This is a genomic window from Pseudomonas extremorientalis (assembly GCF_001870465.1).
GTDB lineage: Bacteria > Pseudomonadota > Gammaproteobacteria > Pseudomonadales > Pseudomonadaceae > Aquipseudomonas > Aquipseudomonas extremorientalis.
This window is the reverse complement of record NZ_MDGK01000011.1, coordinates 56,857-114,235: the sequence shown is the minus strand read 5'-3', so window position 1 is coordinate 114,235 and position 57,379 is coordinate 56,857. Positions and strand designations below refer to the sequence as shown.

Here is a 57,379-nt window from a genome sequence, read left to right as displayed (position 1 = left end):
TCATTAGTTGACCGCTTCGTTCGCCGGGGCTGGGGAAACTATTGCGCGTAATTTGGTTCAAGGAAGATCAGACACCATGGCAAAGTCCCATGCCGCCGCGCCGTTATTCAAGGCGCTGGGTGAGTACAAGAGTATTTTGATCAGCATTGGCTGTTTCACGGCGTTGATCAACCTGCTGATGCTGGTGCCGTCGATTTATATGCTGCAAGTGTATGACCGCGTGCTGTCCTCCCAGAATGAAACCACCCTGGTGATGCTGACGCTGATGGTGGTGGGCTTCTTTGCGTTTATTGGCCTGCTGGAGGTGATCCGCAGTTTTATCGTGATCCGCATCGGCAGCCAACTGGAGCGGCGTTTCAACTTGCGCGTGTACAAGGCTGCATTCGAACGCAACCTGCAACGCGGCCAGGGGCACGCCGGGCAGTCCCTGGGCGATTTGACCCATATTCGCCAATTCATCACGGGGCCGGCGCTGTTCGCGTTTTTTGATGCGCCGTGGTTTCCCATCTACCTGTTTGTGATTTTCCTGTTCAACGTGTGGCTTGGCGTGTTGGCCACGGCCGGCGCCGTGCTGCTGATCGGCCTGGCGTGCCTGAATGAATACCTGACCAAAAAGCCCTTGGGCGAGGCCAGTGGTTACTCCCAGCAATCCACGCAACTGGCCACCAGCCACCTGCACAATGCCGAGACCATCCAGGCCATGGGCATGCTCGGCGCACTGCGCAGCCGTTGGTTCGCGTTGCATTCGCAGTTTCTTGGCTTGCAGAACAAGGCCAGTGATACCGGCTCGGTGATCACCTCCCTGAGCAAATCCCTGCGCCTGTGCCTGCAATCGCTGGTGCTCGGCCTGGGGGCGTTGCTGGTGATCAAGGGCGATATGACCGCCGGGATGATGATCGCCGGCTCCATCCTGATGGGCCGGGTGCTCAGCCCCATCGACCAGTTGATCGCGGTGTGGAAGCAATGGAGTTCGGCCAAGCTGGCCTATCAGCGCCTGGATGACTTGCTGCGCGAGTTCCCCCCGGAGGTCGAGCAGATGAAGCTGCCGGCGCCCAAGGGCCAGGTCAGCTTCGAACAGGTCAGCGCCGGCCCGCCCGGGCGGCGTATGGCGACCTTGCACCAGGTCAGCTTCAATCTGGGCGCCGGCGAAGTGCTCGGTGTGCTCGGGGCGTCGGGCTCCGGCAAATCCACCCTGGCCCGTGTGCTGGTGGGCGTATGGCCGACACTGGCTGGCACCGTGCGCCTGGATGGCGCCGACATCCATCGCTGGGACCGCGACGACCTGGGCCCGCACATCGGCTACCTGCCCCAGGACATCGAGTTGTTCAGCGGCAGCATCGCCGACAACATCGCACGCTTTCGCGAGGCCGACCCCGAGCAGGTGGTGCGTGCCGCACAGCAGGCCGGTGTACATGAACTGATCCTGCGTTTGCCCCAGGGCTACGACACCGTGCTGGGCGACAACGGCGGCGGCCTGTCCGGCGGCCAGAAGCAACGGGTGGCCCTGGCCCGCGCCCTGTACGGCGGGCCGCGCCTGATCGTGCTGGATGAGCCCAACTCCAACCTCGACACCGTGGGCGAAGCCGCCCTGGCCAGCGCCATCGTGCAGATGAAAGCCCAGGGCAGCAGCGTGGTGCTGGTGACCCATCGTTCGTCGGCGCTGGCCCAGGCCGACAAGTTGCTGGTGCTCAGCGACGGTCATTTGCAAGCGTTCGGGCCGAGCCAGGAGGTGCTTCGCGCATTGTCCGGCCAGCAGGAAACGCCCAGGGAGAAAACGGGCGTGAGTTTCAGTCGTCAGTACCAGGCCGCAAGGAATCCAGGCGCATGAGCAGCATCACAGTTGAACCACGCTTCAAAGAGCACGACGCCAGGTTTTTTACGCGCATGGGATGGTTGCTGACCGTGGTCGGCGCCGGCGGGTTTTTCCTGTGGGCCAGCCTGGCACCACTGGACCAGGGCATCCCGGTACAGGGCACGGTGGTGGTGTCGGGCAAGCGCAAGGCCGTGCAAACCCTCAGCCCGGGCGTCGTCAGCCGGATCCTGGTGAAGGAGGGCGAGCTTGTAAAACAAGGCCAACCGCTGTTCCGCCTTGACCAGACCCAGCACCAGGCCGACGTGCAATCCCTGCAAGCCCAGTACCGCATGGCCTGGGCCAGCGTGGCGCGCTGGCAGAGCGAGCGCGACAACCTCGCCAGCATCCGCTTTCCCGTCGAACTCAGTGCCGATCCCGACCCCGCCCTGGCGTTGGTGCTGGAAGGCCAGCGCCAGTTGTTCAGCAGTCGCCGCGAAGCTTTTGCCCGCGAGCAGGCCGGCATCCGCGCCAATATCGAGGGCGCCACCGCACAGCTGGGCGGTATGCGCCGTGCGCGCACTGACCTGACCGCCCAGGCCCAGTCCCTGCGCGATCAACTGAGCAACCTGCAACCCCTGGCCGACAACGGCTACATCCCGCGCAACCGCTTGATGGAGTACCAGCGGCAGTTGTCCCAGGTGCAACAGGACCTGGCGCAAAACACCGGCGAAAGTGGCCGTGTGGAGCAGGGCATTCTCGAGTCGCGCCTCAAGCTGCAACAACACAGTGAGGAATATCAAAAAGAGGTACGCAGCCAGTTGGCCGATGCGCAACTGCGCAGCCTGACCCTGGAGCAGCAACTCACCTCGGCCGGGTTCGACCTGCAGCACAGCGAAATCAACGCCCCGGCGGATGGCATTGCGGTCAATCTCAGCGTGCACACCGAGGGCGCCGTGGTCCGCGCCGGCGAAACCCTGCTGGAAATCGTGCCCCAGGGCACGCGCCTGGAAGTGGAAGGGCACCTGCCGGTACACCTGGTGGACAAGGTCGGCACGCACCTGCCGGTGGACATCCTCTTCACCGCCTTCAACCAGAGCCGCACGCCCCGGGTGCCGGGGGAGGTCAGCCTGATTTCCGCGGACCAGATGCTCGATGAAAAGACCGGTGCGCCTTACTACGTGCTGCGCACCACGGTCAGCGAAGCGGCCTTGGAAAAACTCCATGGGCTGGTGATCAAGCCGGGCATGCCCGCCGAGATGTTCGTGCGCACCGGCGAGCGCTCGTTGCTCAATTACCTGTTCAAGCCGCTGCTCGACCGTGCCGGCTCGGCGCTGACCGAGGAATGAGCATGAAACCCGTGTTTATTGCCTTGCTGTTGACCTGCGCCAGTGCCCAGGCGGCCATGGGCCCGTTCGATGTGTACGAGCAGGCCCTGCGTAACGATCCGGTGTTTCTCGGTGCGATCAAGGAGCGCGACGCCGGCCTGGAAAACCGCACCATCGGCCGCGCCGGGCTACTGCCCAGGCTGTCGTACAACTACAACAAGGGCCGTAACAACTCCCAGGCCACCTTGCCAGACGGGCGCGGTGGCAATTATCACGACGACCGTAACTACAACAGCTACGGCTCCACCTTCAGCCTGCAACAGCCGCTGTTCGACTACGAGGCCTACGCCAACTACCGCAAGGGCGTGGCCCAGGCGCTGTTTGCCGATGAAAGCTTTCGTGACAAGAGCCAGGCGTTGCTGGTGCGGGTGCTGACCTACTACACCCAGGCCTTGTTCGCCCAGGACCAGATCGACATCGCCCGCGCCAAGAAGAAGGCCTTCGAGCAACAGTTCCAGCAGAACCGGCACTTGTTCCAACAGGGCGAGGGCACTCGCACGGACATTCTGGAAGCCGAATCGCGCTACGAGCTGGCCACCGCCGAAGAGATCCAGGCGCTGGATGAACAGGACGCGTCCTTGCGCGAGCTGGGCGCCTTGATCGGCGTACAGAGCGTCGACATCCACGACCTGGCGCCACTGAACCAGGGTTTTGCCGCGTTCACCCTGACCCCGGCCAACTACGACACCTGGCATGAGCTGGCGATCAGCAACAACCCCACGCTGGCCTCCCAGCGCCAGGCCCTGGAAGTGGCGCGTTATGAAGTGGAGCGCAACCGTGCCGGGCATCTGCCCAAGGTCACGGCGTATGCCAGTTCGCGCCAGCAGGAATCCGACAGCGGTAACACTTACAACCAGCGCTACGACACCAACACCATTGGCGTCGAAGTCAGCCTGCCGCTGTATGCCGGTGGTGGCGTCTCGGCCTCCACCCGCCAGGCCAGCCGCGCCATGGAGCAGGCCGAGTACGAGCTTGAGGGCAAGACCCGGGAAACCCTGATCGAACTGCGCCGGCAGTTCAGCGCCTGCCTGTCGGGGGTGAGCAAATTGCGCGCGTATCAGAAAGCCCTGGTATCAGCCGAAGCGCTGGTGGTGTCGACCAGGCAAAGCATCCTCGGCGGCGAGCGGGTCAACCTCGACGCCTTGAACGCCGAGCAGCAGCTCTACAGCACCCGGCGCGACCTGGCCCAGGCGCGGTATGACTACCTGATGGCCTGGACCAAGTTGCACTACTACGCGGGCAACCTGCGCGATACCGATCTGGCCAAAGTGGATGAAGCGTTCGGCCCGATGAAATAAGCCGCCATAACAACAATAAGGAGGGTTTCAATGCTCTGCGACTCACACCGTTTCAAACCGCTTGCCGCCGGTTCCTTGCTGCTGGTGTCCGTTGCGGCGCAGGCTGCCTATACCGAGGCCGGTCAACCGGGGAACGCCGCCAGTTGGCGTTCCGCCGAATTCCAGAGCGACTGGGGGCTGGGCCGCATGAAGGCGGATGAAGCTTACGCCGCTGGTATCACGGGTAACGGGGTGAAGATCGGTGCGCTGGACTCAGGTTTCGATCCCGACCACCCGGAAGCCGCCAAGGATCGCTATCACGCCGTCACCGCCAATGGCAGTTACGTCGATGGCCGCCCCTTCAGCACCAGCGGCGCGCTCAACCCCAACAATGACTCCCACGGCACCCATGTCACCGGCACCATGGGCGCAGCCCGTGATGGCGTCGGCATGCACGGCGTGGCCTATAACGCGCACATCTTCGTGGGCAATACCAACGCCAACGACAGCTTTCTGTTTGGTCCGACCCCAGACCCCAAGTACTTCAAGGCGGTGTACAGCGCCCTGGTGGATTCCGGCGTGCGCGCCATCAACAACAGTTGGGGCAGCCAACCCAAGGATGTCAGCTACCAGACCCTGGGTGATCTGCACGCCGCCTACGCCCAGCATTACAACCAGGGCACCTGGCTGGATGCGGCGGCGGACGTGGCCAAGGCCGGTGTCATCAACGTGTTCAGTGCCGGCAACAGTGGTTACGCGAATGCCAGCGTGCGCTCGGCGTTGCCGTATTTCCAGCCGGAACTGGAGGGGCACTGGCTGGCGGTATCGGGGCTGGATAAAGCCAATAGCCAGAAATACAACAAATGCGGCATCGCCCAGTACTGGTGCATTTCTACGCCGGGCGCGCTGATCAACAGTACCGTTCCCGGCGGTGGCTACGGCGTGAAGTCCGGCACCTCAATGTCGGCACCGCATGCCACGGGTGCGTTGGCATTGGTGATGGAACGTTATCCCTACATGACCAACGAACAGGCGTTGCAGGTGCTGCTGACCACCGCCACGCAGCTCGATGGTTCGATTACCCAGGCGCCCAACACCACGGTGGGTTGGGGCGTACCGGACCTGGGCCGGGCCATGCACGGTCCGGGGCAGTTACTCGGGCCGATGAACGTCAGCCTCGCGGCCGGGCAGGGCGATGTCTGGAGCAATGGCATTTCCGACCAGGCCCTGCTCCAGCGCCAGGCGCAAGACGCCGCCGAGCACAGCGCCTGGCAGCAGACCCTGATCGACAAGGGCTGGCAAAACGGTGTGGGCGCCGCTGCCAGCCAGCAGGACCAGACCGATTACGCGGTCGGCACAGCACGCGACCAGGCGGCCGCGACACGGATTTATGAAGGCAGCCTGATCAAGTCCGGTGCAGGCACGCTGGTACTCGACGGCGACAGCACCTATCGCGGTGCGACCACCGTCAACGGCGGGCTGCTGGCGGTCAACGGTTCACTGACGTCTGCGGTGACCGTCAATGACCGCGGCACATTGGGCGGTTCCGGACGGATCGGCGCGCTGTCGGTCAACACGGGGGGACGAGTGGCGCCGGGCAATTCGGTGGGCACCTTGCAGGTGGCGGGTGACGTGAACCTGGGCGCGGGTTCCACCTATGCGGTGGAGCTCACGCCCACCAGTAGCGACCGTATCGTCGCCGGGGGCAAGGCGATCCTGGGCGGCGGCAACGTGAGCCTGGCGTTGGAAAACAGCCCGACCCTGCTCAGCGGCGCACAGGCGCAAAGCCTGATCGGCCGCCAGTACAGCATCCTTCAGGCGGCGGGTGGCATCCAGGGCCGATTTGGCCAGGTGTTGCCCGGCTACCTGTTCCTCGGTGGCACCCTGGGTTACGCCGCCAATGGCGTGCAATTGGACGTGGTCCGCAGCGCCGCCACGTTTGCCAGCGTCGCGGCGACCCGCAACCAACGCAATGTGGCGATCGCCGCCGAGCAACTGGGCGCGGGCAACCCGGTGTATGAAAGCATCCTGCAGTCCGATTCCGTCGAGGTGGCGCAACAAGGCTTGCAGCAACTGTCCGGTGAAATCTACCCGGCCATCGGCGCCATGCTGATCAACGACAGCCTGCAAGTGCGCGACGCCGTGGGCGAGCGCTTGCGCCACGTGCCGGTCACTGCTGAAAGCAACCTGTGGCTCAAGGCACTCGGTGCCTGGGGCAAGCGCGACAGCCGCAGCGAAACGGCGGGTTCCACCACGTCCCTCGGTGGCCTGCTGGGCGGGGTCGATGGTGCGCTGGACGAGCAGACGCGCGTGGGCCTGGTCGCCGGTTACAGCGACAGCTCATTGAATATGGGCAGCGGCACGCATGCCTCGGCGTCCATCGACAGCTATCACCTCGGCGCGTATGTCGGGCGCGAGCTGGGTGATTGGCGCATCAGTGCCGGTGGCGCCTACAGCTGGCATCGTGGTGACGTGACGCGCGACCTGCACTACGGCGCGGTCAGCGGCAAGCAGAAAGCCAAACTGGAGGCGCGCACGGCGCAACTGTTCTCCGAAGCCGCCTACCGGATCAACCTGCAACCCTTGGCGCTGGAGCCGTTCGCCAACCTGGCCTATGTGCACCTGGACAGTGACGGCTTCCACGAAAAAGGCGACGCCGCCGCGCTTGAGCGTGGCAGTGATCGCCGGGACGCCGTGCTCGGCACCCTTGGCGTGCGTGCGTTGAAAACCATTGCCCTGAACGATCACCAGCCACTGCAGCTTTCCGCTTCGCTGGGCTGGCAACACAGCCTCACCGCCGTCGAATCCGCAGAGCACCTGGCGTTTGTCGCCGGTGGACCGTCATTCGCCGTGGGCAGTTCACCCTTGCTGCGGGACGCCGCGCTGGTCGGCGTGCAGGCCAGCCTGGCGTTGAGCCCCGCCATGCGGGTCAACCTTGATTACAACGGCCAATTGGGTGGACGGGAGAAAACCCAGGGGGTGGGGCTGAGCCTCAACTGGCAGTTCTGAAGCGACTTACACACGTTCAATAAGAAAACTAAGGAAGGTCAGCGTGAACAAAAGCAAGTCAGGGTTAACAACCGCCATCCACACCGCCTTGGGCTACCCGCTCAACGCGACCCGCAGCGCGCCATACGGTGCCTTGCTGTGCTGCCTGGCAAGCCTGGGAACCGCCCAGGCCGCACCCTATGTGGAAACCGGCAAGCTGGGTGACGCCGCCAGCTGGCGCAGCACTGAATTCAAGGCCGACTGGGGCCTGGGCGCCGTGCATGCCGACGCCGCGTATGCCGCGGGCTATACCGGCAAGGGGGTCAAGCTGGGGATCTTCGACCAGCCGGTGTACGCCCAGCATCCGGAGTTCGCCAGCCCCGGCAAAGTCGTGACGATTGTCACTGAGGGCATACGCCAGTACACCGACCCGTATATCCCGGTGAAGGCCGGCGATGCGTTTCGTTATGACGGCACGCCGTCGCTGGGCTCCAACGGCAAGCTGGGCAACCACGGCACCCATGTCGGCGGTATCGCCGCGGGCAATCGCGATGGCGGGCCGATGCATGGCGTGGCGTTCGATGCGCAAATCATCAGCGCCGAGAACGGCGACCCAGGCCCGGAAGACGGCATCATCCTTGGCAACGATGGCGCGGTGTACAAGGCCGGCTGGGACGCATTGGTCGCCAGTGGCGCACGGATCATCAACAACAGTTGGGGCATCGGCATCGGTGACCAGTACGCCAAGGGTGGGCGCGACCCGGCGTTCCCGAATTTCACGGTCAATGAAGCGCAGGCGCAGTTCAATAACATCCGGCCGATCCTCGGTACGATCGCCGGGGGCGCCTACCAGGGCGCCATCGACGCGGCCCGCAGCGGCGTACTGACGATCTTCGCCGCCGGCAACGACTACAACCGCAACAACCCGGATGCGATTTCCGGGCTGGCGTACTTTGTGCCCGAGATTGCGCCCAACTGGCTGTCCGTCGCGGCCTTGCAGCAGAACCCGGACACGGCGAGCGCCGACCCATATGTGATCAGTACGTTCTCCTCGCGTTGCGGCTACGCGGCGAGCTTCTGCGTGTCGGCCCCCGGTACCAGGATCTACAGTTCCGTCATCAATGGCACCAACCTGGACAACCTCACCACCGACTATGCCAACTTCAACGGCACCTCCATGGCCGCGCCCCACGTGGCCGGCAGCGCGGCCGTGCTGATGCAGCGTTTTGCGTACATGAGCGGCGACCAGATCTCGACACTGCTCAAGACCACCGCCACCGACCTCGGCGCACCGGGCATCGACTCGCTGTATGGCTGGGGCATGATCAACCTGGGCAAAGCCATCAATGGCCCAGGCATGTTTGTCACGGCCGAGGACATCCCGGCCGAGTTCCGCATCGACGGCGCCTATGGCAGCGGCCAGTTTGTCGCGGATCTGCCGGGCGTGGGCGCGGTGGTCGATGCCGGCAAACCGACACAGCGGCTGTGCAACGATGTGCATTGCGGGCTGGATGTGTGGAGCAATGACATCGCCGGACACGGCGGCTTGACCAAACAAGGTATCGGCACCTTGGTGCTCACCGGCTCCAGCACCTACAGCGGCCCGACGCTGGTCAACCAGGGCCTGCTGGCCATCAACGGCTCAGTCATTTCGAACGTCACCGTCAGCCAGAGTGGGGTGGTTGGGGGGAGCGGGCGCATCGGTTCGCTGTTGGCGAAAAACGGCGGCACCGTTGCGCCGGGCAATTCCATCGGCACGCTGAACGTGGCCGGGGACGTCACCTTTGAGCCCGGGTCGACCTATGCCGTGGAGCTGTCGCCCACCAACAGCGATCGCATTGTGGCGGGAGGCACTGCCACCTTGAACGGCGGCACGGTGACCCTCGCGCTGGAAAACAGCCCGACACTGCTCAGCGGTGCCCAGGCGCAAAGCCTGATCGGGCGCCAGTACAACATCCTGCAAGCCGCCGGCGGCATTACCGGCAGTTTTGGCGCGGTGCTGCCCAACTACCTGTTCCTTGGCGGCAACCTGAATTACGCGGCCAACGGCGTGCAACTGGACGTGGCGCGTAACGCCAACAGTTTTGCCAGCGTGGGCGCCACGGACAACCAGCGCGCCGTGGCCAGCGCCGCTGAGCAACTGGGCGCGGGCAACGCCGTGTATGAAAGCCTGCTGTCGGCGCCGAACGCGGCATCGGCGCAAGGGGCTTTCCAGCAGCTGTCTGGAGAAATCTACCCGGCATTGGAAACGGCCTTGGTCAACGACAGCCGCTACGTGCGTGAAGCCGTGGGCGAGCGCCTGCGCAATGGCGAGATGGGCGCACCCAGCGAGACGCTCGACAGCCGTGGCAACGTGTGGGTGAAGGCCCTGGGCGCCTGGGGCAAGACCGACAGTCGCAGCGATACGGCCGGCTATACCACGTCCGTCGGCGGCATGCTCGCCGGGGTGGACGGTGCGCTCGACGAGGCCACGCGCATCGGTCTGGTCGCCGGTTACAGCGACACGTCACTCAACATGGGCAGCGGTACCCATTCCCGTGCTTCGGTCGACAGCTATCACTTCGGTGCGTACACCGGGCATGAGATCGGCGCCTGGCGCCTGAGCGGCGGCGCCACCTACAGCTGGCACCGCGCAGACGTGAAACGTGACCTGCAATACGGCGATGTTTCAGGCAAGCAGAAAGCCAAGGTTGATGCACGCAGCACCCAAGTGTTCGGCGAAGCGGCCTACCGGGTGACCCTGCAACCGCTGGCCCTGGAACCGTTCGCCAACCTGGCCTACGTGCACCTGGACAGCGATGGCGTGACCGAAAAAGGCGACGCTGCTGCACTCAAAAGTCGCGACGACAGCCGCGACCTGGTGCTAAGCACCCTGGGTATGCGTGCCTTGAAAACCTTCACCGTGAATGACCACCAGCAACTGGAGGTGTCCGGCACCCTGGGCTGGCAGCACAACCTCAGCAGCAATGACTCTGAACAGCACCTGGCGTTTGCCTCGGGCGGCCCGTCGTTTGCGGTGGAAAGTGCGCCGATGGTGCGTGATGCGGCGCTGGTCGGGGCGCGGGTGAGCCTGGCGTTAAGCAAGCAGGCGCGAGTGAACTTTGACTACAACGGCCTGCTGGCCAGCAAGGAAAAAGTCCATGGCGTCGGCTTGAGCCTGGACTGGGCGTTCTGAGGGTTCAGCGACCTTTGCGGGTGCCGGCACACCGGCACCCGCAGGTTTGGCTTTCTCGACAACTCCAACAAAAGAGAGGCACACCCCATGGGGATCTTTGACTATAAAAACCTCGGTGCCGAGGGCTCCAAGGCGTTGTTCGCCGATGCAATGGCGATCACGTTGTACACCTATCACAACCTGGATAACGGCTTTGCCGTGGGGTACCAGCACAATGGCCTAGGGCTTGGCCTGCCCGCCACGCTGGTCGGCGCATTGCTCGGCAGCACCGATTCCCAGGGCGTGATTCCCGGCATCCCGTGGAACCCGGATTCGGAAAAAGCCGCCCTGGACGCGGTGCACAAGGCCGGATGGACGCCGATCAGCGCCAGTGCCCTGGGCTACGGCGGCAAGGTCGATGCGCGAGGTACATTCTTCGGCGAAAAGGCCGGCTACACCACGGCCCAGGTCGAGGTGCTGGGCAAGTACGATGATGCCGGCAAGCTGCTGGAAATCGGCATTGGCTTTCGCGGCACCTCCGGACCACGAGAAACCCTGATCAGCGATTCTATCGGCGATCTGGTCAGCGACTTGCTCGCGGCCCTGGGGCCCAAGGACTATGCGAAGAACTACGCCGGCGAAGCCTTCGGTGGTTTGCTCAAAAATGTCGCCGACTACGCCAGCGCCCATGGCCTGAGCGGCAAGGATGTGGTGGTCAGTGGGCATAGCCTGGGTGGGTTGGCGGTCAACAGCATGGCCGACCTGAGCAACAGTAAATGGTCCGGCTTCTACAAGGACGCCAACTACGTGGCCTATGCCTCGCCGACCCAGAGTGCCGGCGACAAGGTGCTCAATATCGGCTACGAAAACGACCCAGTGTTCCGGGCCCTGGATGGCTCGTCCTTCAACCTGTCGTCCCTGGGCGTGCACGACACACCCCATGCGTCGACTACCGACAACATCGTCAGCTTCAACGACCACTATGCGTCGACGCTGTGGAATGTGATGCCGTTTTCCATCGTCAACCTGCCGACCTGGATCTCGCACCTGCCCACCGGCTATGGCGATGGCATGACGCGCATTCTGGAGTCGGGCTTCTACGAGCAGATGACCCGCGATTCCACGGTGATCGTGGCCAACCTGTCCGACCCGGCACGGGCCAACACCTGGGTGCAGGACCTCAACCGCAATGCCGAGCCGCACAAAGGCGATACCTTCATCATCGGCAGCGACGGCAATGACCTGATCCAGGGCGGCAAGGGCGTGGACTTTATCGAGGGGGGCAAGGGTAATGACACCATTCGCGACAACAGTGGGCACAACACCTTCCTGTTCAGCGGCCACTTCGGTAACGATCGGGTGATCGGCTATCAGCCCACGGACAAGCTGGTGTTCAAGGATGTGGCAGGCAGCGCTGACTTGCGTGACCATGCAAAAGTGGTCGGCGCGGATACGGTGCTCACCTTTGGCGCCGACTCAGTGACCTTGGTCGGCATCGGGCAAGGCGGCCTCTGGGCCGACGGTGTGAGTATCGGGTGAATGATGCTTATGGCGTTCAGCCAGCCAATCCCCCAGGAAGGCCTGGGGGATCGGCTGAATGCAGCGGCGTGGAAAATCCTTCGGTAAATAAATATCTACCTGGTTGTCGCGACGGATCGCTCGGTGTGCCTGCGTTTAACGATCAAGCGAGCCGTTTCGCGTGATGACGTGGGAGGAACCGAGCATGTCCCGATTGCGATTGTTGCTGTGCGCCCTGGTACTGCTGGGGTTGGCTGGGTGTGCGGTGTACCCGGCGTATCCTGGCCCGTGCTGCTATCACCCGTACTACCACTCGTACTATTACCATCCCTACTATCACCCGTACTACCACCCGTATTACCGCTATTAACCGAGCGATAATGCAAAAAAAGCCCCGCACTGCGGGGCTTTTCATTGTTATTTTTCTTTGATAACCGTCGCGACGTCGGCGGCTTTGACTCGGATGCGCTTGCCGGCGATATCGGTAAATTCGTAGAACCCGTCGGCGGTCTTGGCGTTGGGGGTGTCCTTGGTCAAATACTGCGTGCCATTTTGCAGCGTCACTACGGTTTGCGTTGCGCAACCGGCCAGTACCAGAAAAGTGAGTGCAACCAGCGGCAGCCCCAGATTCTTCATGTTCATAACCCTTACCTTGACCTTGAAAAGTCCCGCGCCAGAGGCGGCGGGCGACAAATGTTACGCCATCGATTCTCCCATCTGATCACTTTTATAAGAAAAGTTGCAGGTGCCATTTATCTATTACCGATTGCAACAGGGCATTTGGGACGGCACTCTGTATGCATAACCAGTATTCGATCAGCGCGTGAAATGGCCAACCCCCTCGACGATCCCCTGTATTACCTGCATAACTTCCGCCGAGTGCTGCTCTGGCTGGCACAGCGCAATGCCGATTTGCTCGACCCGGACGAACAGCTTTTTATTCAGCAATTTGACAGGTTGCCGCAGGCGTCCCAGGCGCTTTTGGTGCGTATGGTGATGCGCAAGGGCGTGCATTTTCGGGCCGGCAAGCTCAATTACCTGGAGATTGGTTGCCCCCATGCCGCTGCCGGGCCGCTGATGGAACTGGGTTGGGTGGACGATCAGTACCTACTGGCCTTTGAAGAGCTGTTCGCCGTGCTGCAAAAAGGTGAAATCCTGGCCGCGTTCAAGCCCTGGATAGACCAGCCCAAAGGCAAGAAAACCGATTGGCTGGAAGGGCTGTCGGCGCAATTCATGGACAGCCGCAGCTTTGCCACCTGGTGCCCCGAGCTGGCCGACAGGTTGTTCAGCCTCACTGTGATGGAGCTGTGCGACCGTCTGCGCCTGATGTTCTTCGGCAACCTGCATCAGGACTGGTCCGAGTTTGTATTGGCTGACCTGGGCATCTACACCTATGAAAAGGTCGAGTTCTGCGCCGAATCCCGTGGTTTGCGCCATCGTGACGATGTGCAGGGGTATCTGTTCCTGCACCACTGCCAGCAGGCCTTCGATGCCGGTGAGCCGCTGGAAGATGTACTGGCCGGGGTTGCCACGCTGGACACCGATAACCCCTGGCTGGAAAAACGCCGCGCCAAGCTGTTGTTCCAGATTGGTCAATATTGCGAGCGCACTGCCGAGCTGGCCGTGGCGGAGCGCATTTACCGGAACTGCACCTACCCCGGTGCCCGCTCACGGTTGATCCGCGTGCTGGAGCGCCAGGAGGATTACGCCCAGGCCATGGCCCTGGCGAACACGGCCCAACAGGCCCCGGAAAGCGCCGCCGAACAGCAGCACTTGCTGCGTGTCATCCCACGCCTGCGCCGCAAACTGGGCGAGCCGGCATTGCCCAAGGTCAAGCCACGGCCGGTCACGCGCCTGGATCTGGCCCTCACTCCGCCGGAACCCTTGATGTCGGTGGAGTACTGCGTGCAGGCGCACCTTAGCGAGCCGGATGGGCCGGTGCATTACGTGGAAAACGGCCTGATCAACTCGTTGTTCGGCCTGCTGTGCTGGGACGTGATTTTTGCGCCGTTGCCGGGTTCGTTTTTCCACCCGTTCCAGCGCGGCCCCGCCGACCTGCACAGCGCGGATTTTCACCAGCGCCGTGCGCCGCTGTTCGCCGCGTGTTTCGAGCAACTGCAGGACGAGCGCTACAAAACCACTCTCCGCCAACGCTACCGCGACAAATGGGGCATCCAGTCGCCCTTCGTGTTCTGGAACCTGCTCAGCGAAGAGCTGCTGGAGCAGGCCCTGGCCTGTTTGCCCGCCGAGCACCTGCGCTACTGGTTCGAGCGGCTGCTGCTGGACATCCGCGCCAATCGCGCCGGCATGCCCGACCTGATCCAGTTCTGGCCCGCGCAAAAGACCTACCGCATGATCGAGGTGAAAGGCCCCGGCGATCGCCTGCAAGACAACCAGCTGCGCTGGCTGGAGTTCTGCGGCGAGTACCAGATGCCGGTGACGGTCTGCTATGTGCGCTGGGCACAATCCGCTTGAGCTACACCGTCGCGGTGCGGGCGCTGTGCGAGTTCACGGCCAAGGTCGGTGACCTCGACCTGCGCTTCACACCGTCGCCGAGTGCCCAGGAAGGCATCGCCGGCCACCGTACCGTAGCGTCGCGGCGCAGTCAGCACTACCAGAATGAAGTGGCGCTGGAGGGGCAATACCAGCAGCTCACGGTGCGGGGCAGGGCGGACGGCTATGACCCGGATGCCAACCGCCTTGAAGAAGTGAAGACCTATCGCGGTGACCTCGATGCCCAGCCCGCCAACCATCGGCAATTGCACTGGGCCCAGGTCAAGGTGTATGGCTGGTTGATGTGCCGCAAACTCGGGCTCGCGCAAATCGACCTCGCGCTGGTGTACTTCGATATCGTCGGTGAGGGCGAAACCTTGCTCAACCAGCGCTTTCAAGCCAGTGAACTGGAGCCGTTCTTCAACCAGCAATGCGCGCTGTTCCTCGGCTGGGCCGAGCAGGAAATGCAACACCGCGCAGCGCGCAACGACGCCGCGCAGACCCTGGCGTTCCCCCATGCGGATTTTCGCCCTGGCCAGCGCTCACTGGCCGAGTCGGTGTACAAGGCAGTCAGCACCGGCCGCTGCCTGATGGCCCAGGCACCGACCGGCATTGGCAAGACCATCGGCACGATTTTCCCGTTGCTCAAGGCCCTGGCGCCCCAGCAATTGGACACGTTGTTCTTCCTCACCGCCAAGACTCCCGGCCGCAAACTCGCCCTGGACGCCGCCCAAGTGCTGTATGCCAGCAGCCCCGGCTTGCCGTTGCGTGTGCTGGAACTGGTGGCGCGGGACAAAGCCTGCGAGCACCTGGACAAAGCCTGTCATGGCGACTCCTGCCCATTGGCCAAGGGCTTCTACGACCGCTTGCCTGCCGCGCGCATCGCCGCGTCCAAGGTGCGTCTGCTCGACCAGCGCAACCTGCGTGACGTGGCCCTGGCCCATCAGGTCTGCCCGTATTACCTGAGCCAGGAAATGGCGCGCTGGGCTGACCTGGTGGTCGCTGACTACAACTACTACTTCGACTTTGGCGCCATGCTGTTCAGCCTGGCCCAGCTCAACCAATGGCGTGTAGCGGTGCTGGTGGATGAGGCCCACAATCTGGTCGAACGGGCGCGTTCGATGTACAGCGCCAGCCTCGACCAGTACCACCTCAAGACCCTGCGCGACAGCGCCCCGCAGCCGTTGAAGAAACCCTTGCAGCGCCTCAACCGTGAGTGGAACGCGCTGCACAAGGACCAGCTTGCGCCGTACCAGGCCTACGCCGCCCGCCCGGACAAACTGTTGCAGGCCCTGAGCCTGTGCGTCAGCGCCATGGGCGAATACTTCAACGAGCACCCCGAGTCCCTCAGCGGCGACCTGCAGGCCTTCTATTTCGATGTGCTGCAATTTGCCAAGGTGGCGGAGCTGTTCAACGAGCACTTCATTTTCGACATCAGCAAGCGCCAGCTCAGCGGCAAACGCAGCAGTTCCACCCTGTGCCTGCGTAATGTGGTGCCCGCCGAATTCATCCGCCCGCGATTGACGGCTGCCCGCAGCAGCGTGCTGTTTTCCGCGACCCTGAGCCCCCGACATTATTACGCCAACTTGCTGGGTTTGCCGGCGGATACGGCGTGGGTCGATGTGGAGTCACCGTTCAAGGCCGAGCAGTTGCAGGTGCGCATCGTCGCTGAAATCTCCACGCGCTTTGTGCACCGCCAGGCCTCGCTGGAGCCAATCGTCGAGCTGATTGCCCGCCAGTACACGCAACAACCTGGCAACTACCTGGCGTTTTTCTCAAGCTTTGATTACCTGCAACAGGTTGCGCAGTTGCTCGCCGAGCGACATCCGCAGATCGTGCTGTGGCAGCAGTCACGCGGCATGGCCGAGGCCGAGCGCCAGGCGTTCCTCGACCAGTTCACCGAACACAGCCAGGGCATCGGCTTTGCCGTGCTGGGCGGCGCATTTGGCGAGGGCATCGACTTGCCGGGGGCACGCTTGATCGGTGCGTTCATTGCCACCCTCGGGTTGCCGCAACTGAACCCGGTCAATGAACAGATGAAACTGCGCATGGGCGCGATCTTCGGCGCTGGCTACGACTACACCTACCTGTATCCCGGCCTGCAGAAAGTGGTGCAGGCGGCGGGGCGGGTGATCCGTAGCCAGCAGGACCGTGGCGTGGTGATGCTGATCGATGACCGTTTCGGCGAAGGCCAGGTACGCCAGTTGTTGCCGCGCTGGTGGGCGCTGGCTTGAGTTTTTCCTGCCATCAATGAGGCTGGTGCCGGAGTCGGTCCTCCCGCACCCGGCGTTGCTCTAACCGGAGCGGGTCAACGCGCTGATGCTCGGGTTTCCAGGGAAAACGTAAAGGTTGCGCCTCGGCCAGGGCGGTCCACCAGGCTGATGCTGCGCCCGTGCAGTTGCAGGATGCGGTGCACGATTCGCAGGCCCAACCCCCCGTCGCGCCGGGCGCCGCCAATGGTGAATGCGCGCAGGAACAGGCCTTCGCGTAATTCGGCGTCGATGCCCGGGCCGCTATCGCTGACGGTGACGGCTACCGCATGGGTTTGAGGCGACAGGATGACCTCGATTTCGCCGTTCACCGGGGTATGCCGCAGGGCATTGTCCAGCAGGTTGGTCAGCACCCGTTCGATCAACCCCAGGTCTGCCTGCACCGTCGGCACCTGCGGCGGCAGGCTCGCCGTCAGCGTGATGCCGCGTGCCTCGGCAGTCAGTTCGAATTTCTGGAAGATGTCCTGCACCAGGTCCGGCAATGAAAAACCTTCGATCACCGGCTGCACTAAGCCATGCTCCAGGCGCACCAGTTCCAGCAGCGATTGCGCCAGGCCGCCGACTTTACGGCTCTGGTCTAAAGCAATCCCGAGGTAGCGACGGCGCTCTTCCGGGCTGAGGCTGGCATCCTTGAGCGACAGGGTTTCCAGGTAACCGTGCAACGAGGCCAGCGGTGTGCGCAGGTCATGGGAGATATTCGCGACCATTTCCCGGCGTTCCTGGTCCTGGTGGGTGATGGCGCGCCACTGTTCACCCAGGCGGTTTTCCATTTGCACGAAGGCGTGGTCCAGCACGGCGATTTCATCGCCGCTGGCGAGTGGCACTGCGACGGATTCTGCCGGTTTGGGCGCGCCATTGATGTCGAACTGGCCAACCTTGTCAGTGAGTTGACGCAGCGGTCGGGTGATCCAGGCAAACGCGATCAGGCCGGCCATCAGGCAGAGCAGGGCAACCAGGCCGATGGACCACAGGGCGATCTTCAAGGCCATGCCGGTGGCGTCCTTGGCGTCGTACGCATCGTGGGCTTCACCGAGCAGGACCACATACAGGAACCCGGTCTGCTGCCCGCCGGCGGTGAGTGGCGCGGCGCTGAATACCTTGCGCCCATCGACGCTGCGCGGGTCGTCTCCGAGGATCGGCAGCATGAAGCCCGCGAGGAAGCGCCGGATGGGCGCCAGGTCGACCTTGTCACGCAACAGGTGGCCGCTGGGTGCGGCGTTGCCGACCACGCGGCCGTCGATGTCGAGCAGGTACACCTCGACGCTGGGGTTGACCAGCATCAACTGGCTGAACAGGTTGCGCACGGCGTCGGGCTTGAGGCCGTCGGCGTCCATCAATTGGGTGTCGCGGGCGATGTGCGCCGCGAGATCGCGGGACAGGCCTTGCACCACCTCCAGCTCGTGCATGCGGTTGGAACGAACCTGCAGCCACGCCGAGGTGCCGCTGCAGATCAACAGCAGTACCGCGAACACCAGCGACAGGCGCTGGGTGAGGGTGAGCTTCATGGCGGGCTCTCGGCAAACTTATAGCCACGGCCCCACACCGTGAGGATGCGCGCCGGGTTGGCCGGGTCGGCTTCGACCTTGGCCCGCAGGCGGTTGATGTGGGTGTTGACCGTGTGTTCATAGCCTTCGTGGCTGTAGCCCCACACCGCGTTGAGCAAGTCCATGCGCGAGAACACTTTGCCCGGTTGGCGCGCGAAGAAGTACAGCAGGTCGAATTCCCGTGGGGTAAGGTCCAGGCGCTGGCCTTGCAGGGTGGCGTCACGGGTCAGCGGGTTGATGAACAATTGGCCGAGGTCGAGGCTGCCGGCGTCCATCTTCAGGTTGCGCGCCATGGCGTCGACCCGGCGCAGCAACGCTTTCACCCGGGCCACCAGTTCCGGCATGGAAAACGGCTTGGCCAGGTAATCATCCGCGCCCAGCTCCAGGCCTAGGATGCGGTGCAGTTCGCTGGAGCGTGCGCTGGTGATGATGATCGGGGTGTAGCGCGTCATGGCACGGGCGCGCCGACAGATCTCCAGGCCATCCACGCCGGGCAGCATCAGGTCGAGGATCAGCGCATCCCAGCCGCCTTGCTCCAGCAGGCGCAGGCCTTCATTGCCATCGGCGCTGTGCACCACGTCGAACTGTTCATCACGCAGGTGCAGGCAGATCAGGTCGGCGATATGGGCATCGTCCTCGACCACCAGGACACGTTTGGGCTGATCCATGTAAGAGAAACCTTCGCTTGTAGTTCGCGCATTGTGCGGCTTTTGCAACAGTGTAGTTATCACGAATTGTTTAACTCTGCGTGAGGATTCCGCGACCGTAAACAGCCCAAGATTCCCTCACTTCAAAGAGGGAAAGCACCATGTACTCACGCCGACAAATACTCCTGGCCAGTGGCGGCCTGGGTGTCGCCGTCCTGGCGGGCGGCCTGCTCAAGCAACTCAATAGGGTCGCTGACGCCGAAGCCGCCGAAACCTTCGAGGTCAGCCACACCGACGCGCAATGGCACAGCCTGCTCACCGACGAGCAATACGCGATCCTGCGCGAAGAGGGCACCGAACGCCCCTACAGCAGCGCGCTCAACGATGAACACCGTGCCGGTACGTTTGCCTGTGCCGGTTGCGCGCTGCCGCTGTTTGCCTCGGCCACCAAGTTCAACAGCCACACCGGCTGGCCCAGTTTCTGGCAACCGCTGGAGAACGCGGTGGCCAGCCGTACCGATACGTCCTACGGCGTGCTGCGCAAGGAAATCCACTGCCGTCGCTGTGGCGGCCACCAGGGGCACGTGTTCGATGATGGCCCGCCACCCACCGGCCTGCGCTACTGCATGAACGGCGCCGCCATGACGTTCGCGGCGGCGTAAGCCAATGTCTTTTTCTTATAAGGGTCCATCCCATGTGGCTTCTGGTTCTCGCGTACCTGGGCGGCGTGCTGACAATCGTCAGTCCGTGCATCCTGCCTGTTCTGCCTTTTGTCTTCGCTCGCACCGGGCAGCCGTTTTTGCGCAGTGGCTTGCCGCTGTTAGCGGGGATGGCGGTGACATTCGCCCTGGTGGCCTCGCTGGCGGCGGTGGGCGGCGGTTGGGTGGTGCAGGTCAATCAATACGGGCGCTGGCTCGCGTTGCTGTGCGTTGCCCTGTTCGGACTCACGTTGTTGTTGCCGCAACTGTCGGAACGCCTGACGCGCCCGTTGGTGGCCGCCGGCAGTCGCTTGTCGCAAGCCGCCGGGGCCGATGCCCGGCCGCGGCCGGGCGCGTCGTTCCTGATCGGCGTGGCCACCGGGCTGCTGTGGGCACCGTGCGCCGGGCCGATCCTGGGGCTGGTGCTCACCGGCGCGGCGCTGCAGGGCGCCAGCATCGGTACTACCTTGCTCTTGCTGGCTTACGCCGCCGGTGCTGCCACCTCCCTCGCGCTGGCGTTGCTGGTCGGCGGTAAGGTCTTTGGTTTCATGAAGAAGTCCCTCGGTGCCGGCGAATGGCTGCGCCGGGGCCTGGGTGGGTTGATGCTGGCCGGTGTGGCCGCGATTGCGCTGGGCCTCGACACGGGCGTGCTGTCGCGGCTGTCGACCGCGTCCACCGGTGGCCTGGAACAAAGCCTGGTGGATCGCCTGAGCGCCAAGCCGGTGAAGCCGGGCGGGGCGATGATGATGGCCGCCAATCACGGCGACACCTTGCCGATCGAAGGCGCGCTGCCGCCCCTCGACGGTGCCGTGCAATGGCTCAACAGCCCGCCACTGACCACCGAAGCACTCAAGGGCAAGGTGGTGTTGGTGGATTTCTGGACCTACTCCTGCATCAACTGCCTGCGCACCTTGCCGTATGTAAAGGCCTGGGCCGAGAAATACCGCGACCAGGGCCTGGTGGTGATCGGCGTGCATGCGCCGGAGTTCGCCTTTGAGCGCGACGTGAACAACGTCACCCAGGCCATGAAGGACCTGGGCATCACTTACCCTGTGGCCATCGACAACAACTACAAGATCTGGCGCGCGTTCAACAACCAGTACTGGCCGGCCCATTACTTCGCCGATGCCAAGGGCCAGATTCGCTACCACCACTTCGGTGAAGGCGACTACGCCGAGTCGGAGCGGGTGATCCAGCAGTTGTTGCGTGAAGCCGGCGCGAAGAACGTCGCGGGCGGCTTGATCGAAGCCGATGCCAAGGGCGTGCAACAAGCGCCGGACATGAACGAGGTGCAGTCGCCGGAAACCTACCTGGGTTCGCAGCGCGCCGAAAACTTCGTCAAGTCCGGCCCCCTGGCACTCAACCAGTGGACCCTGCAAGGCCAATGGAACGTCGGCGGCCAGCAAGCCACCCTCGACCAGGCCGGTGGGCGCATCGTCTACCGCTTCCACGCCCGCGACCTGCACCTGGTGCTCGGCCCGGGCGCCGACGGCAAGCCGGTGCGTTTCAAGGTCACGATCGACGGCCAGGCTCCGGGCGGTGCCCATGGCACCGACGTCGCACCGGATGGCAGCGGCACGGTCACCGAACAGCGTTTGTACCAGCTGGTGCGTCAGCCGGGCGCCGTGCAGGACCGCACCTTCACCATTGAATTCCTTGACCCCAACGTGTCGGCGTATGCCTTCACCTTTGGTTAACCCGGAGTGCCTGCCATGAATGTATTCAAATACCTGCCAGTCCTGGCCTTCGCAGCGTTCGTCGGTCAAAGCCTGGCCTTTTCCTTTGGCGCTGCCGCCGACGACGCCGTGGTGATCGCGCCACCCGCCCTGGACCTGCCCGCCGAAGCTGGCAACCTGCAAACCGCTGTGTTCGCCGGCGGCTGTTTCTGGGGTGTTCAAGGGGTGTTCCAGCATGTGCAAGGCGTGAAGAACGCCGTGTCCGGCTACGATGGCGGCGCTGCAAGCACAGCGCAATATGAGTCCGTCAGCGACGGCAACACCGGCCACGCCGAAGCGGTTTCTGTCACCTACGACCCGAGCAAAATCAGCTTCGGCAAACTGCTGCAGATCTATTTCTCGGTGGCCCACAACCCCACCGAACTCAACCGCCAGGGCCCCGACACCGGCACCCAGTACCGTTCGGCGATCTTTGCGCAGAACGCCGAACAGCAAAACGTCGCCCAGGCCTACATCGCCCAGTTGGACGCCGCCAAGTCTTTCGACAAACCCATCGTCACTAAAATCGAGATGGGCAAGGTGTTCTACCCGGCGGAGTCCTATCATCAGGACTTCCTCACCGAGAACCCGTCCTACCCCTACATCGTGATCAATGACCTGCCTAAAGTGGCGCAACTCAAAAAGCTGTTCCCCGACCAATACCGCGCCGAGCCGGTGCTGGTGAAAAACCAGTAACCGCGGTTGTGGATTACACAACCTCCAGGTACGAGCTATGAATCGCCCGCGCCAACTCGCGCACGGTGTCGATAAATTCCGTGAGACGGCTGTGCAAGCCGTCTTCAAGGATTTCATCAATCCCCGTATACCGCAGCCGCGCCTCGAACTCCGCCGCCAGGCGCTGCGCCGTGCGCCCATAACTGCCAGGCAGGTCCGCCAGGATATGGCTCAACTCCTCGATGCACGCATGCAACGAGCGCGGCACATCGCTGCGCAACAGCAGTAATTCGGACACGGAACGGGCGTTCAACGCGTTCGGGTACAGCTCCGTATACGCCTCGAAGGACGACAACGCGCGTAGCAGGGCGCTCCACTGGTAATAACCGCGTGCCGACAAGTCACTGACTTCTTCCGATTCCTCGCCGAACATCTCGTAGCGCGCATCCAGCAAACGCAGGGTGTTGTCGGCACGCTCGACAAAGGTGCCGAGGCGAATGAACCGATAGGCGTCATTGCGCATGATCGTCCCGGAGGTTGCCCCACGAAACAGGTGCGAGCGCTGCTTGACCCAATCACAGAAGTGGCTGATGCCGTGTCGCGCCAGGCCGCCGGCGGCGATGCTGCGCATTTCCAGCCAGGTGGCGTTGAGGTTTTCCCACATGTCGGCGGTGATGCGCCCGCGTACGGCGTGAGCATTGCCACGGGCGGCGCGCAGGCAGTTGTAGATGCTGGCGGGGTTTTCTTCGTCGAGGGCGAAGAAGTGCAGCATGCGCTCGGCGTCCAGCTGTTTATGGCGTTCAAGGTAGCTGTCCAGGGTGCCGCTGCTGAGCAACGACATGGCCAGTTCGTCCAGACCGTCGCTGCGCCCGGCTTGTGGCATCAACGACAGCGAGTAACTGACTTCGAGCATGCGCGCCAGGTTTTCGGCACGCTCCAGGTAACGGGACATCCAGTACAGATCTGCGGCGGTTCTACTCAACATACTCAGCCCTCCACCACCCAGGTGTCCTTGGTTCCGCCGCCCTGCGACGAGTTGACGATCAACGAGCCTTCCTTCAATGCCACGCGGGTAAGCCCACCGGGCACCAGGCGGGTTTCCTTGCCCGACAGCACAAAGGGCCGCAGGTCGATATGCCGTGGGGCGATACCGTTTTCAACGAAGGTGGGGCAGGTGGACAGGCTCAACGTCGGTTGGGCAATGTAGGCGTGGGGACGCGCCTTGATGCGCTGGCGGAAGTCCTCGATCTCGGCGGCGCTGGAAGCCGGCCCGACCAGCATGCCGTAGCCACCGGAACCCTGGGTTTCCTTGACCACCAGTTCCGGCAGGTGAGCCAGTACATGGGACAGTTCATCGGGCTTGCGGCACTGGAAGGTCGGTACGTTTTGTAGCACCGGCTCTTCGTCCAGGTAGAAACGGATCATTTCCGGCACATAGGGGTAGATCGACTTGTCGTCCGCCACGCCGGTGCCGATGGCATTGGCCAGCACTACGTTGCCGGCGCAATAGGCCGCGACCAGGCCGGGGACGCCGAGCATCGACTCGGGGTTGAAGGCCTTGGGGTCGAGGAAGGCGTCATCGATGCGCCGGTAAATCACGTCGACCGGCTTGGGGCCGTCGGTGGTGCGCATGAACACCTTGAGGTCGTGCACGAACAGGTCGGCGCCTTCTACCAGTTCCACACCCATTTCCCGGGCCAGGAACGCATGTTCGAAGAACGCGCTGTTGAAGCGGCCCGGGGTCAGTACCACCACGTTGGGGTTGTCCAGGCGGCTGGAGCTCTTCAACGTCTTGAGCAGCAGGTTGGGGTAGTGGTCCACCGGCGCGATGCGTTGCTTGGCGAATACTTCGGGGAACAGGCGCATCATCATCTTGCGGTCTTCGAGCATGTAGCTCACGCCGCTGGGGGTGCGCAGGTTGTCTTCGAGCACGTAGTAGGTACCGTCACCGTCACGCACCAGGTCGACACCCGAGATATGCGAGTAGATGTCGCGGTGCAGGTCCAGGCCGACCATGGCCTTCTGATAGCCCTCGTTGCCCAGCACCTGGTCCGCCGGAATGATCCCGGCCTTGATGATGCGCTGGTCGTGGTAGATGTCGGCGAGGAACATGTTCAGCGCATTGACGCGCTGGATACAGCCGCGTTCGATAACGCTCCATTCACTGGCAGGGATGCTGCGCGGGATGATGTCGAAGGGGATCAGGCGCTCGGTGTCTTGTTCGTCGCCGTAGAGGGTGAAGGTGATCCCGGCGCGGTGAAACAGCAAATCGGCTTCGCGGCGACGCTGGGCCAGCAGTTCCGGCGGCGTATTCGCCAGCCAGCGGGAGAAGTCCTGATAGTGCGCACGGCAGGCGCCGTTTGCGTCATTCATTTCATCGAAGAAAGATCGAGCCATTCCAGTACCTTGTCAGTGCCGAGGGACGCTTGGGTGGCACTGCCGTTTCAAAAAACGCATTTTTTATGAGCCCGTGGCTAAGGGTGCCACTGGGCCTGGTCCTTACTTTCTTGTGGGGTCGGCTCTGGGTCGGGGGGTAACGAATGCTCCTGTATCCGGGCAGATGAATGGATAAAGCAATGCCTGTGCCGAAACCCTGAATTGCTTGTACTGAGGGGCGTGTTGTGGCGAGCAAGCCCGCTCACGACAACACGCCCGTTCACCAGAAGGGGGCAGTGCCTGGCAGACGCCCCGACTTGGTGCATGAACAAACTTGAACTTCACTCGCCGCTGATTCTTCTAACAGGACTTGAACCCGCAGGTAGCACCGTCATGCCCAGAATCATCTCTCCCCATACACCGGAAGCGGCCCTGACCGACCACAGCGAACACAACGCCAAGATCTTCGGTTCGCCCAAGGACCGTTTGGACTTCTACCGGCGCGAGATCCAGTACGAAACCACCATCCTGGCCAACCGCACCGACGCTTATCTCACGGCGCAATCGTTCCTGGTGATCGCCTTTGTTTCCGGCATGGGCAACCTCAACCCGGAGTGGGGCAAGCTGTTTACCCTGGTGGTGCCGGTGTTCCTGGTTTCGCTGGGCATTCTCAGCTCCCTGAATGCCTGGCCAGGCATTCGGGCGGCGTACGAAATCATCGATCACTGGCACTACAAGCAGAGCGAACTGCTGCGCAGCGAGCCGGTGATGGGCATGGCCTATGATGAGTCGCCGCTGTTTTCCGAAATGGAGTCGTCCCACAAGGGCTATCGCAAGTCGCTGCTGTTCTCCATGCGTGCGCCCTGGCTGTTCATGGTGTTCTGGCTGGTGCTGGGGATATACGCGTTCTATATCCAGGTCGACAACCCGATCCGCTGAGCAATCGGACGGAACTTCGCCGGGTGGCGCAGCGCCTTACCTATAGGCCCTGCTGATTTCCCTGCGGCCTGTAACGAGGTGACCCATGAGCACAAGCAAAGACCCGCAACTCGATAACCGCAACGACCCGGCCATCGACGGCGGCGAACCGGCTCCCGGTACCGCTGCCGACGCGCCGAAAGATCCGGTCCCGGCCAAAGACCCCAAAGCCAGGGAAAACGACTACAGTCCAGACTTCAAGCCCGAGCGCGAGCCCAAGCCTGAAACCGATGCCGATATCGATACCCAGGGCGGTTAGAGGAGACGGTCATGTCCAAAGAACTCGACGACGAACTCAACGACCCGGGCAATGAAGACCCCGGTTCCTTGATGGATGATGCAGAAGTGCCGCTCAACGACCTGGATGACGCGGCAGACGTAGGCAATACAGAGCGTCAGGACTGAGCGTCCGCCTTGGCTCGTCGTTCATACCACACCAGCATCGGCTGGGTACTCAGGCCATGAACGACGATGCTCAGGGCAATGACTGACAAGGTCAGGTTTACCGCCACCGCGCTGCTGGTGCCAATCAAGCCGTGGTTGAGCGCGTAGAACAGGTAGTAAATACTGCCGATCCCGCGAATACCGAACCACCCCATCAGCCCGCGCTGCCGCAGATCAATCAGGCGGCCCCAAGGCATTGCCAGCACGCCCAGCGGGCGGATCACGCAGAACAGCAGTGCCGCTACCGCCAGTGCGCGCCAATCCCAGTGGCTGACCAGCACGATGCCCAGCACTGTCACCAGGAACACCTCCATCGAACGCTCCACCAGGCTGCCGAACGAGAGCATGTCGCCCATCATCACGCCGGCGGCAATCTGGGTGTCTTTCAGCTCGCTGACATCACCTTGCAATGCGTGTTCTGGCTCTACCTCCAGGTGACCCACCACCGGCAGCGCCAAATGCTCCGACGGGGTCTGCGAGTTCCCGGTCGAGCGGAACTCCGCCTGGCGCAAGCCAAGCCCCGCCGCGAACACTGACAGGAAGCCATAGCCGCCCACCGCCTCGGCGACCACATAGGCCAGTGCGATCAGTGCGAGCGTCAGGTAGTCATTGGGCGAGAGCGTGCTGTCACTGTTGCTGATGCGCAACCAAAGGGTCACGCGGCCTATGCCACGGCCCATCCAGTAGCCGATCAACAACCCGGCCGGCACCGCCCAGAGCAGATTCTTCAGCACCCAACCGCCCAGCCAGTCACCGTCGAACCCGCCGTGCTGCATGAACAGCAGGGCGAAAATCACAAACGGGAAGGCCGTGCCGTCGTTCAGGCCCGCTTCGCCGGACAGCCCGAAACGCAGCGCGTCATAGTCCTGGGCATTATTGACCTGCACCAGGCCTGCCAGCACCGGGTCAGTCGGGGCCAGAATCGCCCCGACCAGCAGTGCCACACCCCACGACAATGCAAACAGGTAATGCAGCGCCAGGCAGATGCCGAGGATGGTCAACAGCATCACCGGCCCGGCCATGCCGAACGCGATGCGCCAGGTCCGGTGCTTGAGTGGCAGACGCAGCTTCAAGCCGCTGACGAACAGCGAAAACAGCACCGCGACTTCAGTGAGGTGCTCCATCCAGCGCGCAGAGTTTTTGATGTCCAGGTGCAACAGGTCGACGCCCAGCGGGCCGATGCCTACCCCCAGCAACAGGCACACCGCCGAGGTGGTGACCGGCATCCAGCGCAGGTAGGAAGAGGTGAGGGCAAGGGTGAGCAAGACAGCGCCCAGCACGGCCATCCATAGAATAAAAGTCATCGAGCGTGCACCGAGGCCGTGGTCTGTTCAGGTTGGAGGACCGCGGCCGGTGACGGGTTCAATGTGATTGGATCAACTGCGAGCCAATGGTTTTCACGCGGATCATGTCGATCAGTTGACGCAAACCCGGCTGCGGCTGGCGCCGGCTCGGGTAATACATGCACAACGGCTCGCCCATGCAGGCCCAGTCGGGCATGACCTCCACCAGGCGGCCGTCCTTGAGCTCCTGCTCCACGCGGTTGGACAGGCAGTAGGCGATGCCCACCCCTTGCAGCGCCGCGTTGACAATGGTCTCGGTGTCGGCCGCGCTGAAGTGGCCGGGCACGTCGATGCGTTGCTGGCGAGCGCCGTTGCCCAGTTCCCACTTATAGGTGGTGTTGTCGCCCAGGTACATGCGGATGCAGGCGTGTTGCAGCAGGTCCTTGGGCACCTGCGGCGTGCCCCGGCGGGCCAGGTAGGCGGGCGACGCGACCACGATCCAGCGCAACTCACCGGTCAAGGGCACGGCGACCATGTCCTGGGGCACGGTGGCACCGTAGCGGATACCGGCGTCGTAGCCCTCGGCGATGATGTCGATCATCTGGTCCTGCACGATCAGGTCCACGCGCAGTTGCGGGTAGGCGGCGCAGAACTCCCCGAGGATCGGCGCCAGCAGCAATACCGCCGCATCCCGCGGCACGTTCAAGCGCAGCCGGCCAATCGGCGCTTCGCGGTACAACTCCAGGGTGTCGAGGCCGTCCTTGATGGTGGCGAAGCCCTGGTTGAGTTTTTCTGCCAGCAGCGAGCCGGCATCGGTGGGTTCGACGGCACGGCTGGTGCGGTACAGCAGTTTGACCCCCAGGCGGGTTTCCAGGTTGCGCATGGTGTGGCTCAGGGCCGAGGTGGTCACACCCAATTCGTGGGCAGCATGGCGAAAGCTGCGGCGGCGGATGATGGCCATGAACACGTTGAGATCGGCTAGTTCGGAGCGGTTGAAAGCAGCCATGTTCAAGTCTCTTATTCAGGAGTTTGGCTGCATGCGGCGTTGAGCTCGATTCAACCGTGGATGACTTAGAGTAATTGTTTTTCCAAGCATTATTGCAAGCCACAGGATGTATTCATGCGCGTTGCGACCCTCAGAATCGCCGGTATCGACAAGCAGTCTGCCGGCCGCATGGTCACTGGCCACCGCGAGCGCCTGGTGGACCAGGGTTCGGTGGTCACCAAGTTCGGTCGATGCCGCTCGAAATGTGTCATTGGTCGAAGTGTGAGCCTAATCGCTTCAACCGCCGCATCGCACTGTCCAGATGCGCCCGTGCACTCGCTGGATCGCCCGCGCGCATCTGTTCATACGCCAACTGCGCCACCGCCGGGTCAATCGGCTTGAGCAGCCGCCCGCTGGCCATCGCCTTCAGCTGCACCTGCGCCGCACGCTCCAGGTAGTACACGTCATCCCAGGCTTCAGCGATAGTCGGCGCAGCCACCATCACACCATGGTTCTTCAGGAACAGAATGTCCGCATCGCCCAACGCAGCGGCGATACGCTGCCCCTCACGGTTATCCAGGGCCAGGCCGTTGTAGTCCTCATCCACCGCCGTGCGCCCGTAGAACTTCAACGCCGTCTGCCCCAGCCATAACAACGGCGGCCCTTGCAGCAGGCATAGCGCGGTAGCGTTGGGCATATGGGTATGAAACGCCGCCTTGATGCGCGGCTGCTGTTGATGTAACCGGGCGTGGATGTAGAACGCCGTGGCTTCCGGCGTGCCGTGGCCGTCGAGCACATTGCCGGCGAAATCACACACCAGCAGATCGGACGCGGTGACTTCCTCGAAGGCATAGCCGAACGGGTTGACGAAAAACAGCCCGTCATGCCCTGGCACCGTGGCTGAAAAGTGATTGCAGATGCCTTCCTCCATCCCATGCAGCGCCGCCAGTTGCAGGCAGGCGGCGAGTTCCACGCGGGCCTCGATGGCGGTCACCGTGTCGAGGTTCAAGCGCCCGGCGCGCGGGCCAAGAGAGGAGGGCGTAAAGGTGTGGGCCATGGTTTACCACCCCAGGGAGTTGAATAGGTCGGGCACACCGTCGAGGGTCGACAGGGTCGCGTCGGGGGTGTAATCGGCGAGCAATTGTCGGCCGGTGCCACGGTCGATCCACACACACCGGAAGCCGATGTCCCGCGCCGCGGCGTGGTCCAGATGCGGGCTGGCACAGATATGCACCACCTGATCGAGGCTCACGCCCAGTTGCTGGTGGGCATAGTCGAACAGTCGACGGTCGGGCTTGTAGGCGCCGGCCTGTTGGGCGGTAATCACGCGGTCGATAGTGCCGCCAAGTTGTGCCACGTTGCCGGCGATCACGTCGTCGTCGGTATTGGAGACGATGCACAGTTTGTAGCCCAAGTCCTTCAACTGCTTGAGCGTTGCCACCACCTCCGGAAACGGCGGCATGGCGCTGATGCTGTCGGTCAGGGTCGCGCCATCGCGGTCAGTGGCCGGCAGGCCCAGCTCTTTCAGCGCCAGTTGCAAACCCAGGCCCGCCAGGGTGCGAAAGCTGCGGTGCGGCGGGATTTGTTCCAGGGCGTGTTCATGGTGGTCGTAGACGCTGATCAGGGTCTCGCGGTCGACCTGATGCTCACCCTTTTCATCGAGTATCCGCTCGACGGCGGCGCGCAGGCCCTCGTCCCACTGGATCAGCGTGCCGTAGCAGTCAAAGGTCAGCCACAGCGGGCGAGGGGAGTGTTCGAGTGACATGGGGCACCTTTAGCCAAAAGGGGGGAGCGCTTGAGCATAGGAAACCTGGTAGTCAGTTGGAAATTAAATTAACCTCTGCATCACAGTTGAATTGTCGATAAGAAGGTCGCTGCCATGTTGGATCTTGAACTGCTGCACACCTTGGTCTGCGTAGTGGACGAAGGCAGCTTCACTCGCGCCGCCGAGCGCGTGCACCGCACTCAATCCACCGTCAGCCAACAGATTCGCAAGCTCGAAGACAGCGTGGGGCAGGTGCTGTTGGTGCGCGACCGTTCGGGCCAGCAGGTCAGCGCGACCGAGCATGGCCAATTGCTGACCCAGTACGCCCGACGCTTGCTGAACCTGTCCCGCGAAGCGCGCGAAGCCTTGAACACCGAGGCCAGTGTGGTGCCAGTGCGCCTGGGCGTGCCCGAGGACTTCGACGCCACGCGCATGGCCTCGATGCTCTCGGGGTTCGTCCGCGCCCGGCCGGAAGCGCGCCTGGAAACGGTCAGCGGCATGAGCAGCGACCTGCGCCGGCAACTGGACAGTGGCGAAATCGACATCGCCCTGGTCAAGCGCGAAGCCGGCAGCGGCGAATGCCATGCCAGTTGGCCGGAGCCGTTGGTGTGGGTGTGCGGCCACGACCAGGATGTGCACGCCGAAACCTTGCCCCTGGCGTTGTTCCCCCAAGGCTGCATCTACCGCCAGCGCGCCATCCGCACCCTGGACAAGGCCCGGCGCAGTTGGCGCGTGGCGTTTGGCAGCCATAGCCTGACCGGCATCCAGGCGGCGGTGACATCTGGCCTGGGCGTCAGCATCTTGCCGAACAACGCGGTTCTGCCCAGTCATAGGATCTGTAGCGAACTGCCGCCGGTGCTGCCCTCGGAACTGGCATTGGTCAGCGGTGCGCAGCGCTTGAGTGCGACCCACCGGGGGTTGATCGAGTGCCTGCGTGAGGAAATCTCACGGACTCTCTAAGCGCTCCAGCAACAGCCGCTCCAGGGTCTCCACCGGCAGCGGCCGGCTGAACAGATAACCCTGGATCTGATCACAGCCGGCCTCCTTCAAGAACGCCAGTTGCGCCTGGGTTTCCACGCCTTCGGCTACTACCCGCAGGCTGAGGCTGTGGGCCAGTTCGATGATGGTACGGGTGATCGCCGCGTCCTGCGGGTTGCTGGTTACCTCGCGGATGAACGCGATGTCGATCTTCAGCGTGTCGATGGGAAACCGCCGCAGGTACGCCAGGCTCGAATAGCCGGTGCCGAAGTCGTCGATGGAAATCTTCACCCCCATGGCGTGCAGCCGCTGCAGGCTGGCGATGGTGTGCTGGGTGTTTTCCATCAACGAACCTTCGGTCAGTTCCACTTCCAGCCAATGGGGCTCGACCCCGGTGCGGGCAAGGGTGCGTGCGATATCGGCGATCAGGTCGCCTTCGATCAATTGATGGCCGGAGACGTTCACCGACACCTCCACCGGGCCAATCGCGCCGCGTTGCCATTCTGCGATCTGCTGGCAGACCTGCTCGATCACCCAGCGCCCCACGGGGACGATCAAGCCCAGGCTTTCCAGGATCGGTATAAATACCGCTGGCGACACCGCGCCGTATTCCGGCCTTTCCCAACGCAGCAGCGCTTCGAGGGCGCAGATGCGACCGCTCGGCACCTCGACCTTGGGTTGGTAATGCACCGTGAAGTCATTACGCGCTACCGCTTGGCGCAAGTCGTTTTCCAGGGACTGGTGCGCCAGGTCATGCACGCTCATGCCGATCTGGCGTTGCGTCAGCTCACGGGAGTGGCTGGCCAGGTCGCCGCGTTCCTTGAGCCGCAGCAGGTTGCGCACCCGCAACCATAGCTCGACACGTTCCACCGGCTTGCTGATGAATTCCTCGGCGCCGGTTTCAAGCCCGCTGACACGGGCGCTCGGTTCACTGAGGGCCGACAGCATGATGATCGGAATACCCGCCGTGGTTTCATCGCCCTTCAATTGGCTGGCGACTTCATAGCCGTCCATGCCCGGCATCATGATGTCCAGCAGGATCAGGTCCGGCGGCTGCCGGGCCACCAACTGCAAGGCTTCTTCGCCGCTGCTCGCGCTCAGGGTCTGGTAGCCCTCATGTTGCAGCAAGGTTTCCAGAAGCTTGCGCACCTGGGGTTCATCATCAACGATTAACAACGTTGCGGGTTGGCTGGCCATGGAGAGGACTCATGTGAGAGGGCGGATGTGCTGTTGCAGCAAGGTGTCGATCACCTGGTACAGCTCTTTGTAACGCAGTGGCTTGATGATGTAGGCATCGCACCCGGCGAGCCGGGTCTTTTCGCGGTCTTCTTTCATCGCCATTGCCGTCAGGGCGATCACCGGGATGTGAGCGGTGAGCGGGTCGCGCTTGAGCAAGGCGGTGGCGGCCAGACCGTCCATGCCGGGCAACTGGATGTCCATCAGGATCAGCGCCGGTTGCTGTTCGCGGGCCAGGGTCAGGCCGGTTTCGGCATCCGCGGCCCACAGCACAGTGTGACCGGCATTGACGAGTAACAGGCGCGCCAGGCGCATGTTGGCTTCGTTGTCTTCAACAATCAGGATGTGGGGCATGCAGCCTCCGGGGCGCGGTGCAGCGGCAGCCAGGCGACGAACCGCGCCCCGCAGCCTTCACGGCTGGCCACGGCGACGCTGCCGCCATGCAGGTCGGTCAACCGCTTGACCATCGCCAGCCCCAGGCCAGTGCCTTCGAATTTGCGTGCCAGGCTGCTGTCGATCTGGCTGAACGCCTTGAACAACTTGTCCATGTCCGCCTCGGCGATCCCGATGCCAGTGTCGCTGACGCTGAGTTCGAGGAACGGCTGATGAGCGCCGTCGGGCAAGGCAAAGCGGTACACTGGCCAGTCGCCGGGAATGTGCCCGACCTGTGCGCGGGGCACCTGGCGCACTGTCAAGGTCACTGAGCTGCCGTGTGCGCTGAACTTTACGGCGTTGGCCAGCAGGTTGTAGACGATCTGTTTGGTCTTGCGCAGGTCCAGCTGTAAAAGGCCGAGGTCTTCGGGACACTCCAGCTTCAATTGGATGCGTTGCAGCGCCGCCTTTTCCCGCACGATCAGCAGGCTGTTGGCCAACAGCCCCGCCAGTTCTGCGTTTTCCAGTTCCAGCTCCATCATCCCGGCCTCGACCTTGGACAGGTCGAGAATGTCGTTGATCAACGACAACAAGTGCTGGCCGCTGGTGAAAATGTCGCCGATGTATTCGCGCTGGGTCTCGCTCATGTCGCCGACCAGGCCATCCTTGAGCGCCTCGGAAAAGCCGATGACCGCGTTCAGTGGCGTGCGCAGCTCATGGGACATGGTGGCGAGGAATTCGGACTTCATGTGGCTGGCGTGTTCCAGCTCCAGGTTCTTTTCTTCCAGCGCCCGCTCGAAGCCTTTGCGCTCGGCTTCTTCCTGCTTGCGCGCGGTGTTGTCGGTGCCGATCAGCAAGTAGCCGATGATGGTGTCATGCCGGTTGCGCAGGGCGGTGACCGAGACCATGGCCGACAGACGACTGCCGTCCTTGCGGATGTAGGTCAGCTCGTAGATGTCTTCGATACCCCGCGAGGCCTTGAACACCAGCGCTTCGAAGCCCGGCGTGATCGGCGTATCCAGTTCCAGGCTGAGGGCGGCGGCGCGGGTGATCAGCTCGATCGGGTCGGAAATATCGGCCGGCGTGATGCGGTTGACCACATCGGCGGCGGCATAACCGAGCATGCGTTCGGCGCCGACGTTGAAGATCTGGATCACGCCTTTCTCGTCGGTGGCGATGCTGGAAAAGTACGCGCTGTTGAAGATTGCGTCTTGCAGGGCGCCGGTCTTGAGCAGGGTTTTCTGCCGCTTGAACTCGACGATCTTTTCAGCCCGCGATTGCGGTTGTTCGGGTAACGGTGTGTCCATCGCTTTGGCGTTCCGTGACGTTCAGGCCCGCCATCGTCAAGCGGCGATGGCGCAGAGCATGCTCGCAGAAGATCGCTGGGGGGCGACGAGGAGGAGATGAGGTCCTTGGACAATAGCAGAGATTGTGGCGTTTTGATGGCGGGCTACGGGCTGTTTCACTTCAAATGGATACCCTTGGGTGAAATTGGGTACTTTTCGGATTAATGACGGATGAAACGATTCACCTGTCGATAAATGATCGACGCAAGCGCTTGCGTAAGGAAATGTTTCTACATTAGAGTCGGCCCACTGACGACAAAAATAATAAAACCAGGAGCTCATCCATGAGCCTTGAACCCTTGCTCGAGATGCAGGGCATCAGCAAAACCTTCAACGGTTTGCGCGTGCTCAAGAATGTCGGCCTGAAGGTCTACCCCGGCGAAATCCACGCCTTGATGGGGGAGAACGGCGCCGGCAAATCGACGCTGATGAAGATCCTTTCCGGCGCCTACCAAGCCGACCCCGGCGGTGAAATCCGCGTCGCCGGCCAGTCCATCCCCACATTCGACCCCGCCACCGCCAAAGCCCTCGGCATCGCCGTGATCTACCAGGAACTGAGCCTTTGCCCCAACCTGAGCGTGGCCGAGAACATCTACCTGGGCCGTGAACTGCGAAGCGGCTGGACCATCGACCGCAAGGGCATGCAGGCGGGGTGCATCGAAGTGTTGCAACGCCTGGGCGCGGAGTTCACTCCAGCCACGCAGGTCAGCAGCCTGTCGATTGCCGAGCGCCAATTGGTAGAAATCGCCCGCGCCTTGCACGCCCACGCCAAGATCCTGGTGATGGACGAACCGACTACGCCGCTGTCATCCCGGGAGACCGACCGCCTGTTCGCGCTGATCAAACAGCTGCGCAACCAGGGCCTGGCGATCATCTATATCAGCCACCGCATGGCGGAGATCTACGAGCTGTCGGACCGCGTGTCGGTGCTGCGCGACGGCCAGTACATCGGCGAACTGACCCGCGAGGCGCTGTCGGCCGAAGTGCTGGTGAAGATGATGGTGGGTCGCGACTTGTCAGGGTTCTACAAGAAGGAGCACGCCGCCTATAACCCCGGCAACGTGGTGATGCGCGTGCGCGACATGGCCGATGGCAAGCGCGTGCGTCAGTGCAGTTTCGACCTGCACGCCGGTGAAGTGCTGGGCATCGCCGGGCTGGTCGGGGCAGGGCGCACCGAACTGGCGCGCCTGATCTTCGGCGCCGACCCACGCACCTCGGGCACCCTGGAAGTGGTCGGCAAGACCGTCACCCAGTTGCGCACCCCGGCGGATGCGATCCGCGCCGGCGTCGTTTACCTCACCGAAGACCGCAAGGCCCAGGGCCTGTTCCTGGACATGAGCGTGGCGGACAACATCAATGTCTGCGCCTGCGTGCCGGATGCCCATGCCGGCGGGGTGCTTGATCGCGCCCATGCCGCGCAGCGCGCCACCGAGGCGATCAAGTCGCTGTCGATTCGCGTGGCGTCGGGCAAGGTCAATGTCGGTGCGTTGTCCGGTGGCAACCAACAGAAGGTGCTGCTGGCGCGGCTGCTGGAGGTCAAGCCGCACGTGCTGATCCTCGATGAGCCCACCCGTGGCGTCGACATCGGCTCCAAGTCCGAGATCTACCGCATCATCAACCAATTGGCCCAGGCCGGCGTCGGCATCGTGGTGATCTCCAGCGAGCTGCCGGAAATCATCGGCACCTGCGACCGCGTACTGATCATGCGCGAAGGCCGGTTGGTCGCAGAAGTCGGCGGCGCCTCCGGCGACGCTATTTCCCAGGAACGTATTATTGACCTCGCCACCGGTGGCGATCAGGTGGTGGCCCATGGCTGAATTGAATATCGCAACAACCGGTAAGGCAGAGCGCGCCCGCGAGCTGATGCGCACGGTCGGCATGTTGCCGGTGCTGATCCTGCTGCTGGTGGGCTTTGCCCTGGCCAGCGAGAACTTCCTGACGGTACAGAACCTGTCGATCATCACCCAGCAGGCGTCGGTGAACGTGGTGCTGGCGGCGGGCATGACCTTTGTGATCCTCACGGCGGGCATCGACCTGTCGGTGGGCGCGATCCTCGCCGCATCGGCGGTGGTGGCGTTGCAGGCGTCGATGTCGCCGCAATTCGGCATGTTCGGGATTGCCGCCGGTATCGGCTTCGGGTTGTTGCTGGGCCTGGTCAATGGCGGCTTGATCGCCTTTATGCGCCTGCCGCCGTTTATCGTCACCCTCGGTGCACTCACGGCCATGCGCGGCCTGGCCCGGCTATTGGCGGACGACAAGACCGTGTTCAACCCGGACCTGCCGTTTGCCTTTATCGGCAACGACTCGATCCTCGGGGTGCCATGGCTGGTGGTAATCGCCGTGGCAGTGGTGGCGTTGTCGTGGTTCATCCTGCGCCGCACCGTGATGGGCGTACAGATCTACTCGGTGGGCGGCAACCCGGAAGCGGCGCGGCTGTCCGGGATCAAGGTGTGGAAGGTGCTGCTGTTCGTCTACGCCATGTCCGGCGCGTTGGCCGGGCTGGGCGCGGTGATGAGCGCGTCGCGCCTGTTCGCTGCCAATGGCCTGCAACTGGGGCAATCCTACGAGCTGGATGCGATTGCCGCGGTGATCCTCGGCGGCACCAGCTTTACCGGCGGTGTCGGCACCATCGGCGGCACGCTGATCGGCGCGCTGATCATCGCGGTACTCACCAACGGCCTGGTGCTGCTGGGCGTCTCGGACATCTGGCAGTACATCATCAAGGGCATCGTGATCATCGGCGCGGTGGCGCTGGATCGTTATCGCCAGTCCGGCGCACGGACCTGAACTCACTCCAACAACAATCACAAGAGAGACCCCTATGAACCTCAAACGTATCTTTCCGGTCATTGCCTTGGCTGCCCTGATGTCCCAAGCCGTCGAAGCCCGCGAGTTGAAGGCCCTCGGCATCAGCATGGGCTCGCTGGGCAACCCGTATTTCGTGACCCTGGCCGATGGCGCAACCGCCCGGGCCAAGGAGCTGAACCCCAACGTCAAGGTCACCTCGGTGTCGGCCGACTATGACCTGAGCAAGCAGTTTTCGCAGATCGACAACTTCATCTCGTCCAAGGTCGACCTGATCCTGATCAACGCCGTCGACCCGTCCGCCATGGCCTCGGCGATCAAGAAAGCCCGCGATGCAGGCATCGTTGTGGTGGCCGTGGATGTGGACGCGAAAGGGGTGAACGCCACGGTGCAGACCGACAACGTCGAAGCCGGCAAGCTGGCCTGCCAGTACCTGGTGGACAAGCTCTCCGGCAAGGGCAATGTGATCATCCAGAACGGTCCGCAGGTCACCGCCGTGACCGATCGCGTCAAGGGTTGCAAGGCCGCACTGGCCGCCGCGCCGCAGATAAAGGTGCTGTCCGATGACCAGGACGGCAAAGGCTCCCGCGAAGGCGGCCTGAACGTGATGCAGGGTTATCTCACGCGCTTCCCGAAAATCGACGGTCTGTTCGCGATCAACGACCCGCAAGCCATCGGCAGCGACCTGGCGGCCAAACAGCTCAAGCGCAGCGGCATCATTATTACCTCGGTGGACGGTGCGCCGGATATCGAGAACGCGCTGAAAACCGACACACAGATTCAGGCGTCGGCCAGCCAGGACCCTTGGGCCATGGCGCAGACCGCCGTCAACGTGGGCAACGATATTCTCAATGACAAAGCCCCGGCCGAAGCGGTTACCCTGCTCACGCCAAAACTGATCACCCGTGACAACGTCGCTACGTACAGCGGTTGGTCGAGCAAACATTGATCCATTGAGAGGAACGGCGTCGTGGTCACCATGGATGACGTGGCAAGCAGGGCGGGGGTGTCGACGTCGACGGTGTCCCATGTGTTGAACGGCACCCGCAAGGTCAGTCCTGCAACGGTGCACGCGGTGCAGCAAGCGATCCAGGCGCTGGGTTACATCCCCAACACCCTGGCGCGTTCGCTGGCGCGGTCGAGCACCAGCACGATTGGCGTGGCGATCTCCGCGCTGTCCAACCATTATTTCAGCGAAACCGTGCACGCGATTGAAACCGAGTGCGCCAGGCACGGCTACATGATGCTGTTTGTCGATACCCACGACGACCCGGAACACGAACTGCGGGTCGTCACGGCATTGCACCATCGGCGGGTGGACGGCATTGTGCTGGCGCCCTCGAATGGCTCCAAGGCCCTGGAGTATCTGCGGGCCAACGAAATCCCGGCGGTATTGGTGGACCGCATGATGAGCGAGCAATTCGACCAGGTCGGGGTGGAGAACACGCAGTCTACCCAGGCCTTGGTTACCCACTTGATCAAACACGGGCACCGGCGCATCGGCTTTATCGCCGGGCGTGAGGGGTTCAGCACCACCGATGAGCGGGTTGCCGGGTACCGTGCGGCACTGCAAGGGGCGGGGCTGGCGTTCGATCCGCACTTGTTGGTCAATGGCGGCTCCAACACCGAGCCAGCGCGTCAGGCGACGGTGCAGTTGCTGGGCCTGGCGGAGCCACCCACGGCGATCATGGCCGGCAATAACCTGATGACCCTTGGCGCCATGCAGGCCCTGCGTGATGCGCAGATCGACGTACCGGCGCAGATGGCCCTGGTGGGTTTTGATGATTTCGATTGGGCGGATTTCTTCGTGCCGCGCCTGACCCTGATCGCGCAGCCGGTCCAGGCACTGGGCACGCAGGCAGTGAACCTGCTGTTGCAGCGCATGGCGTCGCCCGACGCCCCCACTCACAGCGTGCGCCTGGCGCCGACCCTGCAATGGCGTAATTCATGTGGCTGTAATGGATTGGAATGACCCCCTTATGAGCAGTCCCGTTTCCCTCGGCATCGACCTCGGCACCTCGGAACTCAAGGCCATCCTCATGGACCTCGACGGCACGGTGCTGGCCCATACCGGCGTGCGCTTGAGTGTGTCGCGGCGCCATAGCGGCTGGTCCGAGCAGGCGCCAGAAGACTGGTGGCAGGCGTGTTTGCAGGCGCTGGCACAGTTGCGTGTACATGAAGCGTTTTCGCGCGTGGCCTGTATCGGCCTGTCCGGGCAGATGCACGGCGCGGTGTTGCTGGGCAAGGACAACCGTGTGTTGTATCCGGCGATCTTGTGGGACGACTCCCGCGCCGTCGCCGAGGCCGATGAGTTGGGCCCGGCGTTTGCCGACATCACCGGCAGCCTGCCCATGGCCGGGCTGACGGCGCCGAAGCTGCTGTGGCTGCAACGCCATGAGCCCGAGGTGTTCAAGGCCATTGATTGTGTGCTGTCGCCCAAGGATTACCTGCGCTTGCGTCTGAGTGGCGAGCGCATCAGCGAGATGTCCGATGCAGCGGGGACGTTGTGGCTGGAGGTGGCGCGGCGTGAGTGGTTCGCGCCGATGCTGCGGGCGACGGGCCTGTCGCCGGAGCAGATGCCAAGACTGGTCGAGGGCGGCGCCGCAAGTGCTGTGTTGACGGCGCAGGGGCTGGGCTTGTCTGCCTCGGTGGTGATTGCCGGTGGCGGGGGTGACAACCCGGTAGCGGCCGTGGGGATCGGGGCGATCAATGCCGGCGATGGCTTCATCACCCTCGGTACCAGCGCTGCCATTGTCGCGATTACCGATCACGCGGCCGGTGATCCCGCGAGTGCCGTGCACAGCTTCTGCCATGCGCTGCCTGATCGCTGGTACACCATGGGCGCCATGCTGGCCGGCGCCAGTTGCCTGCGCTGGGTCACACGCCTCACGGGAACGACGGATGAACAAACCTTGCTGGACCAGGTGCAGGCACAACTGCCGATCGAGCAGCCAGTGCCGCTCGACACGCCGTTGTTCCTACCGTACCTGGCCGGTGAACGCACCCCGCATAACGACCCGCTGCTGCGCGGTGGCTTCATGGGCCTGGGCCATGACTGCACGCCGGCGATGCTCGGTTATGCGGTGATGGAAGGCGTGGGGTTCGGGTTGCTGGATGCGTTGCGCGCGGTGCAATCAGCGGGGGCCGACGTGGGCGCCTGCGCGTTGGTGGGTGGTGGTGCGCGCAGTGAGTACTGGGCGCGGTTGCTGGCCAACATCCTGCAACGGGACATCTTCACCCTGCACGGCAGCGAATTGAGCGCGTGTATCGGTGCGGCGAAGCTGGGGTTTGTGGCGATAGGGCAAGGCGCGCAATTGCTCGCGGCGGGGATGCCGGTCAAGGCCCGGTACAGGCCAGACCTTATGCCGCAGCCCGTATTGGAGGCGCGATATCGCAAGTTTCAAGGTTTGCTGAGCGCGGCCAAGGCCCTTCACGAGTAGCCTTCTGTAGTGAGCGGGCTTGTCTGGGTGGCCTGTTTTGGTGAACTGGCCTGTTGTGGCGAGCGGGCTTGCCCCGCGTTGGGCTGCGAAGCAGCCCCAAACCCAGGCGCCATGGTTTTCCTGTAGAAACGCGGTGATGCTAAAAGGGGCCGCTTCGCGCCCCAACGCGGGGCAAGCCCGCTCGCCACGTCATAACCAGGCAGCATCCCACAGTGGATAGTCTCCAATGTGCTCGACCAACCCGGCTCGCAAGGGGTTGGCGATGATATAGCGCGCCATTTTCCGAATATCGTCCTCAGCCCGCACCGCCCGGTCGTGATAACCACGCTGCCAAAATCTTTCCCGACTGCAACGGGCTCTATTAATGCTCAAGGTGCTGCGCGACTTGGTTTGTCGCATCACATCGGGAAGCGTCGAATGGTTAAGGTCAAACAACCAGTGGAAGTGGTCTGGCATGACGACCCAGGCTAGGGAGTTCACTAAGCCGGCATCATGAAGTCGCTTGAACTCGGCGACCAGTAACCGCCCCAACCGGAACTCCCTGAACAAGGGCTGGCGTTGATGGACCACAGCGGTCACCAGGTAAGCACGGCCGGTTTCCGAATATCGACCACGGCGTAACAAATGAGAGTTGGGCTGACGGGGCAATCCGTTGCTCCTTTGAGTGGATTTGGCCTTTTCACGCTAGCACTGGGTGCGGCTTAGCCATGTTGATTTCAGTGTCCTGGTGTTACCCCGATTACACCAAGCGTTGATAATGGCACTTGTTGTGGCGAGCGGGCTTGCCCCGCGTTGGGGCGCGAAGCGGCCCCTTTCAGCATCACCGCGCTTCTCCAGAATTTGGGGCCGCTTCGCAGCCCAACGCGGGGCAAGCCCGCTCGCCACAACAAGCCCGCTCACCATAACAAGCTCGCTCACCACACCAGGACCCACAACAAGCTACTGCCGCTAGTCGCCCAAGGGCGGCAGACGCCGTTTCACCGGGGTTTTCTTGACAATGGCCGTGTTGGTTTCCGCGTAGGCGTTGAGCCGGTCAAGCAGGCTGTCCAGGTGATCCATGGTGCGCACATGCAGGCGTGCGATGAAGCAATCCTCCCCAGTCACCTTGTCACACTCGGTAAACTCGGGGATCGCCTGGATCTGCCGCTCCACCTCATGCAATTTGCCGGGCAAGGGGCGGATGCGCACGATGGCCTGCAGCAGGTAGCCGAAGTGCCTGGGGTCGATGTCGACGGTGTAGTGGGTCAGCACGCCGCGCTCTTCGAGACGCCGCAGGCGTTCGCCGACGCTCGGCGAAGACAGCCCGGTAATCCCGGCCAAGGCCTTGAGGGACAGACGCGAGTCGTCCATTAAAGCAGCGATCAGTTGCTGGTCAATGGTGTCAATCATGGTGTCCGCCTAATAAGTAAAGGCAACTCAAGGCTTTTGCCTTTTTTAGTCGCTGGAGCCGGTCTCGACCAGATTGCCATAATTGAGCCTCACTTGAGGAGCTTCAATCATGGATACATCCATCCGTCGCGGGTCGTGGGAAATGGTTGCCGCCATGCTGATTTCGGGCACCATTGGCTGGTTTGTCCTGGTCTCCGGCGTATCGGTGATCGAAGTGGTGTTCTGGCGCTGTGTGATCGGCGGGCTGACGTTGTTGGTGGTGTGCGCACTGCTGGGGTATTTGCGCCTGGACCTGCTCAGTTGGACCAGGCTCGGCCTGGCGATGCTCAGTGGCGTGGCGATTGTCGGCAACTGGTTACTGCTGTTCGAATCCTATTCCCGCGCGTCGATTGCCATCAGCACGGCGGTGTATAACGTGCAGCCGTTCATGCTGGTGATGCTGGCGGCCGTGTTTCTAGGTGAAAAGATCACCGTGCAGAAACTCGCCTGGCTGAGCGTGGCGTTCCTGGGCATGTTGGCGATTGTCACCGCCCATGGCGATCAACCGACCGGCGACGATTACCTGACTGGCATCGCATTGGCACTCGGCGCGGCGTTGCTGTACGCGATTGCCGCGCTGATCATCAAACGTCTGAAAGCAGTGCCGCCACATTTGATGGCGTTGATCCAGGTAACCACCGGCGCGTTGTTACTGGCGCCGCTGGTGCCATGGAATAGCTTGCCGGCCACAACCAGCGCGTGGGGCGCACTGGTGACACTCGGCGTGGTGCACACCGGCGTGATGTATGTGTTGTTGTATGGCGCAATCCAGAAACTGCCGACAGCCCTGACCGGTGCGCTGTCGTTTATCTACCCGATTGCGGCGATCTTCGTCGATTGGTTCGCCTTCGGGCATCGCCTGGGCTGGCTGCAATGGTTCGGGGTGGCGGCAATTCTACTGGCGGCTGCCGGGTTGCAGCGGGGCTGGTGGTGGCCCCGCGTGCAAAGGGTCAGTGCGTGCCCTGGAAAATAATGTTTTCCGGGTTGAAGTGCTCTACCGCGCTGCCCGGTTGTGGCAAGCCCAGGATATGCCCCTTGATCTTGCCCACCACGTGCATCTCGCAGGGTTTGCAGTCGAACTTCAGGGTCAGCACTTCATCGCCATGGATCAATTGCATCGGCGCTACCTTGGTCTTCACGCCCGTGACCCCCTTGGCCTGTTTAGGGCACAGGTTGAACGAGAAACGCAGGCAGTGCTTGGTGATCATCACCGGTACTTCGCCGGTTTCTTCGTGGGCTTCGAAGGCGGCGTCGATCAGCTTCACCCCGTGGCGGTGGTAGAAGTCGCGGGCTTTCTGGTTGTAGACGTTGGCGAGGAACGACAGGTGCGCGTCCGGGTACACCGGCGGTGGCGTTGTTTCCGCCTTGCGGCCACCCCGTGGGTGCGCAGCCACGCGTGCGGCGGTCAGCGCCTCGATCACTTCACGGCGCAGGGCCTTGAGCTGTGAGTTGGGGATGAAGAACGCCTGCGGCGCATCCAGTTGGATGTCGGTCGCGTGGTATTCGGTGGTGCCCAGTTGGCCCAGCAGGTCGCGCAGGGTGTCCAGCGCCTGTTCCGGCTTGTTGGCCACGCCGAACGGGCCGGGCAGGGTGACGCTGGCGCTGATGCCTTCTTCGCTGGTGGCGGTGACTTCCAGCTGCGCTTCGCGCAAGCGAGCGGCCCAGGTCAGGCCTATACGACGCTCGGATGAGGTCTTGAGCAGCGCCTGTTGCCAGTTGTGGTCCAGGTTGCGGTTCAGCGGGTGGTTCGGGCGCAATTGATGCAGGCCGGCCGGCATCTCGTTCGGCTCCACGCGGTAGCGGTAGCGCTTCTCGCCGTCTTCCTCGAACTCGCCTTTAGGCTCGGCGATGTTGGCACGGAAACCCACCACTTCGCGCTTGATCAGCACGTTCAGGCCATCGCCATTCGACAATGGCTCGTGGGTGACCACTTGCAGGTCGCGCTTACCGGCTTTTTCCACCACACCCACCGGCAGGCCGGTGAACGTCGGCGTGTCGAAGGCGCCGATATCGACCTTGCGGTCATTGACGAAATAGTCGGTGCTGCCCCGGTGGAAGGTCTTTTCCGGGTCAGGCAGGAAGAAGTGCGCGGTACGGCCGCTGGAGGCGCGGGCCAGGTCCGGGCGGTCTTCAAGCACGTCATCCAGTCGCTGGCGGTAATAGGCGGTGATGTTCTTCACATAGCCCATGTCCTTGTAGCGGCCTTCGATCTTGAACGAACGCACGCCGGCTTCGACCAGCGCACGGATGTTGGCGCTCTGGTTGTTGTCTTTCATCGACAGCAGGTGTTTCTCAAAGGCCACGACGCGGCCTTGATCGTCTTTGAGCGTATACGGCAGGCGGCAAGCCTGGGAGCAATCGCCACGGTTGGCGCTGCGGCCATTCTGCGCGTGGGAGATGTTGCACTGCCCGGAGAACGCCACGCACAGCGCGCCGTGGATGAAGAACTCGATGGCGGCATCGGTTTCGTCGGCAATGGCGCGGATCTCTTGCAGGTTCAGCTCACGGGCCAATACCAACTGCGAAAAACCGGCCTGGTCGAGGAACTTGGCGCGGCCCAGGGTACGGATATCGGTCTGGGTGCTGGCGTGCAGCTCGATGGGCGGAATATCCAGCTCCATCACGCCCAGGTCTTGCACGATCAATGCATCGACGCCGGCATCGTAGAGCTGATGGATCAGCTTGCGTGCGGGTTCCAGTTCGTTGTCGTGCAGGATGGTGTTGATCGTGGTGAACACGCGGGCATGGTAACGGCGGGCGAATTCCACCAGCTGCGCGATGTCGCTCACGTCGTTACAGGCGTTATGGCGTGCGCCGAAGCTCGGGCCGCCGATGTACACGGCGTCGGCGCCATGCAGGATGGCCTCGCGCGCGATGGCGACATCGCGGGCAGGGCTGAGCAATTCCAGGTGATGCTTGGGCAAGGACATAGTTTTTTTAGTCAGGCTTGTCACGGTTGAGGCGCGCATTGTAGCTGTGAAATGCCTGACCGGCACGCACTCAGGCTTGAGCGGCCATCGCCGTGACTTCCACGCGCATGCCGTCTACCGCCAGCGCGGCCACGCCAACCGCTGCGCGCACGGGCCAGGGCTTGGCGAAGAAGCGTTTGTAGACTTCGTTGAAGGCGGCGCGATCGGCCATGTCTGTCAGATAAATGGTCAGGTGCATCACCCGGTCCATGGAGCTGCCGGCCTTTTCCAGGGCAACTTTCAGGGCTTGCAGGGTGCATTCGCTTTGCAGGGTGATGTCGCCTAGTTCCAGGCTGCCATCGGCACGGGTCGGGATCTGGGTGGACACCAGGATGCCGTTGAAGCCGATCACGTCGGAGGAAATCGAATCGGCATCCGGGTCCGGGGTGTAGTGCAGGTCGTGGTTGGCCATGGGCGCCTCTCGTTGGCAGGTTCAGAAAGGCGCCATGGTCCCCGAAAATGACGGCAGGGGCAAACTACGCCCAGCGGCGGAACAGCACGCTGGCATTCACTCCGCCAAACCCGAAGCCGTTGGACAGTGCATAGTCAATCGGCATCGGCCGGGCAGCACCGCGCAACAGGTCGAGGCCCTCGGCGAGGGCGTCGGGGTGTTGCAGGTTGAGGGTGACCGGGGCGATCTGGTCGCGCAGGGCAAGCACGGTGAAGATGGCCTCGATACCGCCCGCAGCCCCCAGCAGATGGCCGGTGGCGGATTTGGTCGAGCTGATCGCAGGGCTGCCGTTCGCACCGAATACCGTCCTGATCGCGGCCAATTCGCCTTTGTCACCCACCGGCGTCGAGGTGGCGTGGGCATTCAAGTACTGCACCTGGTCCGCGTCGATCCCGGCCTGGCGCAGGGCTTGCAGCATCGCCCGGCGTGCACCGTCGCCGTCTTCCGGGCCGGCGGTCATGTGATAGGCATCGGCACTGGTGCCGTAGCCGACCAGTTCGGCAATCGGCTGCGCACCTCGGGCCAGGGCGTGCTCCAGTTCCTCGATGACCAGGATGCCGGCGCCTTCGCCCATGACAAAACCGTCCCGCGCCTGGTCGAAAGGCCGCGACGCCTGCTCCGGGCTGTCATTGAAGTCACTGGACAGCGCCCGCGCCGCCGCGAACCCGGCAAGGCTGACCCGATGGATCGCCGCTTCGGCACCGCCGCATACCGCCACATCCACTTCACCTGCGCGAATCATGCGCGCCGCATCGCCGATGGCCTGTACACCTGCTGCACAGGCCGTCACCGGCGCACCCAGCGGGCCTTTCAAGCCGTAGTTGATCGACACGTGTCCGGCGGCCATGTTGCTCAGGAACGACGGAATGGTGAACGGCGACAACCGCCGTGGGCCTTTGCTGTCGGTGGTGCGTACCGCGTCGGCAATCGCCGGGAAGCCGCCGACACCCGAGGCGATGATGGTCGCGGTGCGCTCCTGCGCTTCAGGCGTGTTCGGCGCCCAGCCGGCCTGCTTCAAGGCTTCGTCCGCCGCCGCCAGGGCGAACAGGATGAAACGGTCCATCTTGCGCTGTTCCTTGGCTGCCAGCAGGCGGTCGGGATCAAATCCGGCTTCAGGGTCCTCGAGTACGGTCTGCACCTGGCCACCGATGCTGACGGCCAAATCACCGATCAACGCTTGCGGCAGGCGACGAATACCCGATTGCCCGGCCAACAGGCGTCGCCAGGTAGATTCCACGTCAGCGCCCAACGGCGTCAGTGCGCCCATACCTGTTACAACGATGCGTTTACTCATGATCAATCGACTCCAGTTGCGGTGAAGGAACAGACCTTATGGACGTCACTATCATCATGAAAGTAACATGGCATCACGCACATTGGCACTGACCCACAGGAATCCCCATGCAACGCAAGTCCCTCATCAGCGACGAATGCCCCATCGCCCGCAGCCTTGAGCGGGTAGGGGAGTGGTGGAGCATTTTGATCATGCGCGATGCGTTGCACGGCCTGCGCCGCTTCGATGAGTTCTCGCGCAGCCTGGGCATTGCGCCGAATATGCTCACGCGCCGCCTGAACGCGCTGGTGGAGGCGGGCATGCTGGAGCGCCGTGCCTACAGCGAACGACCGCCGCGCCATGAATATGTGCCGACGGCCAAGGGTGAGGATTTCGGCATGGTGCTGATATCACTGGTTGCCTGGGGCAACCGGCATTACGCCGAGGAGGGCGCCAGTGTCGAGTTGGTGGAGCGTAAAACAGGCCGGCCGGTGCAGCCGACGCTCGCCCGTGCGGATGGGCAGTTGGTGGCTTTTGACCAGTGCGTGTTGCAGGCCGGTCCGGCGGCCAGTGCCGGCATGCGCGAGCGCCTCGCTTTGCTAGGCGCAAAACCCTGATTGCGCAAGTATTTGACGCCAGAAAATAATCCACTCAAGGCCGGTAAAGTCGCGTATTCCACAGCCGATAGCCCTATCAAGACACGGGTTTTTTCGCACGGCTGAGGGTACGTCATGTTCAACACAACACTCAAAACAGAACTGGCGGCCAGGACGGCCGAGGCCACCGAGTACAAAGGACTGATCAGCGCACTGGAACGCTCCATGGCCGTGGTCGAATTCGACCTCAACGGCAACGTGTTGCGGGCCAACGACAACTTCCTCAAGGCCCTGGGCTACAGCGCCAATCAACTGGCCGGCAAGTCCCATCGCGATTTTTGCCTGCCGGCGCTGACCAGCAGCCCGGCCTACAGCCAGTTCTGGAGTGATTTGAAAGCCGGCAAATTTGTCTCCGGTACGTTCAAACGCGTGGATGCCAACGGCCGGACCATCTGGCTGGAAGCCAGCTACAACCCGGTGCTGGATGAGCGTGGCCAGGTGTTGAAGGTGGTCAAGTACGCACTGGACGTCACCGCCCAAGTGGAGCAGGACGCGGCCACCCGCAGCAAATTGACGGCCGTGGACCGTGCGATGGCCGTTATCGAGTTCGATTTGAGTGGCCAGGTGCTGGACGCCAACGCGAATTTCCTCAATGTCATGGGCTACTCCCTGGCGGAAATCAAAGGCAAGCACCACCGGTTGTTTTGCGAGCCCGCGCTGGTTACCAGCCATGAGTACACCGACTTCTGGCGCCGCTTGAATAACGGTGAGTTCTTTACCGGGCAATTCAAGCGCCTTGGCAAGCATGGGCGTGTGGTGTGGCTGGAGGCCAGCTACAACCCGGTGTACGACGGCGACGGCAAACTGATCAAGATCGCCAAGTTTGCCAGCGACATCACCGAGCGCGTAGAGAAGTTCGAGGAAGACTCCCGTGGCGCCTCCCGGGCCTACCATATTTCCTCCGAGACCGAGCGTTTTGCCGAGCACGGCACCCAGGTGATCCAGGAGACCGCCACGGAAATGCGCCGTATCGCCGAGAATATCGGCGCGTCTGCGCGGCTGGTGGGGCAACTGGGCGACCGTTCCGAACAGATCACCGCCATCGTCAACACCATTCGCGGTATCGCCGACCAGACCAACCTGTTGGCGCTCAACGCAGCCATCGAGGCGGCGCGCGCCGGGGACCAGGGGCGTGGCTTTGCGGTGGTGGCCGATGAGGTCCGGCAACTGGCCGGACGCACCAGCCGCTCCACGGCGGAAATCGCCGAGATGATCGGCATGATCCTCTCGGAAACCCGCGACGCGGTCACCAGCATGAACGCGACCCAGGAAGGCGCACAGCGCGGCGTCAACCTGGCCGACCAGGCGGGGTCGGTGATCCTGCAGATTCGCACCAGCACCAGCGATGCGGTGCAGGCGGTGAGCATGTTTGCGTCGAAACTGGATGAGTCGGAAGTCATTCCCAAGACTGCGGTCGGCTGGGTGGGCTAACGCTTTCCAGCTGGAGGAGCGAGCCAGCTCGCTCCTCCAGGGGCGGGTTTAGAGCAGGGTAAACGGATAGTCGACGATCAGCAGCAGCTCGTTCAGGTCTCCATCGCGCTGGTCGGCATTCGACGCCACGATCGCATCACGCACGCGCAACGACAGATTCTTCGCCGGACCGCTCTGGATCACGTACTTGGCTTCCAGATCGGTCTCGTGGTGCGCGCCATCTGCACCGTAGTCGCCGACATAAGCGCTATGGGCCGGCGTATGGGTGCCATCGATATCCGAGCCGTTGATGTAGCGGCCCATGAAGCTCAATCCCGGCACGCCATAACTGGCCATGTTCAGGTCATAGCGGATCCCCCAGGACTGCTCGCCCGGGCCGTTGAAGTCGTTCCATTGCACCGAGTTCGCCAGGTACACCGAATCGCCGCCTTCGCCTGCGCCGTTGTTGCCGGTGCCGATGTAGTCGAACGGCGTGTCACCATGCACCTTCTGGTACGACAGCGTGAGGGTGTGCGCTTGCAGGAACGAATACGCCGCCGCCACCGAGTAGGTGGTGTTGTTGATCGCCCCCGCCTTGGCACTGCCGGTGTCGAGGGTGCGGTACAAGTTGCCGTCCAGCGCCAGGGACTGGTCATGCGCCAACGGGATCACGTAATTGAGATTGGTGTAGTACTGGCGCCAGATATCTTCCAGCTCGCCGGCATACAGGGTCGCGCTCAGGGACGGGCTGAAGGTGTATTTGCCGCCGACGAAGCTGGCGCTGTTGGCGGCGATGTTGGCGTAGGTGGCGTAGATATCGTGGTCATGGTTGCTGGTCATGCCACTGTTGGTGCTGGTGAAATGCCCGGCCTCCAGGTCCAGGCCGGCGATTTCGCTGCTGGTCAGGTCAAACCCGGTGGCGGTCTGGGGCAACAGGCGCGTGCCGCCGGTGGCGAAGACCGGGGCGGTGGGTTGCATGTCACCAAATTTGAGTTGGGTCTTGGAGACTTTGATCTTTACCGCCGCACCGACTGAGCCGTAGGCGTCTTCGGGATCGCCATGGCGGTCGGTGGGCAGGTTGCCGGTGCCGGCGTCCGCGTGGGTGGCGTCGAGTTTCAGCCCGCCGTAGGCATAGGCGTCGACGCCGAAACCGAGGGTACCCTGGGTAAAACCCGAGGCGTAGTTGAGCATCGCGCCCTGGGTCCAGTCGATATTATCGGCCCGGCCGCCTTCACGGTTGCGGTTCATGTAGTAGTTGCGCAACAGGCCGGTGACGCTGCTGCCCTCGACAAATCCCTTGGCATCCGCCTGGTCGGTGACCGACTCGGCAAAGGCCATCTGGCTGATACCGGCACACACCGCCAGTGCCAACAGGCTCGACTGTTTAATCATGTCGTGACTTCCCCGAAATAATGAACGCGCGCGCAGAAACACCGCACTGACTGGATGGCGCATAACGTTGTTTGGGCAGAGGTTTCTAGGTGAGCTGTTACGGTTTTTTATTGTGTCCGGCGTGGTTGCCGAGGTTGATTCTAAGCACAGTCGGCACGGCCTGCAGCGGGCGGGCGGATGAAACTCGATTAATTAAACTTCACGCTGTTTAACCACGTGCGGGTGTACGTTGAACCTGTCTTAGCCGCTCTGCTTCGACAACATCCTTTGGTTGCCGCCGCAGACTCTGCGGCGGATTTTTTCACAAGATTTCACAGCCGGGTTTCGGCCCTTCGGCATGGGCACCTCAGTGACCAGAAAGGCATGCAACACCGGCCCGGTGAGTCAGCCTGTCATCTTTCAGTAACCCTCAAGGTTTTTGCTCTCCTGACTGGCCCGACATGATCGCCTTCGACGATCGTGCCACGGCCCCCGTCTTCAAGGAGCACACGCATGTCAGCACCGGTCAGTAAGGCCCCCACGATCAGGAGCGTCACGGGCAAAGACACCAGCGCCGAATGGGGCAACGCGGTTGATCGGGCCAAGGCCAGGGATGCCGGCATCGAGTGGCAGCGGCCCAAGGATGACTCTCGCTCGGCCCAGGACATCATCGATGGTAGCCCACTGCTGAAAAACCTTGGCAACCAGAGCGGGGTGAAGGACAAGTTGCGCGAACGGGTCGGCGATTTCGAGCACGATGCGGACGCGGCCTACCGCGCCAATCAGGTGCTGGAGCATGTCGAGCGCTTCGACGAAAACGGCTCACGCCTGGCCGGCAATGCCATCGACAACGGCCGCGTCGATGGTTTCACCAAAGGCGGTGACGCCAGGCACGGCACCGAGGCTGGACGCCTGCAAGACTTCGGCAAATATGGTTGGGAGAACCTCAAGGGTGAACGGCAACAGGTGGACGCTGTGGACCAGGACGGCCAGCGCCGTGAGGCCGCAGAAAAGGTCGGCATCGTCTGGGAACTGCCCGAGGGTGACACGCGCTCGGCCCAGGACATCATCAATGACAACCCGTTGCTGAAAAACCTTGGCAACCAGAGTGGGGTGAAAGATGCATTGAAGGAGCAGGTCGGCGATTTCGACAAGGACCCCAACGCGGCCTTCCGTGCCAGCCAGGTGCTCGACCGGGTGGTGGGTTTTGACGAGCAAGGCCGCGCGCTGACGGGCAAGGATGTGGCCAACGGTAGTATCGACGGCTTTACCAAGAGCGGGGAAGCGCGCCATGGCACCGAAGCGGGGCGCCTGCAGGACTTCGGCAAGTACGGTTTCGAGGGATTGGCCAAGCCCTCGGCCAATGACCAGATCGGTAGCTATAAGGATTTTCTCGACACCCATCCGGATGCCGACGCGGGCTCCAGGCAGATCGCTCAATACGGCGCAATCCTGGATGCCAAGTACGATTCGATCCGTGGCAAGACCGGCGGCGAGAGTGCCGTCACCGAACAGAACATCCAGGACTACCTCAAGCAAAATCCGCAGTTGAGCAAGGAAGAGAAAGAGGCCCTCAACTTCTTTGCCCAGCCCGGCGCCTTCCGCAAGCTCGATACGGCCGGCAACAGTATCGGCGACAAGCCCGACGGCAAGGTCAGCCGCAGCGACGTGCAAGCCTGGCTGAAGACCGCCGCCCCCACCGATGCCCAGAGCCTGGCCAGCCTGATCACCGACGTGGCCACCGGCACTGTCACGGGCCAGGTCGACACCCGCAAGCTCGACAAGGACATCTTCGAACATCCGGAAAACTACACGGCCGAACAAAAGGCTGCGGTGCTGCTGGAACTGCAGGAAGCGCAGAAACTGGTGGTCGACGGCGCCAACGCCGGGGTCTGGAACAGCGATTATGGCAAGGTCTCCATCGCCAACCGCTCCGGCGCGATCTGGGAGCCGCAAAAGCTGCTGCAGGACATCAACGACCACATGGCCATCTTGCAGGGCGACAAACCCACCGCCGAGTACATCAGGAACGCAGGCGACCAGGCGGTGAAGACGTTGTTTGAAGACAATCCCGGCCTGAAGGATGCGGTCACCAAGAGCTACGAGGATCAGGTGAAGTCGGGCAAGGCACTGGACGCCGCGTGGGATGCCAACACCAAGGACGGCAAGACCGACCAGCACACAGCGCTGGCCGGTTTCTACGCCACCGCCACCAGCCTGCAGTCGATGCTTGGCATTGACGATGCCAAGGCGATCCAGGGCGCGGTCGCCAAATCCTCGCATAACGAAGCATTCAAGACCTTCTACAAGGACCAGTTGGCCAGTGGCGACCGCCTGCGCGAGTTGCTCAAGGACAACACGCCGGAGCAGGCCGCTTCGGAGTTCAGCCTGGAAGTGGCGCTCTATAACGCCGCGCTTGATCCGACCTTCACGGCCCAGTATGACCAACAGCTCAATGACAATTTCTCCAGCATCGCCCAGCAGAACCTGTTCAAGGGCGCTGGCTTCGACGACATCAAGGCTGCGTTCGGCAAGGACGGCGGCGCGGAGCTGGACGAAGACAAGGTCCGCAAGCTGGTCGACCAGATGCGCCAGGAAAGCCCCGAACTGCTGCTGAACCAGGACGGGACCGTGGCCACCACCGACCAGGTCCTGGCGGGCTTTCGTGGTAACTGGGACATGCTCCGCCAGGGCACCAAGGCCCTGGACAAAATGGGCAAGCTGTCGGACTTCGACCCCAACGGCGGCGCCAAGGGCGCCTACGGCAGCGGTGTGCTGCACGGGGTGAGCGGGCTGTTCCTGGCGGGTGTGACCATTGCGCGCGGGGCGCAGAGCGGTGGAAAGCTGACCACGCGCAACATCGTCGACATCACCACCGGTTCCGTACAGACCACCACCGTGCTGATCGAGGGCGGCACCAAGGGCTACCAGGAGCACCTCGCCAAGTCGATCAAGAACGGTGAGCAGACCCTCAAGGATATGAAGGACGGCAAGGTCATGCTCGACCTGCTCGATGAGGTCAAGGACAACGTCAAGGACGGCAAGCACGCCAAGGTCGTGGCGAAGAACTTCGAGGAAGCCGCCAAAGGTATCGGCGGCCTGGCCGGTATCGTCGCCGGGGCTTATGGCATTTTTGATGGCGTCAACGCGCTGCGTCGTGGTGACAAGCTGAGCGGTGGCTTCGGTATTACCGCAGGCTCGCTGGGTGTACTGGCCGGCAGCGCCTCGGCCGCGGAGGGCGGCCTTGGCTTGCTCGGGGCGAACCTGCCGCGCTTTCTCCCGGGCCTGGCGGCCACGGCGGGCGTGCTGGGCTTCCTGGCGGCTGGCGTGGCGGTACTGGCGGCCATCGTGCCCGGGCTGGTGAAGGAAGGACAGGCACAGGCCAAGTCGGACAAGTTCGGCGAGATATTGGGGGATTCAATCGAGCGTTATGGCATCGATGGGGTCAAGGACGGGACCATTGCGGATATTCCCACCAAGGATTGGCCAGGCGGGGAGCAGTGGACATCGTGAGAACGGGAGGAGGGGGGAGACCCCCTCGCTCCGAGGTTGTCTTTACTCTTTGACGTCCATGAACTCTTCCGCCCAGGCCACGTAGCTTTCCGGCAACGTGTAGGTATGCGTCAGCTCGGTGGCACTGAGGTTATCGGTGCTGTGGGTCAACTGGCGCTGGGCACGCAGGCTGTCATACGTCGCCTTGATCGCGGCAAAGTAAGCCCCGTGGCCGGCCACCACCACCCGCACGCCGAGGCTGGCCAGACGCTGGGCGTCATTCAGCTTAGGGTTGCCGTAGGTCACCAGCATCAGCGGCACCGTCAGGTTTTCCGCGATCTTCTCCAAGTGCTCGAAATCGGCCACACCCACCATGCAAATCCCGTCGGCCCCGGCTTTCTGGTAGGCCTGGGTGCGCTCGATAACGGCTTCGGTCGGCAACACGCCGGCGTTGGTCCGGGCAATGATCGACAACTCGGGATCGACACGTGCTTCCAGCGCCGCGCGGACCTTGCCGATGCCTTCTTCAATGGAGATCAGATCGGTGGACTTGCGCCCGAACTGCGCCGGCAGCAACGTGTCTTCAATGGTCAACGCGGCCACACCGGCCCGCTCGAGTTCTTCGACGGTACGCATCACATTCAGGGCGTTACCGTAGCCGTGGTCGGCGTCGGCAATGAACGGCAACTGGGCAACGCGGCCGATACGGGTGGCTTGCTCAACGAACTCACTCAGGGTGATCAACGCAAAATCGGGTGCGGCCAATACCTGCAACGAAGCAACGGAGCCACCGAGGATGCCGACTTCAAAACCCAGGTCAGCGGCGATACGCGCCGACATCGGGTCAAAGACGGAAGCGGTTTCAACGCAGGTTGGGTTGGCGAGCAATTCACGGAAGTTGCGGCGCAGGGCTGAGTGAGAAATCTTTGGCATGGGCTTTCCTGGTTCTGGTCATCGTCTTGTGACGATCAATGTCTATTCGTGGTGGGGCGAGATTAACATGCGGGCGAGGGGGAGATGATGACGTTTCAGCATTAGGGATGGATGCGGGTTTACGGTTTTGGAGCGTCCAAGGTGCATCACTCCTCACATGGCCATAATCGTCATGCGCACGACACTCGATCAAGGTCTGGCACCTTGCTGCCGATGCGGCCGAAACTCACCACCACGTCAGCCTACCTGGTGACGCCGATACGCCAGAATTCGCTGCCCCCCAGACTGAAGTATTCACCGATGGCGTCGCTGCTCGCCAAGTCACAGCGGAACTGTGAACGCCCGACATACTCCTGCACCGAATGCCCGCGTTGGCGCAACGCGACGGCGAGGGCGCTGGAGTGGCTTCATTGTCTTTCCAGTCGGGAAAGAATCCACGCACCTGATTACTGGAGACGAGGTCCACTCCCAATTCGTATTTGGCGAACGAACAACTGGGGGCGACGTACATTTTTGTACGCGAGGGTTTCACACAAAACCGTTTATTTCAGGGGGGGCAATAACGGACAGTGTGTGCAACACAACCTACTTCAGGAACCACACTATGAAGCTATTTAAATCCATTTACTCAGCAGTACTGCCGTTCGCATTTGCACTGTCTATCTCCAATAGCGTGTTCGCATCTGCACTGCCCGACGCCCAGGCCAGTTATTCGATGAATGTCGGCAAGTTCAAGGTTGTCGCCCTCTATGACGGTTACCTTCCTGCCGATATGGTCAAGATTCTTGAGGGGGGCGATGGCGCCCGCATAAGCACGCTGCTTGAACAGGCAGGGCTGGATAAAGATGCGCGCATGTCCGTCAATGTTTATCTGGTCGATACCGGGGACCAGCAAATCCTGATAGACACCGGTGGTGGCGAACTGACCGGAAGCACCGCCGGCCGCCTGCAGGAAAGCCTGAAGGCCGCAGGCTACAGCGCCGATCAGATCGATGTGGTGCTGATGACCCATCTGCATGCCGACCATATCGGGGGGTTGTTGAACGGGCAACAACGCGCGTTCAAGAATGCGGTAGTGGAAGTCAACGACCAAGAGTTGAACTACTGGATGTCAGACCCCTCCGTTGCGCAGGGCAAAGAGGACAAACCTGAGGCATTCTCTGCAGTCAAACGTTATCTCAAGCCTTATCAGGAAGCTGGCCGTGTCAGGACATTCAAATGGGGCGACCAGCTTTTTGCGGGCATAGAAGCCATCGATTTGCGCGGGCATACCCCAGGGCATACCGGATTCAGGGTCAGTGAAGGAGGGGACCAATTGCTGTTCTGGGGCGATGTAATCCATGTGCAACCGGTTCAATTCCCTGAGCCGCAAGTCACTGTCATCTACGACAGTACCCCGAGCCAGGCAATCAGCACCCGCAAGGCGGCCTTGGAAGATGCCTCCACAGCCGCTCACCCATACTGGGTTGCCGACGCCCACATTGATTTCCCTGGTATTGGCAAGGTGCAAAAGAAGGGTGAAGACTACTTCTGGCAGCCCGTTCAGAAATGAGTGCTACGTGATTAAGCACAACGGCACCAAAGACAAGGAGCAATCATATGGAGTGGGGTGATGTTAAGGTCTTTCTTGCCGTTGTGCGTGCTGGAACCTATGCCGATGCAGCAACGCAACTGAGAGTGAGCCGGCCTACGGTCAGCCGCCGTGTGCAGGCCCTGGAAGAAGCGCTGGGGCAGAAACTGTTCCAGCGCACCGGAGACGGACTGGTGATCACAGCCGAAGGCGAATCCATTCTCGACCTGGCAGAACGCATGGAGCAAAGCGCTTTGGCGTTACATCGAAAGATCGCAGTACATGATGAGCACCTTGAGGGCGGTATAAGAATTACCTGTCCGGAGTGGTTCGCTGGCTATGTAATGCCTGACTTGATGGTGAGCGTCGCACGCAAACATCCGAATATTCGAGTGGAAATCCTGACTTCGCCGCGCATGCTCGATTTATCGAGGCGTGAAGCTGACGTGGCACTTAGAAATGTTCCCTTCGACCAACCTGATATCGTTCAGCGCAAATTGATGGACGTGAGATATGCGGTGTACGCGGCGCAGAACTACAGCGTCGCTAGCCCTACAGGGGAGGGAGTCAACCTGATTCTGATGAATGCAGACTTCAACCATTTTCCGGATGTGGCATGGATACAGAAATTGCTGCCTGATGCCTCTGTCATGCAACGCAGTAATGATCGGATTATTCAGGCTCAGTTATGCGCGGCGGGGCTAGGGCTCGCGGTCTTGCCCGTGGTCGTGGGTGAAAAAATCCCGGGCCTTAAAGTGATTGATCTGCAAACGCCTCCACCCGGTCGGGAACTCTGGCTTGGCTACCATCGGGATTTGCGTGATGTACCGCGATTAAAGGCCGTTACGCGCGCGCTCTTCAGTGCATCGGCGACTAGTTTGAATTTGACGAGGACGTTATGAAACGCAGCAACATCAGTTTTGTGTCCGAGGGTACTCTATTAAAAGGCTGGCTTTATGAGCCAGCAAACACATCGTCTACAACACCCGCTGTTGTCATGGCACACGGTTTTACCTCGGTCAAGGAACAATATCTTGATAAATATGCGGAGGTATTCTGTTCGGAAGGTTTTCATGTACTGGTCTATGACCATGCAAACTTTGGCGAAAGTGAAGGAACGCCGCGCCAAGAGATGGACCCTGTATTGCAGCGCCGGGGCTATCGCGACGCCATTACCTTTCTGCAGTCGCTTCCAGGCATCGATCCACAGCGAATTGGTATCTGGGGAACAAGTCTGAGCGGCGGGCATGTCATAGAAGTTGCCGCAATCGATCGTCGCGTAAAGTGTGTTGTTGCTCAGGTTCCCTCCATCAGTGGCCATGAGTCGGCGAAACGTCGACTGCGCTCGGACCTTGTGCCTGCCATGCTTGCACGCTATGACAATGACCGGAAGGCCCGTTTTGCAGGTGCACAACCCGCAATCATTGCGGCGGTATCCGATGACCCTGGCGTTGCCTGTGCCATGGTAGGCGTAGATAGTTATGAGTATTTTATGAACACTAGGTCGTTTGCGCCGAATTGGAAGAATGAGGTGACCTTAAGGAGCACTGAGCTGTTTCGGGAGAACGAACCTGGGCATTTCATCTCGCGTATCAGCCCCACGCCGTTCCTGATGATTGTGGGGGATAACGATCTTTTGACCGCCACGGATATATGCCTCAC

General features: G+C 62.3%; 47 protein-coding genes (1 of these 47 cut by a window edge). 28 read left to right on the top strand and 19 right to left on the bottom strand.

Features of this window, described 5'->3' with window-relative positions; translation table 11 throughout:
* Positions 1-76: 76 nt before the first annotated feature.
* The 7 genes from BFN10_RS02775 (at position 77) to BFN10_RS29390 (ending at position 12,484) form a co-directional block, all read left to right on the top strand.
* Positions 77-1,828, top strand: a complete 1,752-nt coding sequence (locus tag BFN10_RS02775; protein ID WP_071488359.1) for a type I secretion system permease/ATPase — start codon at positions 77-79, stop codon at positions 1,826-1,828.
* Complete coding sequence (locus tag BFN10_RS02770; RefSeq protein WP_071488358.1) at positions 1,825-3,138, top strand: HlyD family type I secretion periplasmic adaptor subunit; 1,314 nt, start codon at positions 1,825-1,827, stop codon at positions 3,136-3,138. Before BFN10_RS02775 ends, BFN10_RS02770 begins: the two co-directional genes overlap by 4 nt.
* A 2-nt stretch (positions 3,139-3,140) precedes the next feature.
* Complete coding sequence (locus tag BFN10_RS02765) at positions 3,141-4,475, top strand: TolC family outer membrane protein (protein WP_071488357.1); 1,335 nt, start codon at positions 3,141-3,143, stop codon at positions 4,473-4,475.
* 30 nt (positions 4,476-4,505) lie between these two features.
* A complete protein-coding gene (gene eprS, locus BFN10_RS02760; RefSeq protein ID WP_071488356.1) occupies positions 4,506-7,463 on the top strand; it encodes an autotransporter serine peptidase EprS in 2,958 nt (985 codons plus the stop codon).
* Between the two features lie 43 nt (positions 7,464-7,506).
* Positions 7,507-10,617 carry an autotransporter serine protease gene (locus tag BFN10_RS02755; RefSeq protein ID WP_071488355.1) on the top strand — a complete coding sequence of 1,037 codons (3,111 nt, stop codon included), beginning with the start codon at positions 7,507-7,509 and terminating at the stop codon, positions 10,615-10,617.
* Between the two features lie 87 nt (positions 10,618-10,704).
* A complete protein-coding gene (locus BFN10_RS02750; protein WP_071488354.1) occupies positions 10,705-12,135 on the top strand; it encodes a polyurethane esterase in 1,431 nt (476 codons plus the stop codon).
* Positions 12,136-12,319: 184 nt separating this feature from the next.
* Entirely contained in the window at positions 12,320-12,484 is a 165-nt protein-coding gene (locus BFN10_RS29390; protein WP_165447925.1) for a hypothetical protein, read from the top strand.
* 47 nt (positions 12,485-12,531) lie between these two features.
* Here BFN10_RS29390 and BFN10_RS02745 read toward each other — a convergent pair whose 3' ends face one another.
* A complete protein-coding gene (locus BFN10_RS02745) occupies positions 12,532-12,756 on the bottom strand; it encodes a YgdI/YgdR family lipoprotein (RefSeq protein ID WP_071488353.1) in 225 nt (74 codons plus the stop codon).
* Between the two features lie 186 nt (positions 12,757-12,942).
* Here BFN10_RS02745 and BFN10_RS02740 point away from each other — a divergent pair, with 186 nt between their 5' ends.
* Positions 12,943-14,589, top strand: coding sequence for a VRR-NUC domain-containing protein (locus BFN10_RS02740; RefSeq protein ID WP_071488352.1), 1,647 nt, complete (start codon positions 12,943-12,945; stop codon positions 14,587-14,589).
* The gene (locus BFN10_RS02735) at positions 14,586-16,841 is read left to right on the top strand and encodes an ATP-dependent DNA helicase (RefSeq protein ID WP_071488351.1); all 2,256 of its coding nucleotides are present in this window, start codon (positions 14,586-14,588) and stop codon (positions 16,839-16,841) included. Before BFN10_RS02740 ends, BFN10_RS02735 begins: the two co-directional genes overlap by 4 nt.
* Before the next feature lie 74 nt (positions 16,842-16,915).
* On the opposite strand, the gene BFN10_RS02730 is transcribed toward BFN10_RS02735, so the two are convergent.
* On the bottom strand, positions 16,916-18,382 hold the full coding sequence (locus BFN10_RS02730) for a sensor histidine kinase (protein WP_071488350.1): 1,467 nt from the start codon (positions 18,380-18,382) through the stop codon (positions 16,916-16,918).
* Positions 18,379-19,089, bottom strand: coding sequence for a response regulator transcription factor (locus BFN10_RS02725; RefSeq protein ID WP_071488349.1), 711 nt, complete (start codon positions 19,087-19,089; stop codon positions 18,379-18,381). Before BFN10_RS02725 ends, BFN10_RS02730 begins: the two co-directional genes overlap by 4 nt.
* A 140-nt stretch (positions 19,090-19,229) precedes the next feature.
* Here BFN10_RS02725 and msrB point away from each other — a divergent pair, with 140 nt between their 5' ends.
* From msrB to msrA, 3 genes are read left to right on the top strand one after another with little or no spacing between them, the layout of a single operon-like run.
* Entirely contained in the window at positions 19,230-19,730 is a 501-nt protein-coding gene (gene msrB / locus BFN10_RS02720) for a peptide-methionine (R)-S-oxide reductase MsrB (RefSeq protein WP_071488348.1), read from the top strand.
* 32 nt (positions 19,731-19,762) lie between these two features.
* Positions 19,763-21,463, top strand: coding sequence for a cytochrome c biogenesis protein DipZ (locus BFN10_RS02715; RefSeq protein WP_071488347.1), 1,701 nt, complete (start codon positions 19,763-19,765; stop codon positions 21,461-21,463).
* A 15-nt stretch (positions 21,464-21,478) separates the two neighbouring features.
* The gene (gene msrA, locus BFN10_RS02710) at positions 21,479-22,177 is read left to right on the top strand and encodes a peptide-methionine (S)-S-oxide reductase MsrA (protein WP_071488346.1); all 699 of its coding nucleotides are present in this window, start codon (positions 21,479-21,481) and stop codon (positions 22,175-22,177) included.
* A 13-nt stretch (positions 22,178-22,190) separates the two neighbouring features.
* Here the strand turns inward: msrA and BFN10_RS02705 are convergent, their stop codons facing one another.
* Together BFN10_RS02705 and BFN10_RS02700 are read right to left on the bottom strand one after the other, a co-directional pair.
* A complete protein-coding gene (locus tag BFN10_RS02705; RefSeq protein WP_012724311.1) occupies positions 22,191-23,141 on the bottom strand; it encodes an alpha-E domain-containing protein in 951 nt (316 codons plus the stop codon).
* 2 nt (positions 23,142-23,143) lie between these two features.
* A complete protein-coding gene (locus tag BFN10_RS02700) occupies positions 23,144-24,553 on the bottom strand; it encodes a circularly permuted type 2 ATP-grasp protein (protein WP_058425921.1) in 1,410 nt (469 codons plus the stop codon).
* A gap of 372 nt (positions 24,554-24,925) precedes the next feature.
* Between BFN10_RS02700 and BFN10_RS02695 the strand changes: the two genes are divergently transcribed.
* The 3 genes from BFN10_RS02695 (at position 24,926) to BFN10_RS29860 (ending at position 25,915) form a co-directional block, all read left to right on the top strand.
* On the top strand, positions 24,926-25,471 hold the full coding sequence (locus tag BFN10_RS02695) for a hypothetical protein (protein ID WP_071488345.1): 546 nt from the start codon (positions 24,926-24,928) through the stop codon (positions 25,469-25,471).
* Between the two features lie 85 nt (positions 25,472-25,556).
* A complete protein-coding gene (locus BFN10_RS02690) occupies positions 25,557-25,769 on the top strand; it encodes a hypothetical protein (RefSeq protein WP_071488344.1) in 213 nt (70 codons plus the stop codon).
* 11 nt (positions 25,770-25,780) lie between these two features.
* On the top strand, positions 25,781-25,915 hold the full coding sequence (locus tag BFN10_RS29860; RefSeq protein ID WP_010210499.1) for a hypothetical protein: 135 nt from the start codon (positions 25,781-25,783) through the stop codon (positions 25,913-25,915).
* Here the strand turns inward: BFN10_RS29860 and BFN10_RS02685 are convergent.
* From BFN10_RS02685 to BFN10_RS02670, 4 genes are all read right to left on the bottom strand, one after another.
* Positions 25,906-27,258, bottom strand: coding sequence for a cation:proton antiporter (locus BFN10_RS02685; protein ID WP_071488343.1), 1,353 nt, complete (start codon positions 27,256-27,258; stop codon positions 25,906-25,908). The two genes, BFN10_RS29860 and BFN10_RS02685, sit on opposite strands and share 10 nt — an antisense overlap.
* Before the next feature lie 58 nt (positions 27,259-27,316).
* The gene (locus tag BFN10_RS02680; RefSeq protein ID WP_071488342.1) at positions 27,317-28,243 is read right to left on the bottom strand and encodes a LysR family transcriptional regulator; all 927 of its coding nucleotides are present in this window, start codon (positions 28,241-28,243) and stop codon (positions 27,317-27,319) included.
* Between the two features lie 247 nt (positions 28,244-28,490).
* Complete coding sequence (locus BFN10_RS02675) at positions 28,491-29,279, bottom strand: aldolase (RefSeq protein WP_071488341.1); 789 nt, start codon at positions 29,277-29,279, stop codon at positions 28,491-28,493.
* Between the two features lie 3 nt (positions 29,280-29,282).
* Complete coding sequence (locus BFN10_RS02670) at positions 29,283-29,987, bottom strand: haloacid dehalogenase type II (protein ID WP_071488340.1); 705 nt, start codon at positions 29,985-29,987, stop codon at positions 29,283-29,285.
* A 114-nt stretch (positions 29,988-30,101) separates the two neighbouring features.
* Here BFN10_RS02670 and BFN10_RS02665 point away from each other — a divergent pair, with 114 nt between their 5' ends.
* On the top strand, positions 30,102-30,947 hold the full coding sequence (locus tag BFN10_RS02665; protein ID WP_071488339.1) for a LysR family transcriptional regulator: 846 nt from the start codon (positions 30,102-30,104) through the stop codon (positions 30,945-30,947).
* Here the strand turns inward: BFN10_RS02665 and BFN10_RS02660 are convergent.
* From BFN10_RS02660 to BFN10_RS02650, 3 genes are read right to left on the bottom strand one after another with little or no spacing between them, the layout of a single operon-like run.
* A complete protein-coding gene (locus BFN10_RS02660) occupies positions 30,933-32,162 on the bottom strand; it encodes an EAL domain-containing response regulator (protein ID WP_071488338.1) in 1,230 nt (409 codons plus the stop codon). The two genes, BFN10_RS02665 and BFN10_RS02660, sit on opposite strands and share 15 nt — an antisense overlap.
* A gap of 9 nt (positions 32,163-32,171) precedes the next feature.
* Positions 32,172-32,555 (bottom strand): response regulator, encoded by a 384-nt coding sequence (locus BFN10_RS02655; RefSeq protein ID WP_071488337.1) that lies wholly within the window; start codon positions 32,553-32,555, stop codon positions 32,172-32,174.
* A complete protein-coding gene (locus tag BFN10_RS02650; RefSeq protein ID WP_071488336.1) occupies positions 32,540-33,880 on the bottom strand; it encodes a sensor histidine kinase in 1,341 nt (446 codons plus the stop codon). The genes BFN10_RS02655 and BFN10_RS02650 overlap by 16 nt, the downstream gene beginning before the upstream one ends.
* A gap of 323 nt (positions 33,881-34,203) precedes the next feature.
* On the opposite strand from BFN10_RS02650, the gene BFN10_RS02645 reads away from it, so the two are divergent.
* From BFN10_RS02645 to xylB, 5 genes are read left to right on the top strand one after another with little or no spacing between them, the layout of a single operon-like run.
* On the top strand, positions 34,204-35,736 hold the full coding sequence (locus BFN10_RS02645) for a sugar ABC transporter ATP-binding protein (protein ID WP_071488335.1): 1,533 nt from the start codon (positions 34,204-34,206) through the stop codon (positions 35,734-35,736).
* Positions 35,729-36,706 carry an ABC transporter permease subunit gene (locus BFN10_RS02640; RefSeq protein WP_025854715.1) on the top strand — a complete coding sequence of 326 codons (978 nt, stop codon included), beginning with the start codon at positions 35,729-35,731 and terminating at the stop codon, positions 36,704-36,706. The genes BFN10_RS02645 and BFN10_RS02640 overlap by 8 nt, the downstream gene beginning before the upstream one ends.
* Positions 36,707-36,740: 34 nt before the next feature.
* Complete coding sequence (locus BFN10_RS02635; protein WP_071488334.1) at positions 36,741-37,673, top strand: ABC transporter substrate-binding protein; 933 nt, start codon at positions 36,741-36,743, stop codon at positions 37,671-37,673.
* Between the two features lie 21 nt (positions 37,674-37,694).
* A complete protein-coding gene (locus BFN10_RS02630; protein ID WP_071488333.1) occupies positions 37,695-38,696 on the top strand; it encodes a LacI family DNA-binding transcriptional regulator in 1,002 nt (333 codons plus the stop codon).
* Positions 38,697-38,703: 7 nt separating this feature from the next.
* Positions 38,704-40,164, top strand: coding sequence for a xylulokinase (xylB, locus tag BFN10_RS02625; RefSeq protein ID WP_071488332.1), 1,461 nt, complete (start codon positions 38,704-38,706; stop codon positions 40,162-40,164).
* A gap of 189 nt (positions 40,165-40,353) precedes the next feature.
* On the opposite strand, the gene BFN10_RS02620 is transcribed toward xylB, so the two are convergent.
* Both BFN10_RS02620 and BFN10_RS02615 read right to left on the bottom strand, forming a co-directional pair.
* Complete coding sequence (locus BFN10_RS02620) at positions 40,354-40,812, bottom strand: REP-associated tyrosine transposase (protein ID WP_071488331.1); 459 nt, start codon at positions 40,810-40,812, stop codon at positions 40,354-40,356.
* Between the two features lie 300 nt (positions 40,813-41,112).
* A complete protein-coding gene (locus tag BFN10_RS02615) occupies positions 41,113-41,553 on the bottom strand; it encodes an Lrp/AsnC family transcriptional regulator (protein ID WP_071488330.1) in 441 nt (146 codons plus the stop codon).
* A 109-nt stretch (positions 41,554-41,662) separates the two neighbouring features.
* Between BFN10_RS02615 and BFN10_RS02610 the strand changes: the two genes are divergently transcribed.
* The gene (locus tag BFN10_RS02610; RefSeq protein WP_071488329.1) at positions 41,663-42,565 is read left to right on the top strand and encodes a DMT family transporter; all 903 of its coding nucleotides are present in this window, start codon (positions 41,663-41,665) and stop codon (positions 42,563-42,565) included.
* On the opposite strand, the gene BFN10_RS02605 is transcribed toward BFN10_RS02610, so the two are convergent.
* From BFN10_RS02605 to fabF, 3 genes are all read right to left on the bottom strand, one after another.
* Entirely contained in the window at positions 42,543-44,522 is a 1,980-nt protein-coding gene (locus BFN10_RS02605) for a peptidase U32 family protein (RefSeq protein WP_071488328.1), read from the bottom strand. The two genes, BFN10_RS02610 and BFN10_RS02605, sit on opposite strands and share 23 nt — an antisense overlap.
* Before the next feature lie 70 nt (positions 44,523-44,592).
* Positions 44,593-44,973 (bottom strand): RidA family protein, encoded by a 381-nt coding sequence (locus BFN10_RS02600; protein WP_028616142.1) that lies wholly within the window; start codon positions 44,971-44,973, stop codon positions 44,593-44,595.
* Positions 44,974-45,037: 64 nt separating this feature from the next.
* Positions 45,038-46,306 carry a beta-ketoacyl-ACP synthase II gene (fabF, locus tag BFN10_RS02595; RefSeq protein WP_071488327.1) on the bottom strand — a complete coding sequence of 423 codons (1,269 nt, stop codon included), beginning with the start codon at positions 46,304-46,306 and terminating at the stop codon, positions 45,038-45,040.
* 107 nt (positions 46,307-46,413) lie between these two features.
* Between fabF and BFN10_RS02590 the strand changes: the two genes are divergently transcribed.
* Together BFN10_RS02590 and BFN10_RS29855 are read left to right on the top strand one after the other, a co-directional pair.
* Complete coding sequence (locus BFN10_RS02590) at positions 46,414-46,902, top strand: winged helix-turn-helix transcriptional regulator (protein ID WP_071488326.1); 489 nt, start codon at positions 46,414-46,416, stop codon at positions 46,900-46,902.
* A 114-nt stretch (positions 46,903-47,016) separates the two neighbouring features.
* Entirely contained in the window at positions 47,017-48,372 is a 1,356-nt protein-coding gene (locus BFN10_RS29855; protein ID WP_071488325.1) for a methyl-accepting chemotaxis protein, read from the top strand.
* A 48-nt stretch (positions 48,373-48,420) separates the two neighbouring features.
* On the opposite strand, the gene BFN10_RS02580 is transcribed toward BFN10_RS29855, so the two are convergent.
* Positions 48,421-49,743: an OprD family porin gene (locus BFN10_RS02580; protein WP_071488324.1), complete on the bottom strand. Its 1,323-nt coding sequence runs from the start codon at positions 49,741-49,743 to the stop codon at positions 48,421-48,423.
* Positions 49,744-50,235: 492 nt separating this feature from the next.
* On the opposite strand from BFN10_RS02580, the gene BFN10_RS29850 reads away from it, so the two are divergent.
* On the top strand, positions 50,236-53,235 hold the full coding sequence (locus BFN10_RS29850; protein WP_071488323.1) for a type III effector HrpK domain-containing protein: 3,000 nt from the start codon (positions 50,236-50,238) through the stop codon (positions 53,233-53,235).
* A gap of 42 nt (positions 53,236-53,277) precedes the next feature.
* Here the strand turns inward: BFN10_RS29850 and BFN10_RS02570 are convergent, their stop codons facing one another.
* A complete protein-coding gene (locus BFN10_RS02570; RefSeq protein WP_071488322.1) occupies positions 53,278-54,147 on the bottom strand; it encodes an isocitrate lyase/PEP mutase family protein in 870 nt (289 codons plus the stop codon).
* A 604-nt stretch (positions 54,148-54,751) separates the two neighbouring features.
* Here BFN10_RS02570 and BFN10_RS02565 point away from each other — a divergent pair.
* The 3 genes in view from BFN10_RS02565 to BFN10_RS02555 are tightly spaced (at most 47 nt apart) and all read left to right on the top strand, a layout consistent with a single transcriptional unit that may run on beyond the window.
* A complete protein-coding gene (locus tag BFN10_RS02565; protein ID WP_071488321.1) occupies positions 54,752-55,699 on the top strand; it encodes an MBL fold metallo-hydrolase in 948 nt (315 codons plus the stop codon).
* Between the two features lie 47 nt (positions 55,700-55,746).
* Entirely contained in the window at positions 55,747-56,619 is an 873-nt protein-coding gene (locus tag BFN10_RS02560) for a LysR family transcriptional regulator (protein WP_071488320.1), read from the top strand.
* Positions 56,616-57,379 carry the 5' portion of an alpha/beta hydrolase gene (locus BFN10_RS02555; RefSeq protein ID WP_071488319.1) on the top strand. Its footprint extends 133 nt past the window's final position, so the window shows 764 of its 897 coding nt (coding positions 1-764); the start codon lies at positions 56,616-56,618; the stop codon falls past the right edge of the window. The genes BFN10_RS02560 and BFN10_RS02555 overlap by 4 nt, the downstream gene beginning before the upstream one ends.

What these genes read in the sequence shown, in the direction of transcription:
- BFN10_RS02775 (WP_071488359.1), top strand. Translation starts at nt 77, where the DNA reads ATGGCAAAGTCCCATGCCGCCGCGCCGTTATTCAAGGCGCTGGGTGAG.
- BFN10_RS02770 (WP_071488358.1), top strand. Translation starts at nt 1,825, where the DNA reads ATGAGCAGCATCACAGTTGAACCACGCTTCAAAGAGCACGACGCCAGG.
- BFN10_RS02765 (WP_071488357.1), top strand. Translation starts at nt 3,141, where the DNA reads ATGAAACCCGTGTTTATTGCCTTGCTGTTGACCTGCGCCAGTGCCCAG.
- eprS (WP_071488356.1), top strand. Translation starts at nt 4,506, where the DNA reads ATGCTCTGCGACTCACACCGTTTCAAACCGCTTGCCGCCGGTTCCTTG.
- BFN10_RS02750 (WP_071488354.1), top strand. Translation starts at nt 10,705, where the DNA reads ATGGGGATCTTTGACTATAAAAACCTCGGTGCCGAGGGCTCCAAGGCG.
- BFN10_RS29390 (WP_165447925.1), top strand. Translation starts at nt 12,320, where the DNA reads ATGTCCCGATTGCGATTGTTGCTGTGCGCCCTGGTACTGCTGGGGTTG.
- BFN10_RS02745 (WP_071488353.1), bottom strand. Translation starts at nt 12,756, where the DNA reads ATGAACATGAAGAATCTGGGGCTGCCGCTGGTTGCACTCACTTTTCTG.
- BFN10_RS02740 (WP_071488352.1), top strand. Translation starts at nt 12,943, where the DNA reads ATGGCCAACCCCCTCGACGATCCCCTGTATTACCTGCATAACTTCCGC.
- BFN10_RS02730 (WP_071488350.1), bottom strand. Translation starts at nt 18,382, where the DNA reads ATGAAGCTCACCCTCACCCAGCGCCTGTCGCTGGTGTTCGCGGTACTG.
- BFN10_RS02725 (WP_071488349.1), bottom strand. Translation starts at nt 19,089, where the DNA reads ATGGATCAGCCCAAACGTGTCCTGGTGGTCGAGGACGATGCCCATATC.
- msrB (WP_071488348.1), top strand. Translation starts at nt 19,230, where the DNA reads ATGTACTCACGCCGACAAATACTCCTGGCCAGTGGCGGCCTGGGTGTC.
- BFN10_RS02715 (WP_071488347.1), top strand. Translation starts at nt 19,763, where the DNA reads ATGTGGCTTCTGGTTCTCGCGTACCTGGGCGGCGTGCTGACAATCGTC.
- msrA (WP_071488346.1), top strand. Translation starts at nt 21,479, where the DNA reads ATGAATGTATTCAAATACCTGCCAGTCCTGGCCTTCGCAGCGTTCGTC.
- BFN10_RS02705 (WP_012724311.1), bottom strand. Translation starts at nt 23,141, where the DNA reads ATGTTGAGTAGAACCGCCGCAGATCTGTACTGGATGTCCCGTTACCTG.
- BFN10_RS02700 (WP_058425921.1), bottom strand. Translation starts at nt 24,553, where the DNA reads ATGGCTCGATCTTTCTTCGATGAAATGAATGACGCAAACGGCGCCTGC.
- BFN10_RS02695 (WP_071488345.1), top strand. Translation starts at nt 24,926, where the DNA reads ATGCCCAGAATCATCTCTCCCCATACACCGGAAGCGGCCCTGACCGAC.
- BFN10_RS02690 (WP_071488344.1), top strand. Translation starts at nt 25,557, where the DNA reads ATGAGCACAAGCAAAGACCCGCAACTCGATAACCGCAACGACCCGGCC.
- BFN10_RS29860 (WP_010210499.1), top strand. Translation starts at nt 25,781, where the DNA reads ATGTCCAAAGAACTCGACGACGAACTCAACGACCCGGGCAATGAAGAC.
- BFN10_RS02685 (WP_071488343.1), bottom strand. Translation starts at nt 27,258, where the DNA reads ATGACTTTTATTCTATGGATGGCCGTGCTGGGCGCTGTCTTGCTCACC.
- BFN10_RS02680 (WP_071488342.1), bottom strand. Translation starts at nt 28,243, where the DNA reads ATGGCTGCTTTCAACCGCTCCGAACTAGCCGATCTCAACGTGTTCATG.
- BFN10_RS02675 (WP_071488341.1), bottom strand. Translation starts at nt 29,279, where the DNA reads ATGGCCCACACCTTTACGCCCTCCTCTCTTGGCCCGCGCGCCGGGCGC.
- BFN10_RS02670 (WP_071488340.1), bottom strand. Translation starts at nt 29,987, where the DNA reads ATGTCACTCGAACACTCCCCTCGCCCGCTGTGGCTGACCTTTGACTGC.
- BFN10_RS02665 (WP_071488339.1), top strand. Translation starts at nt 30,102, where the DNA reads ATGTTGGATCTTGAACTGCTGCACACCTTGGTCTGCGTAGTGGACGAA.
- BFN10_RS02660 (WP_071488338.1), bottom strand. Translation starts at nt 32,162, where the DNA reads ATGGCCAGCCAACCCGCAACGTTGTTAATCGTTGATGATGAACCCCAG.
- BFN10_RS02655 (WP_071488337.1), bottom strand. Translation starts at nt 32,555, where the DNA reads ATGCCCCACATCCTGATTGTTGAAGACAACGAAGCCAACATGCGCCTG.
- BFN10_RS02650 (WP_071488336.1), bottom strand. Translation starts at nt 33,880, where the DNA reads ATGGACACACCGTTACCCGAACAACCGCAATCGCGGGCTGAAAAGATC.
- BFN10_RS02645 (WP_071488335.1), top strand. Translation starts at nt 34,204, where the DNA reads ATGAGCCTTGAACCCTTGCTCGAGATGCAGGGCATCAGCAAAACCTTC.
- BFN10_RS02640 (WP_025854715.1), top strand. Translation starts at nt 35,729, where the DNA reads ATGGCTGAATTGAATATCGCAACAACCGGTAAGGCAGAGCGCGCCCGC.
- BFN10_RS02635 (WP_071488334.1), top strand. Translation starts at nt 36,741, where the DNA reads ATGAACCTCAAACGTATCTTTCCGGTCATTGCCTTGGCTGCCCTGATG.
- xylB (WP_071488332.1), top strand. Translation starts at nt 38,704, where the DNA reads ATGAGCAGTCCCGTTTCCCTCGGCATCGACCTCGGCACCTCGGAACTC.
- BFN10_RS02615 (WP_071488330.1), bottom strand. Translation starts at nt 41,553, where the DNA reads ATGATTGACACCATTGACCAGCAACTGATCGCTGCTTTAATGGACGAC.
- BFN10_RS02610 (WP_071488329.1), top strand. Translation starts at nt 41,663, where the DNA reads ATGGATACATCCATCCGTCGCGGGTCGTGGGAAATGGTTGCCGCCATG.
- BFN10_RS02605 (WP_071488328.1), bottom strand. Translation starts at nt 44,522, where the DNA reads ATGTCCTTGCCCAAGCATCACCTGGAATTGCTCAGCCCTGCCCGCGAT.
- BFN10_RS02600 (WP_028616142.1), bottom strand. Translation starts at nt 44,973, where the DNA reads ATGGCCAACCACGACCTGCACTACACCCCGGACCCGGATGCCGATTCG.
- fabF (WP_071488327.1), bottom strand. Translation starts at nt 46,306, where the DNA reads ATGAGTAAACGCATCGTTGTAACAGGTATGGGCGCACTGACGCCGTTG.
- BFN10_RS02590 (WP_071488326.1), top strand. Translation starts at nt 46,414, where the DNA reads ATGCAACGCAAGTCCCTCATCAGCGACGAATGCCCCATCGCCCGCAGC.
- BFN10_RS29855 (WP_071488325.1), top strand. Translation starts at nt 47,017, where the DNA reads ATGTTCAACACAACACTCAAAACAGAACTGGCGGCCAGGACGGCCGAG.
- BFN10_RS02580 (WP_071488324.1), bottom strand. Translation starts at nt 49,743, where the DNA reads ATGATTAAACAGTCGAGCCTGTTGGCACTGGCGGTGTGTGCCGGTATC.
- BFN10_RS29850 (WP_071488323.1), top strand. Translation starts at nt 50,236, where the DNA reads ATGTCAGCACCGGTCAGTAAGGCCCCCACGATCAGGAGCGTCACGGGC.
- BFN10_RS02570 (WP_071488322.1), bottom strand. Translation starts at nt 54,147, where the DNA reads ATGCCAAAGATTTCTCACTCAGCCCTGCGCCGCAACTTCCGTGAATTG.
- BFN10_RS02565 (WP_071488321.1), top strand. Translation starts at nt 54,752, where the DNA reads ATGAAGCTATTTAAATCCATTTACTCAGCAGTACTGCCGTTCGCATTT.
- BFN10_RS02560 (WP_071488320.1), top strand. Translation starts at nt 55,747, where the DNA reads ATGGAGTGGGGTGATGTTAAGGTCTTTCTTGCCGTTGTGCGTGCTGGA.